Source organism: Streptomyces chattanoogensis (genome assembly GCF_001294335.1).
GTDB classification, from domain to species: Bacteria; Actinomycetota; Actinomycetes; order Streptomycetales; family Streptomycetaceae; genus Streptomyces; species Streptomyces chattanoogensis.
The window spans coordinates 1-50,430 of sequence record NZ_LGKG01000161.1; the positions used below are offsets into that span (position 1 = coordinate 1).

At 72.0% G+C, this 50,430-nt stretch carries 46 protein-coding genes and 2 pseudogenes; 26 read left to right on the top strand and 22 right to left on the bottom strand.

The genetic code is table 11. The annotated features are described in order from the left end of the window. Window positions 1–393 precede the first annotated feature (393 nt). From ADL29_RS29060 to ADL29_RS45575, 5 genes are all read left to right on the top strand, one after another. On the top strand, window positions 394–1,035 hold the full coding sequence (locus tag ADL29_RS29060; protein ID WP_063788561.1) for a hypothetical protein: 642 nt from the start codon (window positions 394–396) through the stop codon (window positions 1,033–1,035). Then, complete coding sequence (locus ADL29_RS29065) at window positions 1,035–1,829, top strand: hypothetical protein (protein WP_053926540.1); 795 nt, start codon at window positions 1,035–1,037, stop codon at window positions 1,827–1,829. The genes ADL29_RS29060 and ADL29_RS29065 overlap by 1 nt, the downstream gene beginning before the upstream one ends. Beyond that, window positions 1,826–2,773 carry an ABC transporter ATP-binding protein gene (locus ADL29_RS29070; RefSeq protein WP_078971372.1) on the top strand — a complete coding sequence of 316 codons (948 nt, stop codon included), beginning with the start codon at window positions 1,826–1,828 and terminating at the stop codon, window positions 2,771–2,773. Before ADL29_RS29065 ends, ADL29_RS29070 begins: the two co-directional genes overlap by 4 nt. Further along, window positions 2,770–3,180 (top strand): DUF2511 domain-containing protein, encoded by a 411-nt coding sequence (locus tag ADL29_RS29075; protein WP_245689687.1) that lies wholly within the window; start codon window positions 2,770–2,772, stop codon window positions 3,178–3,180. The genes ADL29_RS29070 and ADL29_RS29075 overlap by 4 nt, the downstream gene beginning before the upstream one ends. Before the next feature lie 68 nt (window positions 3,181–3,248). Continuing rightward, window positions 3,249–4,157 carry a helix-turn-helix transcriptional regulator gene (locus tag ADL29_RS45575; RefSeq protein WP_053926541.1) on the top strand — a complete coding sequence of 303 codons (909 nt, stop codon included), beginning with the start codon at window positions 3,249–3,251 and terminating at the stop codon, window positions 4,155–4,157. Between the two features lie 98 nt (window positions 4,158–4,255). Here ADL29_RS45575 and ADL29_RS29085 read toward each other — a convergent pair whose 3' ends face one another. From ADL29_RS29085 to ADL29_RS29110, 6 genes are all read right to left on the bottom strand, one after another. Further along, on the bottom strand, window positions 4,256–5,014 hold the full coding sequence (locus tag ADL29_RS29085; protein WP_053926542.1) for an ABC transporter ATP-binding protein: 759 nt from the start codon (window positions 5,012–5,014) through the stop codon (window positions 4,256–4,258). 2 nt (window positions 5,015–5,016) lie between these two features. After that, window positions 5,017–5,820 carry a lantibiotic immunity ABC transporter MutE/EpiE family permease subunit gene (locus ADL29_RS29090; RefSeq protein ID WP_053926543.1) on the bottom strand — a complete coding sequence of 268 codons (804 nt, stop codon included), beginning with the start codon at window positions 5,818–5,820 and terminating at the stop codon, window positions 5,017–5,019. 178 nt (window positions 5,821–5,998) lie between these two features. Next, entirely contained in the window at window positions 5,999–6,340 is a 342-nt protein-coding gene (locus ADL29_RS29095; protein ID WP_053926544.1) for a DUF4288 domain-containing protein, read from the bottom strand. A 129-nt stretch (window positions 6,341–6,469) separates the two neighbouring features. Continuing rightward, window positions 6,470–6,799: a hypothetical protein gene (locus ADL29_RS29100; RefSeq protein WP_046925209.1), complete on the bottom strand. Its 330-nt coding sequence runs from the start codon at window positions 6,797–6,799 to the stop codon at window positions 6,470–6,472. 213 nt (window positions 6,800–7,012) lie between these two features. Continuing rightward, entirely contained in the window at window positions 7,013–8,401 is a 1,389-nt protein-coding gene (locus ADL29_RS29105; protein ID WP_053926545.1) for an 8-oxoguanine deaminase, read from the bottom strand. A gap of 191 nt (window positions 8,402–8,592) precedes the next feature. Beyond that, entirely contained in the window at window positions 8,593–9,393 is an 801-nt protein-coding gene (locus tag ADL29_RS29110) for an alpha/beta fold hydrolase (protein ID WP_053926546.1), read from the bottom strand. A gap of 136 nt (window positions 9,394–9,529) precedes the next feature. Between ADL29_RS29110 and ADL29_RS29115 the strand changes: the two genes are divergently transcribed. Then, the gene (locus ADL29_RS29115) at window positions 9,530–10,858 is read left to right on the top strand and encodes an aminotransferase-like domain-containing protein (RefSeq protein WP_211274410.1); all 1,329 of its coding nucleotides are present in this window, start codon (window positions 9,530–9,532) and stop codon (window positions 10,856–10,858) included. A 10-nt stretch (window positions 10,859–10,868) separates the two neighbouring features. On the opposite strand, the gene ADL29_RS29120 is transcribed toward ADL29_RS29115, so the two are convergent. From ADL29_RS29120 to ADL29_RS29145, 6 genes are all read right to left on the bottom strand, one after another. Continuing rightward, window positions 10,869–11,363, bottom strand: coding sequence for a cupin domain-containing protein (locus tag ADL29_RS29120; RefSeq protein WP_053926548.1), 495 nt, complete (start codon window positions 11,361–11,363; stop codon window positions 10,869–10,871). Between the two features lie 131 nt (window positions 11,364–11,494). Further along, window positions 11,495–12,403: a carbohydrate ABC transporter permease gene (locus tag ADL29_RS29125; RefSeq protein ID WP_078971373.1), complete on the bottom strand. Its 909-nt coding sequence runs from the start codon at window positions 12,401–12,403 to the stop codon at window positions 11,495–11,497. Continuing rightward, complete coding sequence (locus tag ADL29_RS29130; RefSeq protein WP_078971374.1) at window positions 12,400–13,803, bottom strand: ABC transporter permease subunit; 1,404 nt, start codon at window positions 13,801–13,803, stop codon at window positions 12,400–12,402. The genes ADL29_RS29125 and ADL29_RS29130 overlap by 4 nt, the downstream gene beginning before the upstream one ends. Before the next feature lie 12 nt (window positions 13,804–13,815). Continuing rightward, window positions 13,816–15,159 (bottom strand): ABC transporter substrate-binding protein, encoded by a 1,344-nt coding sequence (locus tag ADL29_RS29135; RefSeq protein WP_078971375.1) that lies wholly within the window; start codon window positions 15,157–15,159, stop codon window positions 13,816–13,818. Window positions 15,160–15,280: 121 nt separating this feature from the next. Next, the gene (locus ADL29_RS29140) at window positions 15,281–17,023 is read right to left on the bottom strand and encodes a glycoside hydrolase family 13 protein (protein WP_078971376.1); all 1,743 of its coding nucleotides are present in this window, start codon (window positions 17,021–17,023) and stop codon (window positions 15,281–15,283) included. A 223-nt stretch (window positions 17,024–17,246) separates the two neighbouring features. Next, window positions 17,247–18,518 (bottom strand): ABC transporter substrate-binding protein, encoded by a 1,272-nt coding sequence (locus ADL29_RS29145; RefSeq protein WP_053926549.1) that lies wholly within the window; start codon window positions 18,516–18,518, stop codon window positions 17,247–17,249. Window positions 18,519–18,761: 243 nt separating this feature from the next. On the opposite strand from ADL29_RS29145, the gene ADL29_RS29150 reads away from it, so the two are divergent. The 8 genes from ADL29_RS29150 (at window position 18,762) to ADL29_RS29185 (ending at window position 29,816) form a co-directional block, all read left to right on the top strand. Next, on the top strand, window positions 18,762–19,268 hold the full coding sequence (locus ADL29_RS29150) for a PadR family transcriptional regulator (protein ID WP_053926550.1): 507 nt from the start codon (window positions 18,762–18,764) through the stop codon (window positions 19,266–19,268). Continuing rightward, a complete protein-coding gene (locus ADL29_RS29155) occupies window positions 19,265–20,032 on the top strand; it encodes an ABC transporter ATP-binding protein (RefSeq protein WP_053926551.1) in 768 nt (255 codons plus the stop codon). The genes ADL29_RS29150 and ADL29_RS29155 overlap by 4 nt, the downstream gene beginning before the upstream one ends. Before the next feature lie 3 nt (window positions 20,033–20,035). Further along, a complete protein-coding gene (locus tag ADL29_RS29160) occupies window positions 20,036–22,360 on the top strand; it encodes an ABC transporter permease (RefSeq protein ID WP_053926552.1) in 2,325 nt (774 codons plus the stop codon). 183 nt (window positions 22,361–22,543) lie between these two features. Continuing rightward, the gene (locus tag ADL29_RS29165; protein ID WP_053926553.1) at window positions 22,544–23,377 is read left to right on the top strand and encodes a M55 family metallopeptidase; all 834 of its coding nucleotides are present in this window, start codon (window positions 22,544–22,546) and stop codon (window positions 23,375–23,377) included. Between the two features lie 46 nt (window positions 23,378–23,423). Beyond that, a complete protein-coding gene (locus ADL29_RS29170; protein ID WP_053926554.1) occupies window positions 23,424–24,770 on the top strand; it encodes a M20/M25/M40 family metallo-hydrolase in 1,347 nt (448 codons plus the stop codon). A gap of 68 nt (window positions 24,771–24,838) precedes the next feature. After that, the gene (locus tag ADL29_RS29175) at window positions 24,839–26,866 is read left to right on the top strand and encodes a prolyl oligopeptidase family serine peptidase (RefSeq protein WP_053926555.1); all 2,028 of its coding nucleotides are present in this window, start codon (window positions 24,839–24,841) and stop codon (window positions 26,864–26,866) included. Continuing rightward, a complete protein-coding gene (locus ADL29_RS29180) occupies window positions 26,863–27,795 on the top strand; it encodes a S66 peptidase family protein (RefSeq protein WP_053926556.1) in 933 nt (310 codons plus the stop codon). The genes ADL29_RS29175 and ADL29_RS29180 overlap by 4 nt, the downstream gene beginning before the upstream one ends. A 209-nt stretch (window positions 27,796–28,004) precedes the next feature. Continuing rightward, complete coding sequence (locus ADL29_RS29185; protein ID WP_053926579.1) at window positions 28,005–29,816, top strand: CocE/NonD family hydrolase; 1,812 nt, start codon at window positions 28,005–28,007, stop codon at window positions 29,814–29,816. A 138-nt stretch (window positions 29,817–29,954) separates the two neighbouring features. Here ADL29_RS29185 and ADL29_RS29190 read toward each other — a convergent pair whose 3' ends face one another. From ADL29_RS29190 to ADL29_RS29200, 3 genes are all read right to left on the bottom strand, one after another. After that, on the bottom strand, window positions 29,955–30,149 hold the full coding sequence (locus ADL29_RS29190; protein WP_046925195.1) for a ferredoxin: 195 nt from the start codon (window positions 30,147–30,149) through the stop codon (window positions 29,955–29,957). A gap of 40 nt (window positions 30,150–30,189) precedes the next feature. Then, the gene (locus ADL29_RS29195; protein ID WP_053926557.1) at window positions 30,190–31,422 is read right to left on the bottom strand and encodes a cytochrome P450; all 1,233 of its coding nucleotides are present in this window, start codon (window positions 31,420–31,422) and stop codon (window positions 30,190–30,192) included. 181 nt (window positions 31,423–31,603) lie between these two features. Beyond that, window positions 31,604–32,203, bottom strand: coding sequence for a TetR/AcrR family transcriptional regulator (locus tag ADL29_RS29200; RefSeq protein WP_107095116.1), 600 nt, complete (start codon window positions 32,201–32,203; stop codon window positions 31,604–31,606). A gap of 51 nt (window positions 32,204–32,254) precedes the next feature. Between ADL29_RS29200 and ADL29_RS29205 the strand changes: the two genes are divergently transcribed. The 4 genes and pseudogenes from ADL29_RS29205 to ADL29_RS44665 all read left to right on the top strand — a co-directional run bounded on the left by ADL29_RS29205 (window position 32,255) and on the right by ADL29_RS44665 (window position 35,695). Then, window positions 32,255–33,193, top strand: coding sequence for a DUF2867 domain-containing protein (locus ADL29_RS29205; RefSeq protein ID WP_053926559.1), 939 nt, complete (start codon window positions 32,255–32,257; stop codon window positions 33,191–33,193). 24 nt (window positions 33,194–33,217) lie between these two features. After that, window positions 33,218–34,666: pseudogene (locus tag ADL29_RS29210) on the top strand (CoA transferase); the annotation flags it as partial. A gap of 51 nt (window positions 34,667–34,717) precedes the next feature. After that, a pseudogene (locus ADL29_RS42985) lies at window positions 34,718–35,254 on the top strand (GNAT family N-acetyltransferase); the annotation flags it as partial. A gap of 36 nt (window positions 35,255–35,290) precedes the next feature. Beyond that, window positions 35,291–35,695 carry a glyoxalase superfamily protein gene (locus ADL29_RS44665; protein ID WP_245689688.1) on the top strand — a complete coding sequence of 135 codons (405 nt, stop codon included), beginning with the start codon at window positions 35,291–35,293 and terminating at the stop codon, window positions 35,693–35,695. On the opposite strand, the gene ADL29_RS29220 is transcribed toward ADL29_RS44665, so the two are convergent. Then, window positions 35,676–36,017 (bottom strand): DUF6204 family protein, encoded by a 342-nt coding sequence (locus ADL29_RS29220; protein ID WP_053926561.1) that lies wholly within the window; start codon window positions 36,015–36,017, stop codon window positions 35,676–35,678. The genes ADL29_RS44665 and ADL29_RS29220 overlap by 20 nt on opposite strands. Window positions 36,018–36,175: 158 nt before the next feature. Between ADL29_RS29220 and ADL29_RS29225 the strand changes: the two genes are divergently transcribed. After that, window positions 36,176–37,081, top strand: a complete 906-nt coding sequence (locus ADL29_RS29225) for an arginase family protein (protein WP_053926562.1) — start codon at window positions 36,176–36,178, stop codon at window positions 37,079–37,081. Between the two features lie 106 nt (window positions 37,082–37,187). Then, a complete protein-coding gene (locus tag ADL29_RS29230; RefSeq protein WP_053926563.1) occupies window positions 37,188–39,239 on the top strand; it encodes a DUF5107 domain-containing protein in 2,052 nt (683 codons plus the stop codon). A 143-nt stretch (window positions 39,240–39,382) separates the two neighbouring features. On the opposite strand, the gene ADL29_RS29235 is transcribed toward ADL29_RS29230, so the two are convergent. The 3 genes from ADL29_RS29235 to ADL29_RS46130 all read right to left on the bottom strand — a co-directional run bounded on the left by ADL29_RS29235 (window position 39,383) and on the right by ADL29_RS46130 (window position 40,306). After that, the gene (locus tag ADL29_RS29235; protein WP_053926564.1) at window positions 39,383–39,685 is read right to left on the bottom strand and encodes a DUF7848 domain-containing protein; all 303 of its coding nucleotides are present in this window, start codon (window positions 39,683–39,685) and stop codon (window positions 39,383–39,385) included. Beyond that, window positions 39,682–39,924, bottom strand: a complete 243-nt coding sequence (locus ADL29_RS29240; RefSeq protein ID WP_053926565.1) for a hypothetical protein — start codon at window positions 39,922–39,924, stop codon at window positions 39,682–39,684. The genes ADL29_RS29235 and ADL29_RS29240 overlap by 4 nt, the downstream gene beginning before the upstream one ends. 193 nt (window positions 39,925–40,117) lie before the next feature. Next, entirely contained in the window at window positions 40,118–40,306 is a 189-nt protein-coding gene (locus tag ADL29_RS46130; protein ID WP_281181976.1) for a hypothetical protein, read from the bottom strand. A gap of 456 nt (window positions 40,307–40,762) precedes the next feature. Here ADL29_RS46130 and ADL29_RS29245 point away from each other — a divergent pair, with 456 nt between their 5' ends. From ADL29_RS29245 to ADL29_RS29255, 3 genes are all read left to right on the top strand, one after another. Further along, window positions 40,763–41,623, top strand: coding sequence for a helix-turn-helix domain-containing protein (locus ADL29_RS29245; protein ID WP_078971379.1), 861 nt, complete (start codon window positions 40,763–40,765; stop codon window positions 41,621–41,623). Then, complete coding sequence (locus tag ADL29_RS29250) at window positions 41,610–41,816, top strand: DUF397 domain-containing protein (protein WP_053926567.1); 207 nt, start codon at window positions 41,610–41,612, stop codon at window positions 41,814–41,816. The genes ADL29_RS29245 and ADL29_RS29250 overlap by 14 nt, the downstream gene beginning before the upstream one ends. Before the next feature lie 338 nt (window positions 41,817–42,154). Further along, window positions 42,155–43,081 (top strand): NADP-dependent oxidoreductase, encoded by a 927-nt coding sequence (locus ADL29_RS29255; protein WP_053926580.1) that lies wholly within the window; start codon window positions 42,155–42,157, stop codon window positions 43,079–43,081. 79 nt (window positions 43,082–43,160) lie between these two features. Here ADL29_RS29255 and ADL29_RS29260 read toward each other — a convergent pair whose 3' ends face one another. The 3 genes from ADL29_RS29260 to ADL29_RS29270 form a co-directional block, all read right to left on the bottom strand. Further along, the gene (locus ADL29_RS29260) at window positions 43,161–43,514 is read right to left on the bottom strand and encodes a VOC family protein (protein ID WP_046925188.1); all 354 of its coding nucleotides are present in this window, start codon (window positions 43,512–43,514) and stop codon (window positions 43,161–43,163) included. 42 nt (window positions 43,515–43,556) lie between these two features. After that, window positions 43,557–44,372 (bottom strand): class I SAM-dependent methyltransferase, encoded by an 816-nt coding sequence (locus ADL29_RS29265; RefSeq protein ID WP_053926568.1) that lies wholly within the window; start codon window positions 44,370–44,372, stop codon window positions 43,557–43,559. Window positions 44,373–44,449: 77 nt separating this feature from the next. Continuing rightward, complete coding sequence (locus ADL29_RS29270) at window positions 44,450–45,967, bottom strand: bifunctional phosphatase PAP2/diacylglycerol kinase family protein (RefSeq protein WP_053926569.1); 1,518 nt, start codon at window positions 45,965–45,967, stop codon at window positions 44,450–44,452. A 313-nt stretch (window positions 45,968–46,280) separates the two neighbouring features. Between ADL29_RS29270 and ADL29_RS29275 the strand changes: the two genes are divergently transcribed. The 3 genes from ADL29_RS29275 to ADL29_RS29285 all read left to right on the top strand — a co-directional run bounded on the left by ADL29_RS29275 (window position 46,281) and on the right by ADL29_RS29285 (window position 50,236). After that, window positions 46,281–47,486: a cytochrome P450 gene (locus ADL29_RS29275; protein ID WP_053926570.1), complete on the top strand. Its 1,206-nt coding sequence runs from the start codon at window positions 46,281–46,283 to the stop codon at window positions 47,484–47,486. A 276-nt stretch (window positions 47,487–47,762) separates the two neighbouring features. After that, window positions 47,763–48,827 carry a type III polyketide synthase gene (locus ADL29_RS29280; RefSeq protein WP_053926571.1) on the top strand — a complete coding sequence of 355 codons (1,065 nt, stop codon included), beginning with the start codon at window positions 47,763–47,765 and terminating at the stop codon, window positions 48,825–48,827. Window positions 48,828–49,033: 206 nt separating this feature from the next. Beyond that, window positions 49,034–50,236 carry an aminotransferase class I/II-fold pyridoxal phosphate-dependent enzyme gene (locus ADL29_RS29285; RefSeq protein ID WP_053926572.1) on the top strand — a complete coding sequence of 401 codons (1,203 nt, stop codon included), beginning with the start codon at window positions 49,034–49,036 and terminating at the stop codon, window positions 50,234–50,236. The last annotated feature ends 194 nt before the right edge of the window (window positions 50,237–50,430 follow it).

A 50,430-nucleotide genomic window follows, 5' to 3' on the forward strand; every position in this document is an offset into this window, starting at 1 on the left:
CGGTGGGGGCGGGGGAGGGTATGTGGGTGGGGTGGGGGAGGGGCAAATCGGCCGAATTCGGCGCGGTTCAGCATCGACGGAGGCACAGCCGAACGGCCGCCCCGGCATCGTTACGCATCGACTGGAGCGCCGCCGAACGGCCGCCCTGGCATGGGTCACGCGTCGACCAGAGCGCCGCCGAGCGGCCACCCAGGCGCAGGCCGACCCGCCACCCCGAGCCCGCGCGCATCCCCGTCCCGAGCCCGCGCACATCCCCGTCCCGAGCCCGCGCGCATCCCCGTCCCGAGCCCGGCCGAATCCCCACCCCGACCGCACGTGAACCGCAGCGGGCCGGGACGCTACGTACTGTCCGAACCGCCTGCTCTCCGCGGGATCACATGGGAGGAAGTGGCAATGACCGCTGCGACTTGGTGGCCCCACGAGGTCCGCCGCTGCGGACGGCAGGCCTATGTCCTGCCGGTCCTGGCGGCCCTCCTGGCGTACGGGGCGATGGCCGCACAGACCGGCGACGGCAGGCTGCTCGGCCGCGCCCTGCTGACCTGCGCGCCGCCCACCGCCGCGGCCATGGCCTGTGCGGCCGTGGTCGCGCGGGAGCCGATGGCCGAGCTCCATCTCTCGCTGCCCACCGCCTACGCCCGCACCGTCGCGCGCCGTCTGGCCTGGCCCGCCGCCGTCACCGCCGCCGCCTGCCTCGCCATGACGGCCGCGCTGACCGCCACCGGCCACCGCCTCGACCTCGCCGTCACCCTCGCCGAACTGGCCGGGCTGACCGTCCTGCTCGGCGGCTGCGCAGTCTGGGCGACGGTACGGTTCGGCTCGGCCGCGCCCGCCACCGGCCTGGTCGTCGCCACCGTCCTGGCCAAACTGCTGCTGATCGACCGGGTGGTGCCCGAAGGCGCGGCGCAGGCGGTGCCCGCCCTCCTGGCCGGCGGCTGGCTGACGGTGCTGGCGCTGCGCGCCCTGCAGCCCGGCGGCCGCCAGGGCGCCCGCCTCGGCCGCGGCACCGGCCCCGGCTTCGGCCCCGGGGAGGCCTGATGACCGCCCTGATCGTGACCCTGCGCTACGAAGCCCTGATGGCCGCCCGCCGCAAGGCCGTATGGGCCGCCGTCCTCCCCCTCGCCCTGCTGAGCCTGCTGCTCGCCGCCACCTCACCCGTCGTCACCGAATACAGCGACCCGGCGGCCAGAAGCGGCGCCGCCGCGGTGCTGGTCAACACCCTGTGCACCCTGGGCGTGGGCCTCGCCCTCACCGACCGGCTGCGCCGCTCCCTCGAGGCGCGCGGTATGCCCGAGCTGCTCACCGCCACCCCCTCCGGGCAGCTGTCGCGTACGACCGGGACGCTGATCGGCCCCCTGCTGACCGCGCTGGCACCGGTCGTCGTGCTGTATCTCGCCCACGGTGCGGTGATCTCGGCAACGGCCGGCACCCCCGCACCACTGGCCTCGGCCGTGGTCGCCCTGGTGGTGGCCGTACTGCCCGCCGCGCTCCTGGTGACCGCCTTCGCGGGACTGCTCGGCGTGCTGATGCCGGTCGCCGCGGCCCGCGCCGTCACCGTCGTGGTCTGGCTGTGGGCCCTGCACTTCCCGCCGAAGTTCTCCCCGCTGCCCACCGCCACCGGCACGGTCCTCTCCCCGCTCGGCGGCTATCCGCTGGTCGCCTGGGCACACGCCCCGGAGGTCTGGGCCCGCCGGCAGGGCACCGGCCCGCTGCGTCCCGACGTCACCGACTCCGCCGCCCTGTTGAACCTCCTCCTCGTCCTGGCCATGGCCGCGGCCTGCTACGCCCTCGGTCATCTCGTCGTCCGACTACGCCGACACGGAGCATCATGAACATCACCACTGAGCGACTGACGAAGGTCCACCCCGGCGGCCGCCGCGCGCTGGACGCCGTCGATCTGCACATCGAGCGTGGCACCGTCGGACTCCTGGGTGCCAACGGCGCGGGCAAGACCACACTGCTGCGCATCCTCACCGGCGTCCTGCGGCCCACCTCCGGGCGGGTCACCGTCGCCGGTCACGACCTGTCCACCAGCCACGGCCTCACCGCCGTCAAACGCACCCTCGGCTACCTCCCGCAGGAGCTCTCCCTCTACCCGGACCTGACGACCCGTGAATTCCTCGACTACATCGGCGTCCTCAAGGGCATCCGCGACAAGCGCACCCGCCGCGCCCAGGTCGACGCCAAGATCGCCGAGGTCGGCCTGGAGGACCGCGCGGACGAGCGGCTGGCCGGATTCTCCGGCGGGATGAAGCGCCGGGTCGGTATCGCACAGGCCCTGATGGGCGACCCGTCCGTACTGATCGTCGACGAGCCCACCACCGGACTCGACCCGCATGAACGCATGCGCTTCCGCGCCCTGCTGGCCGGGCTCGGCGGCGGCCGTACGGTGCTGCTGTCCACCCACATCCTCGACGACGTCGCCCAGACCTGCCCCGAGGTGGCCGTCCTCACCACCGGCCGGCTGGTCTTCCACGACACCACCGCCGCACTGGTCAGCCAGGCCGCGGGATGTACATACCTGCTCAAGGCGGCCGGACCGCCGCCCGGCGCCGAGGTGGTGAGCGCGGTGACCACCGCCGAGGGGCCCGAGTACCGCATCGTCACCACCGACCCGCCCGCGGGAGCGCGCCCGGTGGAGCCGTCGCTCGAGGACGGATATGCCGCGCTCCTGTGCGCCGACGGAGCGCCCCGTGCATCCGGACGCAGAAATTCCAGCAGTGCCGAGAGTTCCGACAGCTCCGGCAATTCCGACAGTGAGGTGGTCAACAAGTGAGCGCATGCACCCGATACATCCGGCATGCCCGGTTCGCCGCCGCATCGGCCCTGGCCGGGCTGGCCTTGCTGGGCCTGGCCGCCTGCGGGGGCGGCGGCCGCACCGCACCGCACACCACGGATCCCGTGGCGCTGCCCAGCCCGACCGGCACCAAGCAGAAGATGAGCGAAAGGAACCTCGGCTACACCTGGCCGCTCAAGGTCGACCACGGTACTGCCGAATGCCGTAAGGACAACCAGGCGGTCTTCACCGCCCCCGACGGCAAGACCTACGCTCTCAACGACCGTGCCCGTAATGCCGGATACCGGGACATCGACCCGCTGCGCTCCTCCGGCGACGACGGCGACAAAGTCAGCCTCGGCTCCCTGCTCAGCAAGACCCTCAAACTCTGCCGAGCCGCTCACTGACCCCGAGCCGGCCGGTCACCCACCACCGAAGGAACACCGAACGAACGCACCAAACGGGGGACAACACCATGCAGCACCAGCACGCCTCGTCGGCCACCGGGCTCCATCTGCTGGCCCTGACCGGTCTGCGGGCCCAGTTCGAGTCGCCACACTCGCCGCTCAGCGGCCTCCGCCCCGGCCTGGACCGCGTCGATTTCGTCGAGGACGGGGATCTGACCGCCCCCGGCATCGCCCTCGATCTCCCGGTGCTGATGCCCGTCACCAGCGAATTCCAGGCCGAGGGGCTGCGCGTCGTACGGGTGCGGCATCCCCTCGCGCTGCTGGTCGCCGTCACCAACGACGTCTCAGGGCATCAGACGTACTACGCCATCCGCTCCGGCGCGAACTTCGTGCTCAATCTCGCCATCCCCGGGGAGCGTCAGCTCGACATGCTGTACGCGCAGTGCCGGGCGCACCGGGTGGCAAGCTCCGTCGACGGCTCGGCCGCCTGGCTCCGGTCCGTCCCGGGCGACCACAGCGACCCCCACGACGCGGACGACGGCGGCCATACCCGCTGGGATTCCCCGCTTGCGCCGGGAAGCCGCACGCACGGGTTACGGCTTCCGGTTCCCGCCGTGGCCGACACGGTGACGAGGGACCGGACGGAGCTCGCCACTCCCTCCCCGCCGGCCCGGGAAGCGCCCCCCGATCCGGATTCCGTACCCGGACGGCGACGCACACCCCCGGCATCCCCCGGCACGTCGCCGGCGGACGAGTCCCCGCCCGCCCTGCCGGACTGCGACCGGGAACTCCTGCGCTCGCTCTGTACCTCGGCGACCGTGTCGGAGATCGCACGGCGCCACTACTGTTCCGAGCGGTCCATGTACCGCCGCATCCGACGTCTCTACGACGACCTGGGCGTCACCGGCCGGGCCGAGCTGCTCTCGCTGGCCGCCGGGTGGGGCCTGGCGCATCCGGTTCCGGCACGCGCCGGCTGACGTCCTGCCCGAGGTCTGCTCCGATGACCGTCCGGGTGGCCCCGGTGGCATCTGCCACCGGGGCCACGGGCCGTTCGCCGCTGCCGCGGGTTCGCGCATCAGCGGATTCCCGCATCCGCGGTCTCCAGCAGCCGGAAGAACCCGGCCTCCACATCCCCGTCGAGGGCCAGCCCCGACAGCGGCCCCTCGAAGCGGGTGCGTCCGGCCACCAGCACCTGGACCCGGTCGCAGACCTGAGCGACCTCCGCCAGCTGATGACTGGCGATCAGCACCGCCACACCCTCCCCGGCCAGCGAGCGGATGATGCCGCGCATCTCCCGGATACCCACCGGGTCCAGGCCGTTGGTGGGCTCGTCCAGCACGATCAGCCGCGGTTTGGCCAGCAGCGCCACGGCGATCCCCAGCCGCCAGCGCATCCCGAGGGAGTACGCCCCCACCTTCCGGCCGCGGGCCTCGGTCATCTTCACCAGCTGCAGCGCCGGTTCGATCCACGACTGCGGCACCCCGCGCAGCCTGGCATGCACCCGCAGTGTCTCGTCGCCCGTCAACGTCGGCCACAGTCCCGGGACTTCGATGAGCGCGCCGACATCCGCCAGCGACTCCCGCCCCACCGGCCGGTCGAAGATCTCGATGCTCCCGGAGGTCGGCCGCTGCAGTCCCAGCAGTGCCTTCATCAGGGTCGTCTTGCCGGCGCCGTTCGGCCCGAGCAGGCCGTAGACCTCGCCGACCTGGACCGTCAGATCCACACCGTCCAGGGCGCGGTGGGCGCCGTAATGCTTGTGCAGCTGACGGATCCTGAGCGCCGTCGGCATCCGGCCGGCCGGCATGCCGGAGCAGTCCGGTGTCATCGCGGTCATGGTCAGATCTCCTTACGGCTCATGTGCAGGCTGCCGATGGCCAGCAGGACCACCGTCAGAACGGCGGCGAGACCAACGGCCAGGGGAATGGCGGACGGATCGGTGACCGGGCTGTCCTTCGGCAGCGGTACGCCGTTGGGACCGATCCCGGCCAGCGGCAGCACCACCCGCATCGGCCAGGCGAACGGCACGGCGTACCAGAACACCTTGTCCGAGATCAGCGCCCCGGACAGCAGGCCCGCGACGCCCACCCCGACGCTGGGCCCCATGCCCCACATCACGGCGACCAGCACCGCCAGCGCCGTCATGGACAGCCCCACCAGCCACGGCAGATAGACCGCGGCGACGACCGTGCCCAGGGCACCGGGGAACTTGCCGCTGAGCACCGCGCCGAGCGACAGCATCACCAGCAGCACCGTGGACGAGACGAAGCCGAGCACGCCCAGCGCGGCGACCTTGCCGACGAAGTAGCGCCCGCGCGGCACGCCGTACGAGAGCAGCAGCCGCCAGGCGTCCTGGTCGGCGCGCACCGACAGCGCCGCGGCCAGGCCCGCCGTCATCGGCACCAGCACGCCCCAGAACTCCAGCGTCACATTGCGGAACACCTCGAAGGTCTGGCCCGCCTTGGCCTCGGAGGAGCCGAGCGCCCCCAGGAAGAGCGGGACGGTGATGATGACCGGCGCGAGAAGGTGGTACCAGGGCACGAAACCCCGGCGGTTGCGGGCGAGTTCGGTGCCGAGCACCGTGGCCAGCGAGGGGTTGTCGCGCTTTCCCGCGAGAGGCGGGGCAAGAGTGTGGTGTGTCATGCGTTCTCCCACAGGTGGCATCCGGTTACGCCCTGTACGTAGCGGCGGCCGGCGATGCGGTTCACCGGGAGTTGCGGCCGCGGAAGCGGGGGGCGGGAGCCGCCTACGTGCAGTGGCCCGCTCCGGCAAGGCGGGGCGGGCCACTTGGGTGACACCTGGGCGGGGGCGCGGGGGCGGCTCAGATCTCCTCGCCGGAGAGCAGCGGCTCGAACCTCTCGTAGGACGCGTAGTCCCGGAAATGCCGGGTGTAGAGGTCGGCGTCCCGGGTCAGATCGGTGTCCTCGGCCTCCTTGACGTCGACGATCGTCCGCAGCCGCCAGGTGATGGTTTCGCCCTCGTCGTTGCGGTAGCTCGTCGCGGCCCGCCGGGCCCAGCCTGCCACTCGCTCCCGCGCGGCCTTCTCGTCCGGCGCGTGCACCAGCAGGAAATTCTCCTGGAACAGCGGCGGCCGCTCCGCGGCGTCGGAGTGTGCCTCCATCAGCACAATCGCCACATGGGGAATGGTCATGCCGTCGGTCATGGCGGACTCCTTGCCCGGTCGGTGCCGGCTCGTGCGGTCGCGGTCGCGGTTCCGGTTGCAGTCGCGGTCGAATCAACCGTTCCCCGCCGCCCGCCGGTCTCTCACCTGCCGAAGCTCATCTGCCGATGCTCATTTGTCGAACCGGCGGTCGTTCAGCAGCTTCCACGCCTTGACGTCGTCGCGGTCGCCCCGCAGCTTGCCGTCGTAGATCTGGCCGAGTGAACGGGAGAGCCGGTCGGTGGGGAACTCCCGGCGGATGGAGCCCTTCTTGCAGCGGGAGATGAACTTCGCGGCGATCTCGCCATGGTTGTCGGCGGCCCGGCAGCTCAGCGCGGCGGACACCGGCGTGGCCCGGACGTCCGCGGCGCCGGACGGGGCCGCGGAGGCGGCGGGGGCCATCAGGCCGCCGAGGGCAAGGGTCAGTACTGAGGCGACGAACGCACGGCGCAGCGTCTTCATGATCTTCCTCCCAGAGCGTGGTGGAGCCTGATGCGCCGGGCCGTCCGGGTCACGGGGGAGACCCGGCGGTCCGGCGCTGGCAAAGACCCTTGCACCGCATACGGCCAGCTAATCGTGGTGGCAGAGAGGTTGGCAGTCACCGGTCACCAGACGGCAGTCAGACGGCAGTAGTCAGGCGGCAGCGGCCGGACGGCGGCAGTCAGGTGTCAGCGGTCACGCCAGGCGCTGGATACGGCGGGCAACCCGTGCGTGTTCCCGCAGCTTCTCCTCCAGAGCGGGGAGTTGGGGCTCGCCCTGGTCCACCAGGACGCGTCCGCCGACGATCGTGGTCCAGGCGCGGGACGGCCCGCAGCGCAGCCACGCCTCCACCGGATCGGTGAACGAGCCCGCGAGTGCCACCTCGTGGGTGTTCCAGACGACGAGATCGCCGCAGGCGCCGGGGCGCAGATGGCCCAGCTCGTCGTCGCGGCCGAGGCAGCGGGCCGAGCCCCGGGTCGCCATGTCGAGGGCGTCGCGGGCGGCCATGGCGGCGGGACCGCCGCGGTAGCGGGCCAGCAGCAGGGCGCCGCGGGCCTCCATCCACAGCGAGGCATGGTCCGTCGAGGCGGATCCGTCGCACCCGATCCCCACCGGCATGCCGAGCGCGCGCATCTCCCGGACGGCGGCGGTGCCCCCGCCGATCAGCATGTTGGAGCTGGGACAGTGCGCCACGCCGACCCCGGCCGCGGCGAGCCGGGCGCGCTCCTCGTCGTCCGGGTAGATGCAGTGCGCGACCCAGGTCCGGCCGGTCATCCAGCCGACGGATGCGAAGTACTCGACGGGGCGGCAGCCGTGGGTCTCCAGGCAGAAGTCGTCCTCGTCCCGGTCCTCGGCGAGATGGGTGTGCAGCCGTACGTCGAGCCGCTCGGCCAGCTCCGCCGTCTGCACCATCAGCTCCCTGGTGACCGAGAACGGCGAACAGGGCGCCAGGGCGACGCGGATCAGTGCGCCGGGGGACGGGTCGTGATAAGCCGTCACCACCCGTTCGCTGTCCGCGAGTACCTCGTCATCGGTCTGGGTGACGGAGCGGGGCGGCAGTCCGCCGTCCTCGGCCGAGCGGGTCATGGAGCCGCGGGTGGCGTGGAAGCGGAAGCCGATTTCCTGGGCGGTGCGGATCTCCGCGTCGACCAGGCGGGGGCGCGGATGGACGTAGAGGTGGTCCATCGAGGTCGTACAGCCGCCCATCAGCAGCTCGGCGATGCCGATGTAGGTGGAGAGATGGACGGCTTCCGCGTCGAGGCCGGACCACAGGGGGTAGAGCGTGGTGAGCCAGTCGAAGAGGGTGCCGTTGACCGCGGGGGCGAAGGAGCGGGTGAGGTTCTGGTAGAGGTGGTGATGGGTGTTGATCAGGCCGGGGGTGACCAGGCGGCCGGTGGCGGAGACCGTACGGGCCGCGCTCTGCGGCTCGGTGCCGGGCCCGCCGACCGCCGCGACCCGGCCGTCGCGGAGGGCGACCCAGCCACCGGGGATCTCGGTGGCGTCGTCCACGACGAGCAGCTGGGAATCCTTGACGAGCAGGTCGTAGGCGGGGGCCTGGTCGCGGCCCTGGGCCGGCTTGCGCATGCCTGAATCTCCCGTGGTCGGTGTGCCGGCGTGGCACAAGGGCTGCAGCGAGCGCGCAGTTGCCCTGTACCGGTGTCGTGCGCCGACCCCGGATCGTCACCACTCGCAGACGCGGGCGGACGGGCGTTGTCGTTCCCCTGGGCATTCCCCTGGTCGTTCTCGGTCGTGGGGTGTCTGCCCGCTCTTCGCTCTCATATGCGGCCGGCGCCGTCCGGCAGCGCCTCGAGGAATCGCTGAAGCACCGTGTTGAAGGCGTCGGGCCGTTCCAGATTGGGCATATGGGCCGTGCGCGCGATGACCTCGAGCGTGGCGTCGGGTACGTGCTCGGCAATGATCCGGGCGTCGCTCACGGGCGTGAACTCGTCCTCCTCGCCCACCACGACCAGCGTCGGCACCGCAATGCCCGGCAGCAGGTCCGTGTAATCGCGCCGCTCGGCCCGCCCGCGCAGCGCGGCGGCGGCACCCTCCGGGGAGGTGCCCGCCATCATGTCCCGCACCTGGCGGGCGAGGGCGGGCCGGGTCTCGATGGTGCGGGGCGCGATCATCTTGGGCAGCACTTCCCGCGCGTAGTCGGCCATACCCTCGCGCAGCAGGCGCTCCGCCATGGTGCGGCGGGCGGCCTTGCCCTCGTCCGTGTCGGCGGCGGCGAAGGTGTCGGCGAGCAGCATCGCCCTTATGCGGTGCGGGAATTGACGGTGGCATTCCATGACGATCTGTCCGCCCATGGACAGTCCGCCCAGTACGAAGCGCTCGATGCCGAGGCCGTCGAGCAATCCGGCGATATCCGCGGCGAAGGTCTCCAGGCGGGTCTTTCCAGGGGTGGCGGGACTTTCGCCGTAGCCGCGCAGATCCGGGGCGACGACCCGCCATCCGGCCCGGCGGAAATGGTCGATCTGGGGGCGCCACATCGAGCGGTTGAACGGATGTCCGTGGATGAGGACGAGTGCCTCGCCGTTCCTGTCGCCCTCGTCCTCGTATGCGAGACGGGTCATGGAATTCCCCCTTCTGCGGCGGTTGCCCCCGTGTTGACACCTCGATGCTATAGAGGGCAATCTCTCGGTGCAATGAAACAATGCGCTCGGTGCAATGTGCCCGTGCTCGCGTTGCATCAAGGGGAACGGGGGACCGGTGGACGACTACCGCGTGATCGCCGACGAGTTGGCGGCCGATATCGCCTCGGGGCAACTCCCGCCCGGCAGCAGGCTGTTGCCGCTGCGCCGGTACGCCCGTCAGCGGGGCATCGCGAGTTCGACCGCGGCGCGGGTCTACCGGGAGCTGACCCGGCGGGGCCTGACGGTGGGTGAGGTCGGGCGGGGGACCTTTGTACGGACCTCGGCACCGGCCGCCGAGCCTGCACTGGCCGAGCCGGGCGGGGCGCGGGTCGATCTGGAACTGAACTTCCCGGTGCTGCCCGGTCAGCCGGCCGCACTCGCCGCGAGCCTGGCGCCTCTGCTGCGCGCCGATGCGCTGGGCGCGGCCCTGCACCCGGCCGTCGCCGCCGGCACCGGACCCGCGCGTCGGACCGCCGCCGCCCATCTCGCCCGCGGCGGCTGGACACCCGACCCGCGGCAGCTGCTCTTCGCGGGCAACGGCAGACAGGCCATCGCCGCGGCCATCGCCACCCTCGTCCCCGCGGGCGAACGCCTCGGCGTCGAATCCCTCACCTACCCGGTGGTGAAGGGCATTGCCGCCCGCCTCGGCGTCACCCTCGTCCCCCTGGCGATGGACGACCACGGCCTCGTCCCCGAAGCGATCGACGCCGCCCCGCCGCTGCGCGCCGTCTACTGCCAGCCCGCCCTGCACAACCCGCTCGGCATCACCATGCCGTCCGCACGCCGCGAGCACCTGGCCGAAACCCTGCGCCGGCACGACATCTTCGCGATCGAGGACGCCATCTACGGCTTCCTCCGCACCGATCTCCCGCCCCTCGCCGCGCTCGCCCCCGAGCGCACCGTCGTCGCCGACAGCCTGTCGAAACGCCTTGCCCCCGGGCTGACCCTGGGGTTTCTGATGACTCCCGAGGGCCGTACGCAGGACTTCGCGGCGGCCCTGAGATCGGGGGCCTGGACGGCCGCCCGTTTCGCCCTCGACGCGGCGAACCGCTGGATGGCCGACGGCACCGCCGCCGCCATCGAGGCGGACAAGCGCCGCGACGCCGCGGCCCGCCAGCGGCTCGCCGCCGCACACCTCGCCCCCCACACCCTCCAGGCCGATCCGCACGCCTACCACCTCTGGTGGCGCCTCCCGGAACCCTGGCGGGCCGACACCTTCGTCGCCGCCGCGGCCCGCCGCGGCATCGCGGTCACCCCCTCCGGTGCCTTCGCCGTCGGCCAGGGCCACGCCCCCAACGCCGTACGCCTCGCCCTGGCCTCCCCGCCGCTCGACGCCCTGGCCGAGGCGCTCGACGTCCTGGCCGCGCTGGGCCGTGGCACACCGGAGGACGCCGGGGCGGAATAGCGGTGCGCCGTCAGCCGTCGTGCGGCTCCTGACCGAGGACGTACAGCCCGGGCAGGTTGACCACGATGGCTTCCTGGGTGCTGCGGGCGATCACCACGACGGCCTCTTCGCCGGCGCTCGGGTTCTCCTCCCGATGCGGGACGTACGGCGGGACGAAGAGGTAGTCGCCGGGAGAGGTACGGAGCCGGACTTCCTCCGGGGCGCCGCCGGAGTCGTCGAGGAAGACGAATTCCGGGTGTCCCCTGACGACATGGATGGCCGTCTCCGAGGCACCGTGGTGCTGGTTGGCGGAGACGGTTCCCGGGGCCACATGGGTCTGCCCCATCCAGATGCGCTCCGAGCCGACGGTCCGTCCGCTGATGGCGGCGAAGCGCCGCATGCCGCCGCTCTGCGCGGTGTCGGCGTCGAGGGCGTCGGCGCGGATGTGGTGCAGCCGGGTCCGCAGCGGCGGCGGGTCGTCCCCGCCGTCCGGGAGGTCGGGGTGGAAGGCGTCGGGCGAGGCCATGGCACTCCTGCTCGTCGGGGTCATCCTGGAGCGCGTCCATTGTCCGCCTCGCCTGCCGCCCGCCTTCCCCCGGCCGGCCGTAAGGCCCGCTGTTTCACCGAGGCTGTTTCACCGAGGCTGTTTCGCCGAGGCTATTTCACCGAACCGGCCATGATCCCCTGGACGAACTGCCGTTGGAACGCGAAGAACACGACCAGCGGCACGATCAGCGACAGGAACGCGCCCGGCGCCAGCACCCCGATGTTGCTGCCGAACTGCCGCATCTGCGACTGGAGCGCCACCGTCAGCGGCTGGGACTCGTTGTCCGCGAAGAGCAGCGCGACGAGCATGTCGTTCCAGACCCACAGGAACTGGAAGATGGCCAGGCTGGCGATGGCGGGCTTGCCCAGTGGCAGCACCAGCTGGGAGAAGATCCGCCACTCCCCGCCGCCGTCCATCCGGGCCGCCTCCAGCATCTCCTTGGGGATCTCCGCGAAGAAGTTGCGGAGCAGGAAGATGGCGAAGGGGAGGCCGTACGCGGTGTGGAAGAGGACCACGCCGGGGATCGAGCCGAACAGGCCGAGCGCGCCGAACATCTTGGCCACCGGCAGCAGCCCGATCTGCACCGGGACCACGAGCATGGCGACGACCAGCAGGAAGATCCAGTCCCGGCCGGGGAAGTCCAGCCAGGCGAAGGCGTATCCGGCGAGCGCGGCGATCACCACGACGGCGATGGTGGTGGGCACCGAGATCAGCACGGTGTTCCAGAAGGCCTGGACGATGCCCGAGTCCTTCAGCAGCGCCGAGTAGTTCTCGAACGACAGCTGTCCGGGGGACGTCAGCGCCTGCCACCAGCCGCTGCTCGCATTCGCCTCCTCCGAGCGGAGGGAGGAGAGAAAGAGTCCGGCGGCGGGGGTGAGCCAGACCAGGCCGATGATGATCAGCAGCGCCTGGATCAGGCTGCTGCTCAGCCGCTTGGCCGGCCGTTTGGCCGCCCGCTTGGCCGGGGCCGGGGCCGTCGTACGCCTGCTCGGCGCGGCGGCTTGCTGAACGGTGGTCATGACTGGCTCCTGCGGAAACGACGGATGTTGAGGGCCATGGCCGGGACCACCAGGAGCAGCAACAGAACACCGAGCGCGCTGCCGAGGCCCTGGTTGTTGCCGCCGCCGAAGGAGACCAGCCACATCTGCAGCGCCAGCACATTGGCGTCCTGCTGCACGGGGCCGGGGGCGATGATGTAGACGAGGTCGAAGACCTTCATCACATTGATCACCATGGTCACGAACACCACGCCCAGCGCGGGCGCGAGCAGCGGAACGGTGATCCGGCGGAACACCTGCCACTCGTTGGCGCCGTCCATCCGGGCCGCCTCCAGGACGTCCCGCGGCATCGCGGAGAGCCCCGCGCCGATCAGGACGAGCGAGAAGCCGGTCCAGATCCACATGTACGCGCCGATGATGGCGGGCGTGATCAGCGCCGGGCCGAGCCAGGAGACGCCCTGGTACGGCGGGGCGAAGTCGGCGGCGGGGAGGCGGACCGTATACGAACCCTTTGCGAGACCGGTCAGACGGTAGGAGCCGTCCGGTCCGGTGGTGCCGTGGGCCGCCACCTTGCCGTGCGGGCCGACGGCCTCGACGGCGAGCCGCGGCAGGCCGCGTTCGGTGCGGTCCACGACGCCGGGCTTGCCGCCGCCACCGGGCGTGAAGTCGAGGAAGACCACACCGCGCAGTTCGCCGTCGGCGGCCGGGGTCCTGGCGGCCTTGGCGGCGGGCTTCGCCTCCTTGGGCATGTCCGTCGGCGCCACGCCCACCAGGCCGAGGTTGACGGTGTCGCCCGGTCCCACCCGGCGGGCCGTGGCGTAGGAACCGTCCTTCCCCTGCACCAACTGCTTGTCGCCGATACGGGTCTTGGCGGTCGGGAAGGAGGCGGCCTCGCCCTGGAAGCTGTCGTGGATGCCGACGGTGACGGCGTTGAGGACGCCGCGCTGCGGATCCTGCTCGTAGGCGAGCCGGAAGATGATGCCGGCGGCGAGGAACGAGATCGCCATCGGCATGAACATCAGCAGCTTGAACGCGGTCTTCCAGCGGATCTTCTCGGTCAGCACGGCGAGGACCAGGCCGAGCCCGGTCAGCAGCGCGGGCGCGAAGACGACCCAGATGGCGCTGTTCCGGATGGCGCGCAGGGTGGCCGGGTCCTGAAACATCTGGGAGTAGTTGTCGACGCCGACGAAGGTGTTGCCGGAGGCGTCGTACAGGCTGCGGAAGACCGAGAAGACGATGGGGTACGCGACGAGCGCACCGAGCAGCAGCAGCGCGGGCAGCAGGAAGACGGCCGCGATCAGCCGGCGGCGGCGTACGGCGCGCCGCCCGGGGGCGCCGGCCCGGCCGGACACGGGGTCCGGCGGGCCGGGCCGGGTGCCGCCCGTCGTGACGGGCGGCACCGCGGGAGTGGTGACTGACATTGCAGGGTTCCCTTAGTTGCGGTAGGCCTTGGCCGCGGCGGCCTCGAGCTTTTCGGCCGTGCCCTTGGGGTCCGAGGGGTCGCGCAGGAAGTCCTGCAGCAGCTTCCATTCGCCGGCGCCCTGGGTGCCGCCGAAGGCCGCGGGGGCCTGGTCGGACATGTCGAACCGGACGGAGTCCCCGGCGCCCGTCAGCGACGTGGCGGCCTTTCGGGTGACCTGGTCCTGGTAGTCGCCCGCGGGCACCTTCTTGTTGGGCGAGATGTAGCCGCCCGCCTTGGCCCAGACGGACGCCGCCTCCGGGGAGGCCAGGAACTTCACCAGCTCCATCGCGGCCTTGGTGTTCTTCCCGGCCTTGAGCACCACGGCGGCGTCACCGCCGCTGACCACCGGCGCCTTGCCGCCGTCGACCGAGGGGAAGGGGAAGAACTTGGCGTCCGTGCCGACCTCCTTGTTCAGCTCGTCCTTCACCAGCGCGCCGACGAAGTCGCCCTCGTAGACCATGGCCGCCTCGGGCTTCGGGCCGAAGACCTGCTGGACGGACTCGGGGAAGTCGGTGCGCAGCGCGCCCGAACCGCCGCCGGCCACCAGGTTCTTGTCGCCGAAGAGCTTGCCGAGGGTGGTCAGCGCCTTGACCACGCTGGGGTCCGTCCACGGAATCTTGTGGGCGGCGAGCTTGTCGTACTTCTCGCCCCCGGCCTGGGAGAGATAGATGTTCTCGAACCAGTCGGTGAGCGGCCAGCCCGCCTCACCCGCGACGGCGAAGGCCGGCACGCCCGCATCGGAGAGCGTACGGCCGGACTTGAGCAGGTCCTGGTACGTCTTCGCGGGCTTGACCCCGGCCTGGTCGAACGCCTCCGGGCTGTACCAGACCGTCGACTTGTGGGAGGCCTTGAAGTACAGGCCGTAGTAGGTCTTGTCGACCGTGCCGTAGTCCTTCCACACCTGCGCGAAGTTCTTCGTGGCCTCGTCGCCGACCTCCTTGGAGAGGGGCACCAGCCAGCCCTTCTTGGCGAACTGCTGGAGCACGCCGACCTGCGGGACCATCACCACGTCGGGGGCGTTGCCGCCCTCGATCTGGCTGCCGACGACGGTGGAGACGTTGTCGCCGGTGGAGGCGAACGTGACGTTGGCGCCGGTCTTCTCGGTGAAGGCGTTCAGCACCTGCTTGAAGTTCTTCTGCTCCACACCGGTCCAGACACCGGCGACGGTGAGCGTCTGGCCGCTGAGCGCCTTGTCCCCGCCGCCGGGGGAGGCGTTGCCGCCGCATGCGGTCGCGGTGAGGGCGAGGCCGAGCACGGCGGCGCCGGCTATGGCGGTGCGGGCGGTGCGCGGTTGACGTACGGGGATGTGTCTCATCGTGGGATTCCCATCGGTCGGAGAAGGCGGGGGGTCGGAGAAGCCGGGGGGGGAGCCGGGGAAGTCGGAGAGAGCGGATGGGGGGCTGTGGGGGCTTGAATTGCCGGGACTCGCGGATCCGTCAGGGTTCGCGGGACCCGGAAGCGTCGGGTGTGTGCATCCACCAGGCGGCGGTGGAGCCGGGGAGCGTTCCCTCGGGGCAGTCGCCGCTGGCCAGGAGGGGGGTTCCGGGTACGGGGGCGGGCACCGGCTCGGTGCCGAAGTTGACGGCGCACACCAGGCCGTCCCCGCGGACGAAGGCCAGCACCTGCGGCGGGGAGTCCAGCCAGCGCAGTGTGCCCTCGCCGAGCTGGGGGAGCGTGCGGCGCAGCTGCAGACCTTCGCGGTAGAGATGCCAGAACGAACCGGTGTCGGCCACCGCGCGGTCCGCGGTGTGCCCGGCGAAGGACGCGGGCTGCGGCAGCCAGGTCCGTGCGCCCCCGTCCGCCGTGCCGTCCGCCGCCGTGCCGAAACCGAACGGGGCGGCCTGGCCGGACCAGGGCAGCGGCACCCGGCACCCGTCCCGGACGTGCTGACGGCTGCCCGTACGGTGGAAGATCGGGTCGGTGAGCACCTCGTCCGGCAGATCGTCCACCTCGGGCAGGCCCAACTCCTCGCCCTGGTAAACATAGGCGGCCCCGGGCAGCGCCAGCATCAGCAGTGCGGCCGCCCGCGCCCGCGCCGGGCCCACTCCGGCGGCCGTCCCGCCCGGCCCGGTCGCGTACCGGGTGACGGTCCGGACCTGGTCGTGGTTGTTGAGCACCCAGGTGACGGTGGAACCGGTGCTCGCGATGTCGGTCAGCGCCTCGGAGATGACCTTGCGGAAGACGCCGACGTCCCACGGTGCGGTCAGCAGGTGGAAGAAGAACGCCTGGTGCAGCTCGTCGGGCCGGACGTAGGCGGCCTGTTCGCCCGGCGTCCGCACCGAGACCTCGCCGACCAGCAGCCGGTCGTGGCCGTCCCGCGCGGTGTACTCCTCGCACAGCGCCCGCCAGCTGCGCCAGACGCCGTGGACCTCGGGCTGGTTCCAGGCCAGCGGGTTGACCGAGTCGCGGGTGCGCTCGTCGGCCGCCGGGTCGGGGGAGTCGGGGAGTTCGGGGTGCTTGAACAGGCCCGCGGCCACATCGATACGGAACCCGTCGACTCCGCGGTCCAGCCAGAACCGCAGCACCTTCTCGAAGTCCGCGCTCACTTCGGGGTTGCGCCAGTTCAGATCGGGCTGCTCGGGCGTGAACATGTGGAGGTACCACTGGCCCGGCCTGCCGTCCTTGTCCTTGACCCGGGACCAGGCGGGGCCGCCGAACATCGCGTGCCAGTTGTTGGGCGGCAGCTCACCGTCGGTGCCGCGCCCGTCCGCGAAGTGGAACAGCGACCGGGACGGGCCGCCGGGCTCGTCCTCCAGGGCGGCGCGGAACCACGGGTGCTCGCTGGAGCAGTGGTTGGGCACGATGTCGAGCAGCACCTTGAGGCCCAGCCGGTGGGCCTCGGCCACCAGGAGGTCGAATGCGGCGAGGTCGCCGTAGGCGGGGTCCACATCGCGGTAGTCGGCGACGTCGTAGCCGTGGTCGTGCTGCGGGGAGGGGAAGAACGGGCTGAGCCAGATGCCGTCGACCCCGAGCTTCTTGAGGTACGGCAGCCCGGCCCGTACGCCCGCCAGATCACCGATGCCGTCACCGGTGGTGTCGCGGAAGCTGCGTACGTAGACCTGGTAGATGACCGCGTCGCGCCACCAGCGCCGCGCGGTTGCCTGCGCGGTGTCAGGTGCCAGGGAGGGAGAGGGTGCGAGTCCGACCGAGGGGCCGTTCCCTGCCGAGGTGGTGAGCATCTGGCGTGGTTCCGTTCTTACCTGGGCATGCCGAGGGGGCGTGCAGTTCGCCGTTCAGTTCGTGGTGTGCATGCATGTTAAGTAGGCGTGTCGATTGGGTGTCAACGAAACTGTCGAAAGTGGCAGAGAGATGCCCGAGTTTGGCGTGATATGCGAAGAGCCCGAAAGACCTCGGGTTACTTAACATGTAACTAGAAGATAGAAGTTGATCAACGAGAGGTGATCAACCGCGGGCGACGATGGCCCTCAGCTCCCGGCTCAGTCGCGCCACCGTCGCATCGGTGCTCCGGCCGTGCACCAGCGCGTCGTGCACCACGGCCTGGACCGCCAGGCTCACCTGGTCGTACCGCGGGCTCTTCAGCCGCGGCCGGGCCGTCAGCACACTGCGCTTGAGCGTCGGCAGATACGGGAAGCGCCGCACCAGCCCCGGCTCCTCGTACAGACCGGCCCACACCGGGGGCAGCGCCCCCTCGGTGAGCACCCGGCGCTGCACCGGCTCGGACGTCAGATACGAGATCAGGTCGGCGGCCGACTTCTGGTGCCGTGAGTGGCTGTTGACCGCCAGGTTGGAGCCGCCCAGCACGCTGGAGCCGGGCCCGCCGGGGCCCGGCAGCGGTACCGCGCCGACCTTGCCCGACACCTTCGACGCCCCCGGGTGGGCAAGTGCGTACGCATACGGCCAGTTCCGCAGGAACAGCAGCTTGCCGTCCTGGAAGGCCTGCCGGGACTCCTCCTCCTTGAACGCCAGCGCCCGCCGCGGGATCCACCCCTCGCGCACCCCGTCCAGCAGGAACGACAGTCCCCGGCGCGCCGCCGCGGAGTCCACCGTGACCCGTGCGCCCTCGCCCGCCAGCACCGTGCCGCCCGCCGACTGCACGGCCTCGGTGACATTGGCGGTCAGCCCCTCGTACGGCAGGAACTGGCCCGCGTAGCCGTCCAGCCCGTACTTCGGCGCGACCGTCTTCGCCAGTCGCGTCAACTCGGCCCAGGTGCGCGGCGGCCGGACGCCCTCCCGGTCGAGCACGTCCTTGCGGTAGTAGAGCAGTCCGGCATTCGTCACATAAGGGACGGCATACAGCCGGCCCCGGAAGGTGGCGGTGTCCACCACCGGAGGCAGGAAGTGGCGCAGCGGGAACCGCCGTCCGTCCACCGGGGCGATCCAGCCCGCGGCCGCGAACTCCGACGTCCACGCCACATCGATGTTCAGCACATCGAAGCGGTCGCTGCCGGACCGCAGCTCGGTGGCCATCTGGGCGCGGACCTCGTCGGCGGCGTCCGGCAGCTCGACCAGGGTGACCTTCTCCCGGGGATGCCGGGCGTTCCAGCCGACGAGGACCCCGCGCAGATAGCCGGTGAGGTCGCCGCCGGTCACCAGGGTGAGCGGGCCGCGGCCGTCCGCGTCCGGGCGCGGCTCGCCGGCCTGCGCCCCCGTCATTCCTGCGAACAGCAGCGAGCACACGAGCAGGGCCCGGCCCGCGGCACGCTTCCACCGCATGGGCTCCTCCTCGCGCCGACCCGGCGGTGTCACTGGCCCGCCGGTAGGCCCCCTGTATACCTGTTAGCCATGCGGGGATACTAGGTCCCGCAGAATGAGCTGCGGGAATGCAGGAAGAGCTGCAGAATTCCGGGCTCGGCAGGACGACAGGAAAGCACGACGGCGGACCGGCCCCGGGCCGGACGAGTTCAGCCGACCGCAGGTACGGACCGGCAACCACGGGCGGAGAGGGAGAGGGAACGCGTGCGGCTGCCACTCCTCGCGCTGCTGGTCGACGCACCCGCACACGGCTATGAACTCAAGCAGGCTCTTGAGAACCTCCTGGGCTCGGCATACCCTCAGCCGAACGTCGGCCAGATCTACGTCACCCTCAGCAGGCTCGAGAAAGCGGGCCTGATCGAAGGGGAGGACGTCGAGCAGTCGGATCGACCGAACAAGCGCATCTACCGGATCACCGCGGCGGGACGCGAGGCGGTGGACGCCTGGTTCGAGGAATCCACGGCCGAACCGCGGGTGCGGGACGAATTCTTCATGAAGCTCGCCCTGGCCCCGTACACCGGGACCGTCGACCAGATCGCCCTGATCAACAAGCAGCGCCGCCACTACCTCAACACCATGCGCAATCTGTCGAAGCTCGCCGCGGCCGAGGACCGCGGCAACCGCGTGGCGCAGCTGCTGATCGAGGGCGCGATGCTGCATCTGCAGGCGGATCTCGACTGGCTGGAGCGCTGCCAAGAGGAGTTGGAATGAACCGGGACGAGCCGTCTGGTTCGCCATCGGGCCCGATATTGCGGGCCGAGAGCCTGGTGAAGACCCACCGTCCGGAGGGCGCCGCCCCGGTGCACGCCGTACGGGGCGTCGACCTGACCGTCGAACGCGGCGAATTCGTCGCCGTCACCGGGCCCTCCGGAGCCGGCAAATCCACCCTTCTCCATCTCCTCGGCGGCCTCGACCGCCCCGACAGCGGCACCATCCGGATCGACGGCCGCCGCGTGGACTCCCTCAGCGAGGCGCGCTGGGCCGTGCTCCGCCGCCGGCACATCGGCATCGTCTTCCAGTTCTTCAACCTTGTGTCGAATCTCACCGTCGCCGACAACGTCGAGCTCCCCGCCCTGCTGGCCGGCCGCTCCCCCCGGCAGGCCCGTGCCGACCGTGCCGAGCTGCTGGAGGAGCTGGGCCTCGCGGGCAAGGAGAACTCCACTCCGGGCGAGCTGTCCGGCGGCGAACAGCAGCGCGTGGCGCTGGCCCGCGCCCTGGTGAACAGCCCCGCCCTGCTGCTCGCCGACGAACCCGCGGGCAGCCTGGACAGCAAGGGCACCAGGGAGGTGCTGCGGCTGCTCAGCCGCTTCCACCAGAGGGGCCAGACCATCCTTCTGGTCACCCATGACGCCCGGATGGCGAGCGCCGCGGACCGGGTGATCAGCTTCTTCGACGGCCAGGTCGCCGACGATGTGCACCTGGGCGACGGCCGCCCCGGGGCCGATGTGACCGACGTCCTGCGCCTGAAGGGCTGACGCGTGCGAGCGGCGGCACGCTGGACCCGTGCCCACCTCAGAGCGCACCGCGCCGCGGCCGTGCTCATCGTGCTGGCGACCGCCGGGATCACCGTCTCCCTCCTGCTGTCCACGGCACTGTTCGCCTACGCCACCGACCCCTGGCAGCGGGTCTTCACCCGCTCCGCCGGGGCCCACGTATGGATCCACACCCGGGCCGATGCCCCCGCCGCCTCGCTGGCCCGCCTGGACGAGGTACGGGCCGCCTCCGGGCCCTTCCGTACGGTCCGCACCACGGCGAGCCTCGAGCTCGGCGGGTCCAAGGCGACGCTCGAGCTGCGCGGCGCACCGGAGCGCCCGGCCGTCGCCGCACCGCAGGTGGTCGCGGGGCGCTGGCTCGATGCGGCCCGCGATGCGGGGACCGGCAAGGGCATCAGCCAGGGCATCGTCCTGGACGGTGCGGTGGCCCGTGCCATGTGGGCCAAACCGGGCGATTCCATAGCGCTGAGCGGGTTCGCCGCGCCGCTGCGGGTGGTGGGCGTCGCGGAGACCGCCGAGCCCGGCTTCCGCGCGGGCGAGACCCCGGGCGCGGCCTGGGTCCTCCCCGGGACGCTCGCCGCGGCGCACGCGGGCGGCGATCTGCGCGGCCGGACCATCGGCCTGCGCCTCGCCGACCCGGACGACACCGACTACGTCGTCCAGCGCGCCGTCACCCGGCTCGGCGCCGACCAGATCACCGATGTCTCCACCTGGCGCCAGGCCAAGGCCGAGGCCGCCGGCGACAACCAGCTCCTGGGCCGGCTGCTCGTGCTGTTCGGGCTGGGCGCGCTGGGCGCCGCGGCCCTGGCGGTGGGCGGCGCCATCACCACCCGGGTCCGCGGCCATCTGCGGGACATCGCCGTCCTCAAGGCCGTCGGCTTCACCCCCGGCCAGGTGGTCCGCATGTTCCTCGCGCTGCACCTGGGCTTCGCGCTGCTCGGCGGCACGCTCGGCGCGCTGTTCACCGAGGCGCTCGGCCCCCTCGCCCCGGGCCGTATCGGGGAGGCGCTGGGGCTCTGGCAGGACCTCCCCGAACACGCCTGGCTCCCCTGGGTCATCCCCGCCGGCGTGGTGATCTTCATCGGCTCGGCGACCTGGCTGGCCGCCTGGCGGGCCGGGCGGGTGCCGCCGGTGCCCGTCGCCCGCGCCGCCGCGCACCCCGGCCGCCGCTCCCTGGGCACGACCCGGCGCGCGCTCGGCCTCCGTATCCCGCCGGCCCTGGTGCTCGGGTGGCGCGCCGCCTTCCACCGCCCGCTGCGTGCCGCGGCGGCCGTGGCCCGGCTGGCCGTCCCGCTTCTGCTCATCACCGTCGCCCTCGGCACCTGGGCCACCCTGGACCGCTTCACCGCCCACCCCGAGAACGTCGGCCTGCCCGCCGCCCTCACCGCCCGCTCCGACAGCCTCGGCGAGCGTGAGCTCCGCCACCTCCTCACCGCACAGCCCGGTGTGACCGCCTACCCGGGCGCCGAGGTCCAGGCGCTCGTCCCCGGCCAGACCGGCACCATCACCCTGCGCGGCCTGGGAACCGACGCGCACCCCTACCCGTTCACCCTCGTGGAGGGCCGCGCCGCGCACGGCCCCGACGAGGCGATCGCGGGACAGGGCCTGCTGGATCTCCTCGACGCCCGTGTCGGCGACTGGGTGCGGATGACCGTCGCCGGACAGCCGCACGTCCTGCACATCGTCGGCCGCAGCATCGAACCGGCCGACGGCGGACGCGTGATCTCCACCGCCCTGGACACCCTCGGCGACGGCGCCACGCAGCTGCACCCCGACTTCTACAACCTGGTCCTGCGCCACGGCACCGACCCGGCCGCGGTCCGCGACGCCCTGACCGACGCCTCCGCCGGCCGCCTCGAGGTGCGCGAGATCCCCAACCCCGCCGACCAGCTCCCGGCGGTGCGCGCCGTCGTCATCGGCCTGATCGCGGTCCTGGTGCTGATCGGGCTGGCGGAGCTGTCGACGACCGTCGCCGCCGGGGTACGTGACCGGGGCCGCGACCTGCTCGCCCTGAGAGCGGTCGGCCTGACGCCACGCCAGATAGCCGCCGTGATCGTCACCGCCACCGTCTTCATCACCCTGGCCGCCGTCCTGCCCGCCACCGCACTCGGCGTCTCCGCCGCCGAATGGCTCATCAACCTCCAGGGCTCCACCAGCGGCTGGGGAACCGGCCTCGCCCAGCGTCCGGCCCTGTCCACCCTGGCGCTGGTCGGCGCCGCGGCGGTGGCGGTCGCGGGGGCGGTCTCCCTGCTTCCGGCCGTCCGTGCGGTGCGCCGCAAGCTGGTGGATTCGGCGAGCGGGGTGGGGTAGAGGGCGGGTCCCCGGCGAAGGGGCATGGCGCATGCCGTGCTGCGGGCCGTTGTGCCGGCGCGCCCGGCGACCCGTGCGCAGCTGTCGCGGCTGAGCCACCCGGGTACACCTTCACTGGTCTGGACCTCCGGAGTTATCCACAGGCCTGGCCGGGGTGTTCGGGGCCGCGTAACGTGACGAGGCATGAAGATCCTGATCAGCGCGGACATGGAAGGCGCAACGGGCGTGACCTGGCCCGCGGATGTGCTGCCGGGTACACCGCAGTGGGAGCGCTGCCGGCATATGTTCACCTCCGATGTGAATGCGGCGATCGCCGGGTTCTTCGACGGCGGGGCCGATGAGGTGCTCGTCAATGAGGCGCACTGGACGATGCGCAATCTGCTGCTGGAGCAGCTCGACGAGCGGGCGCAGATGCTCACGGGCCGGCACAAGTCGCTGAGCATGGTCGAGGGCGTCCAGCACGGCGATGTGGACGGGATCGCCTTCGTCGGCTATCACACCGGCGCGGGCACCGAGGGGGTCCTGGCCCACACCTATCTGGCGAACACCCTCACCGGGGTCTGGGTCGACGGCACCCGGGCCAGCGAGGGATATCTCAACTCCCTTGTGGTGGCCGAGTACGGCGTGCCGGTGGTGCTGGTCACCGGCGACGACCGCACCTGTCAGGACGCGCTGGGTTATGCGCCGCAGGCGCCCGGCGTCGCGGTCAAGGACTATGTGTCGCGCTATGCCGCGGTGTGCCGGCCCCCGACCCGTACGGCGGCCGACATCCGGGCCGCGGCGAAGGTGGGGGCGGCGCTGGCGGTGCGGCATGAGGCGGTGCGGCGCGGGCCGCACCACTTCGAGCTGGAATTCGACGCCGAGCATCTGGTGGGCGCGGCGACGTGCGTGCCCGGCGTGGAGCGCAGCGGAGAGCGCCGCGTCGCGTATACCAGTCAGGACATGTACGAAGCCATCCGGTGCTTCAAGGCGGTCACCACCGTCGTCTCGTCCGCCGTGGAGGAACAATATGGCTGACCGTCAGGCAGGTCGCGCAGGTCCCTCGGGACCCGTCGGCCCCACCATGTCCGTCGACGCCGCGGATCCCGTCGCCCCCGTGGACCGGCAGGCACTGGACGAGGTGGTCCGGTTCACCTCCGAGCTGATCCGTATCGACACGAGCAATGCCGGTGACGGTGCCTGCCGCGAGCGCCCGGCCGCCGAGTACGTCGCCGAGCGGCTGGCGGAGGCCGGGCTCGAACCGGCGCTGCTGGAGCGCAGCAAGGGGCGCACGAACGTCGTCGCCAGGATCGCCGGCACGGACCCGGGGGCCGACGCCCTTCTGGTGCACGGCCATCTGGACGTGGTGCCCGCGGAGCCCGCCGACTGGAGCGTGCACCCGTTCTCCGGGGAGGTGCGGGAGGGGGTGGTCTGGGGCCGCGGCGCGATCGACATGAAGAACATGGACGCCATGGTGCTGGCCGTCGCCCGCGCATGGGCGCGGGCGGGGGTCCGGCCGCGCCGCGACCTCGTGCTGGCCTTCACCGCCGACGAGGAGGCCAGCGCCCACGACGGCTCGGGATTTCTCGCCGACCATCACGCCGACCTTTTCGAGGGCTGCACCGAAGGCATCTCCGAGTCAGGGGCGTTCACCTTCCACGCGGGCGGCGGTATGCGGCTGTACCCGATCGCGGCGGGGGAGCGGGGCACGGCCTGGCTGAAGCTGACCGCGCGGGGGCAGGCCGGTCATGGCTCCAAGGTCAATCACGCCAATGCCGTCAGCCGGCTGGCCGCCGCCGTGGCCCGGATCGGTGAGTACCGATGGCCGGTCCGGCTCACCCCGACGGTCCGCGCCGCGCTGTGCAGGCTGGCCGCGCTGCATGACCTCGATGTGGATGCCGGGTCGCCCGACTTCGATGTCGATGCGCTGCTCGGCAAGCTCGGCCCCTGCGCCAAGCTGGTCGAGCCGACGGTCCGCAACAGCGCCAACCCGACGATGCTGGACGCCGGATACAAGATCAATGTGATTCCGGGCAGCGCCGTCGCCTATGTCGACGGCCGGGTCGTCCCCGGTGGCGAGGCGGAGTTCCGCACGGCCATGGACGCCCTCACCGGCCCGGACGTGACCTGGGACTACCACCACGGCGAGGTCGCGCTCGAGGCGCCGCTCGACTCCCCGACGTATGCCGCCATGCGGGCCGCGATCGAGCGGTTCGACCCGCAGGGCCATGTCGTGCCGTACTGCATGTCCGGTGGCACGGACGCCAAGCAGTTCTCCCGGCTGGGCATCGCCGGCTATGGCTTCTCGCCGCTGAAACTTCCCGAGGGCTTCGACTATCAGGCGCTGTTCCACGGGGTGGACGAGCGGGTGCCGGTGGAGGCCCTGCACTTCGGCGTTCGCGTACTCGACGATTTCCTGAGACGGGCCTAGGACAGGATCGGCGCAAGCAGAAGCAGGCCGGGCACCAGGGCGGTGCCGGGTGAAGGAGGATCAACAGCATGGTGACCACCGCTCCCTACGGCGCCTGGCCGTCCCCGGTCGACGCCCGGACGGTTGCCGCCCATGACGGCCGGCCGGCCTTTGTCGGCGTGGTCGGCGACGAGGTCTGGTGGACGGAGCCGCGGCCCGCCGAGGGCGGCCGCCGGGCGCTGGTGCGCAGGCGTGCCGACGGGGCGACGGAGCCGGTGCTGCCCGGACCGTGGAATGTCCGCAGCCGGGTGCTGGAGTACGGCGGCCAGCCCTGGGCCGGTACGGTCACCGAGCGCGGCCCGCTCGTCGTCTTCAGCAACTTCGCCGACCAGCGGCTGTACGCCTACGAGCCGGACTCCGGCGCCGCCCCGCGCCCCCTGACCCCGCTGTCCGGGGTCGGCGACGGCCTGCGCTGGGTGGACCCCGTACTGCGCCCGGAGCTCGGCGAGGTGTGGTGTGTCCTCGAGGAGTTCACCGGCGACCGGCCGACGGATGTCCGCCGGGTGATCGCCGCCGTGCCACTGGACGGATCGGCGGCCGAACACCGCGCCGCGACAAGGGAGTTGAGCGACGACCGGCACCGGTTCGTCACCGGCCCGCGGATCTCACCGGACGGACGGCGGGCGGCCTGGATCGCCTGGGACCATCCCCAGATGCCCTGGGACGGCACCTTGGTGATGGTGGCGGACATTACCCCCAAGGGGGAGTTCGACGGCATCCGTCCGCTGGTCGGGGATCCCGGGCCCACCGCACCGGACGGCGGTGAGGCCGGGGAGTCCGTCGCGCAGATCGAATGGGCCGCCGACGGCTCGCTGCTCTTCGTGTCGGACCTCAGCGGATGGTGGGAGCTGCAGCGCATCGACCCGGACGCCGCGGATGACGGCGTGGTGGCGAGCCGGGGGCTGTGCCCGGCCCGGCAGGAGGAGTTCGGCGGTCCGCTGTGGAATGTGGGGCAGCGCTGGTTCCTGCCGCTGGAGAACGGCACCCTCGCCGTCATCCACGGCCACGGCACCACCGCCCTCGGCATTCTCGACCCGGTCTCCGGCGAGCTGGTCGACGCGGCGGGCCCCTGGACGGAATGGGCTCCCACCCTTGCCGTACACGGCAGCCGCGTCATCGGCATCGCCGCCGGTCCGCACAGCGCCTACGAGATCGTCGAGCTGGACGCCTGTACCGGCCGCGCCCGGGCGATCGCCGCCCGGCATGCCGACGTCGTGGACCCGGCCTACTACCCCCGGCCGGGGATCCGCACCTTCACCGGCCCCGGCGGCCGGGACATCCACGCCCATATCTATCCGCCGCACCATCCCGAATACGCCGCCCCCGAAGGCGAGTTGCCGCCGTATGTGGTGTGGGCGCACGGCGGCCCGACGGGGCACGCCCCGCTGGTGCTCGACCTGGAGCTCGCCTATTTCACCTCCCGGGGCATCGGTGTCGCGGTGGTCAACTACGGCGGTTCGACGGGCTACGGCAGGGAGTACCGCGAGCGGCTGCGCGGCCAGTGGGGTGTGGTGGACGTCGAGGACTGCGCGGCCGTCGCCCGCGCGCTGGCCGACGAGGGCAGCGCCGACCGCGCCCGGCTGGCGATCCGCGGCGGCAGCGCCGGCGGCTGGACCAGCGCCGCCTCCCTCACCGCCACCGACCTCTACGCCTGCGGCACGGTCAGCTACCCCATCCTGGATCTGGCCGGCTGGGCCAACGGCGAGACCCATGACTTTGAATCGCGGTATCTGGAGTCGCTGGTCGGCCCGTTCGCCGAGGTGCCCGAGCGTTACCGCGAGCGCTCACCGCTGTACCGCGCGGACCGGATCACCGCACCGTTCCTGCTGCTCCAGGGCATGGACGATGTGATCTGCCCGCCCGTGCAGTGCGACCGGTTCCTCACCGAGGTGGCCGGGCGCGGCATACCGCACGCCTATCTGGCCTTCGCCGGCGAGGGTCACGGCTTCCGCCGCGCGGAGACCATCGTCCGCGCCGTCGAGGCCGAACTCTCCCTCTACGCCCAGACCTTCGGCTTCGCCCGCGACGACGTCCCCGCCCTGGAGCTGCGCACATGAGGGCCGCCCCGCTGATCCGCCCGCCGCGGCTGCGGCCCGGCGACCGGGTGGCGGTCGTCGCGCCCAGCGGCCCGCTGGTGCCGGAGCGGCTGGACGGCGGACTGGACCTGCTGCGCGGCTGGGACCTCGACCCGGTGGCCGGGCCGCATGTCCGGGGCAGCCATGACACGTTGCGCTATCTCGCGGCCTGTGACGAGGACCGCGCCCGCGACCTCCAGGAGGCGTGGTGCGATCCGTCCGTCAAGGCGGTGTTCGCGGCGCGCGGCGGTTACGGCGCCCAGCGGATGGTGGACCTGCTGGACTGGTCCGCCATCCGGGCCGCCGCCCCCAAACCGCTCGTCGGCTTCAGCGATGTGACGGTGCTGCACGAGGCGTTCGCGGTGCGCGCCGGGGTGGCCACCCTGCACGGACCGGCGATCGCGGGCGAGGCGTTCCTCAAGGACGATGCGACGCGGGAGGGGCTGCGGCGCACGCTGTTCGCGCCGGAGAGCGTCCGCAGGGTGGTGTCGGCGTCGTCCCGGCCGCTGGTGCCGGGGCGGGCCCGCGGGGTCACCCTGGGCGGCTGTCTGACGATGCTCGCCACCGAGCTGGGCACCCCGCACGCCAGGTCCGGTGCGGCGGGCGGACTGCTGCTGCTGGAGGACGTGGGGGAGCCGCCCTACCGCATCGACCGCGCGCTGACCCAACTGCTGCGCGCCGGGCTGCTGGCGGGTGTCGCCGGGATCGTTCTCGGCTCCTGGGACCGGTGCGGTCCGTACGAGCGGGTGCGGGAGGTGCTGCGGGACCGGCTGGGCGGCCTCGGGGTTCCGGTGGCCGAGGAGTTCGGGTTCGGGCACGGTGACTCGGCGCTGACGCTGCCGCTCGGCGTACGGGCCGAGCTGGACGCGACGGCCGGCACGCTGACGTTCGACGCGCCGCCGCTGACCTGACCGGCCACCGGACGGCGCCCTGCCGTGCGCCGGGCCCACCTTCTCGAGCCGGTTGCCCGTCCCGAACGCCCCGCGCACCACGCTGAACTGACGTCCTGCCGGTAAATCCTGTCACCGGCGTTGACGCGCTCGTGACGCGTGTCACACCATGAGGCACCGCTACCGACTGGTTGGTACGGCTGTTCTTGTGGAGGTCATGCGTGCCCACCGTGTCCCGAGCCGTCTCCCGCCCCGTACTCCGCAACTCCCTCTCCGTGCTGGCCGCCACCGCCCTCGCCGCGCCCCTCGTCCTGGCCGCACCCGCGAGCGCCGCCGCCGGTCCGTACACCGTCACCCCGCTGAAGGTGACGGTCCGGGCCGGTGACCGTGACTGCACCGTGGACGCCGACCTCTACCGCCCCGCCGACACCGACGAAGGGCACCCGGCGCCCGCCGTACTGACCACCAACGGCTTCGGCGGCAGCAAGACGGACGGCTCCACCGACGCCATCGCCAGGGCCTTCGCCTCCCGCGGCTATGTCGCGCTGGCCTACTCCGGCCTCGGCTTCGGCGCGTCCGGCTGCCCGATCTCCCTCGACGACCCCCAGGCCGACGGCCGCGCGGCACGTCAGCTCGTCGACGTCCTGGCCGGAACGCGAACCGCCGATGACGGAACCCGGGTCGACTACGTGACCAAGGACGGCGCGAACGACCCGCGGGTCGGCATGATCGGGGGCTCGTACGGCGGGGCCATCCAGATGGCGACCGCCTCCGTCGACCACCGCATCGACGCGCTCGTCCCGCTCATCACCTGGAACGACCTCTCCTTCTCCCTCGACCCCAACGGCGCGGGCCGCACGCGGGGCGTCAGCGGTCCGGTGCCCGGCGCCTACAAGTACCAGTGGACGAACGGGTTCTTCCTGATGGGCGAGGCGCAGGGGCTGCTCCATCCGAGCCTGGACCCCTCGCGGCTGGGCGGCGCGGGCTGTCTGCACTTCGTCGCGCCGGCCTGCGAGACCAAGCGGCTGCTGGACTCCGGCAGCTATCCGGCGGACCGGACCGCCCGCATGGTCGCGTATGCGCGCAGCGTCTCCCCGGTCTCGTATCTGAAGTCCGTCAAGGCGCCGACCCTGCTGGTGCAGGGCCAGGCCGACACCCTCTTCACCCTCAACGAGGCCACCGCCACCTACCGCACCCTCACCGCCCAGGGCACCCCGGCCAAGATGATCTGGCAGGCCTGGGGCCACAGCGGCGGGATGCGGAACCCGGCCAGGGGCGAACTCGACCTGGTGAAGGGGAACCTGGAGACCAGCTATGTCGGGAAGCGGATCCTGGGGTGGTTCGACCGCTATCTGCACCACCGGAAGGGGGCGGACACCGGGCCGGCCTTCGCGTACTACCGGGACTGGGTGACCGAGGGCCCCACCTACGCGACCTCGTCCGCCGTCCCCGGTGGCGGTCAGAAGCTGTACCTCTCCGGTGACGGCAAGCTCGTCGACAACCGCAGGAAGGTGGCGCGCGGCAGCCGGGAGTACCGCAACCGGCTGCTGCCCACCAGCCATTCGGAGTTCTCGCCCGGCGGGCTGCTCGGGCTGCCGGACCTCGCCCCGTACGACCTCGACGGCACGTACCTGGGCTGGACGTCCGCCCCGGTGGCGGGCGGGCCGGCGGAGGTGGTGGGCGCGCCCAGGGTGACGCTGAGGGTGATCTCGCCGGCGGCCGAGCGGGTGCAGAACTCCGGGGACGCGGCCGACCGGCTGGTGCTCTTCGCCAAGCTGTACGACGTGGCACCGGACGGGACGACGACACTGGTGCACCGGCTGGTGGCCCCGGCCCGGGTGCCCGATGTGACCCGGAAGTTCACCGTGGAACTCCCGGGCATCGTGCACCGTTACGAGCCGGGGCACCGCCTGCGCTTCGTGATCGCCGCGAGTGACACCGCCTATGTGGGCAATCACGGGGTGAAGCCGGTGACGGTCACCAGCACGCCCGAGGACACCGGGGTGCTCGAACTGCCCGTCACCCAGGGCACCTTGAGGTAGGGCCCCGGGTCGGGTGGTGCGGTGGCGGATGGGGTGGAAGCCGTAGGAACAAGAGGAGCGGGGAGCCGGGGTCCAGAGGTCAGGGACCGGGAGTCCTGAGGGAGGCCCGGGCGTCCGTGAGGTCAGGGCCCGTAAGGGTCAGTCGTCCTCGATGGTGATGGCCTGCACCGGGCAGGCGCGGACGGCTTCCCGTACGAGCGGGTCGCCGGCGCCGTCCTCGCGGCCGGGGAGCACCTGGCTGAAGCCGTCGTCGTCCTGGGTGAACACCCCCGGCGCGGTCAGGACGCACTGGCCGCTGCCGATACACATGTCCTCGTCAATGATGATCCGCATCCCGGACCCCTTTCGCTCGTTCCGCTGTCACCGGTGACACCTACCAGGCCACCGGCAGCTCGATCATGCCTTGCAGGGTGTCACCCGGTTTGAACGGAATCGCGGCGGCGGGCACGGCGAGTCGCAGATCCGGGATCCTGGCGAACAGCGACCGCAGCGCGATCTCCATCTCCGCACGGGCGAGGTTCTGGCCCAGGCACTGGTGAATGCCGAAGCCGAACGCCACGTGATGGCGCGCGGAGCGGCTCCAGTCCAGTTCGTCCGGCGCCGGGTAGGCCGCACCGTCCCGGTTGATCAGGGACGTGGCGAAGACCACGCCGTCATCGGCCCGGATGGTGTGGCCGGCGATCTCGATGTCCTCCGTCGCCACCCGCAGCAGCCCGTCGGCTATCGACAGGAAGCGCAGCAGCTCCTCTACCGCGTCCGGGATCAGGTCGTCCCGGGTGCGCAACCGGTCGAGCTGCTCGGGGTGTTCCAGCAGGGTGAAGGTGCCCAGCGAGATCATGTTGGCCGTGGTCTCATGGCCCGCGACCAGCAGGATCATGGCCATGCGGGCCAGTTCCCCGCGTTCGAGGGAGCCGGTCCGCAGCCGGTCGGCGATCAGCTCGTCCAGCAGCCCGTCGCCCGGCTCCTGCTCCTTACGGGTGATCAGCGCGGCGAGGTACTCCTCCAGCGCGTCGCCCGCCTCCTCCGACTCCTCGGAGGTACGGCCGCTCAGCAGCCGGCGCGACTGCTCCTCGAAGAACTCGTGGTCGGCGTACGGGACGCCGAGCAGCGAGCAGATCACCATCGAGGGGACCGGCAGCGCGAACGCGGAGACCAGCTCGGCGGGCGGGCCCTGGGCCAGCATCCGGTCCAGCAGACCGTCGACGATGCGCTGGATCTCCGGGCGCATGGCGGCGATCTTCTTGACGCCGAAGGCGGGGATCAGCATCCGGCGCTGGATGTTGTGCTCCGGGTCGTCCACGCCGATCAGCGGTGCCTTGGTCTCCGCGATCGCCTCGAAGCGCTCCAGGGGTACCGGAAAGGCCGGATTCTGGCGGTCGGACGAGAGCCGTGGGTCGGTGAGCAGCGCCCGCGCCTCGGCGTGGCCGGTCACCGCCCATACCCGGCGGCCGTCGTAGAAGGCGACGTGGGCGAGCGGGCCCCGGTCGCGCAGTGGCTGATAGTTGGTGGGCGGGTGATAGGGACAGGTGCGGTCCTGAAAGAAGGCGATCGCCGCGGGCGGGGGTGTCCCGCGTGCCGGCGTCGTCCCCGTCGGTGCCTCGGTCATCGAACTGCCTCCGTACGAGGGGCTCGAGGTGCTCGTGTTGCGGGACGGGCGGTCGGCCCGTCGACTCCCACTTCATGCCTCTGTACGCTGTATGGCTAGGTGCAGTTCGGCCAAGGTCGGTCAACTTCCCGCATTTCCGGCCGAGTTGGGCGCCGGCGTCTCCGCGGCGGCCGGGGCTGCGTCACGCCCGGCGCAGCAGCGTGTCGATCACCGAGTCCAGGTAGCGGGTGCGTGCGGCGCCGGCGGGCAGCGCCTGCGGGACCGCATGCCCCAGCTGGCTGTGCCCGAGATAGGCGCTGTACGCGAGCAGACCGCGGCGCCGCGCCTCGGTCTCCGAGCAGCCCAACTCGGCGAAGAGCGCGGCGACATACCCGATCCGCCGCTCGGTGACCCGAGCCAGTGCGGCCGCCACCCGGGGGTCCGCGGCGGTGGCCAGCAGGGACATCTCCAAGGGGTCCGCCCCGGCCGCTCCGGTGGTCCGGTCGAGCAGTCCCCGCAGCTTCCGCTCGGGGTCGGTTTCCGCCTCCATCTTGGTGATCACGGCCTCCGTGGCGACCTCCTCCCAGCGCGCCAGGGCGGCCTCGATCAGCGCGTCCCGGTTCGCGAAGTGCCAGTAGAAGCTGCCCTTCGTGGTGCCGAGCCGGGCTGCCAGCGGCTCGACGGCCACCGCCGCGAGCCCGCCCTCGCCCATGGCCGCCAGCGCGGCATCGGCCCAGTCCTGTGCGGTGAGCCGCCGCCGTGTGCCGGTGGTCCGGGGGGTCCTCGCCTGCTCTTGTGCCATGTCCATACGCTACCGTACAGTCAAACATACGCCACCGTATGGAGGTGCCGGATGCGTCCGCTCCGTCTGCCCCGTCCGCTCCGCCCGTCGCGAACCCTCCGCGATGTGCACACGCGCACCATCGCCGCCCCGGCCGACACCGTCGGCGCGCTGATCGACCGGCTCGGCGGCGACCCCGACCCGGTCTTCCCGACGCCCGCCTGGCCGGCGATGCGCTTCGACCGGCCGCTGGGCGTCGGCGCCGACGGCGGGCACGGCTTCGTCCGCTACCGCGTCACCGCTCACGAGCCGGGCCGCCGCATCCGCTTCGACTTCACCTCCGGCCCGACCGGGTATCACGAGGCCGTCGTGCGGCCCCTGGGCCCGGACAGCTGCCGCGTCGAGCACGTTCTGGAGAGCGAACACGGGCTGAGGCAACGGCTGTTGTGGTGGACCGCCATGCGGGTCCTGCACGGCACCGTCGTCGAGGAGCTCCTCGACAACATCGAGCAGGCCGCCACCGGACGGGTCCGTACACCCGTCCGACGGTCGCCCCGCGTACGGCTCTTCCACCGCCTGCTGTGGGACCGCCCGAAGGCCGTCGGCCTCCCCGCCGAGGCCCGCCTGGCCCGCAGTGCCTTCCCGCATACGGACTTCCAGGACGCCTGGCAGATGGCGCTGCTGCCGGGCATGCCCACGGAGCCGGAGGCCTGGGAGGGGGTGCTGCGCGGCGCCGCCTTCCCGGTCCAGGGCCGGGAGGGCGGCGAGCTCCTGCTCGGCCACGACGCCCGCCACCTGGACTTCCGTGCCTCGATCCTCATCGCGAACGGGCAGGTCACCCTGGGTACGGTCGTCCGCACCCAGCACGCCGGCGGCCGGCTCTACTGGGCCGTCGTGCGCCGCGTGCACCCCTTCATGGCCCGTCTGATGCTGCGTCGCACGCACCGCCGGCTGGCACTGGCCGTGCCGAGTGCGGGGGAGCGGGAGTGGGCGCGGGCGACGGTGGAATGACCGTTTCACTGGCCGGCAAGTGGCACTGAGTGCCACACTGCGGGTATGGGGCAACAACAGCCCGGCACCGGGCAACGGCAGCACATCGGTACGGATCTGGCCTGGGCGGTGCTCGGCGGCGACCCGGCCCTCACGGAGCGCATCGCGTACGGCGGGCCGCCCGGTCTGCTGCCGGCCCGGCTGCCGGTCATGGCGCTCGCCCGTTCCACCGTCGCCGTCTGCGCCCTCGCCGCGGCGGAGCTGGCGGCCGAGCGCGACGGCGGCCCGGTGCGTGCCGTACGGGTCGACGACGGCGCGGTGGCCACCGCGTTCGTCAGCGAACGGCAGCTGCGGATCGACGGCCGGGCACCCTCGTCGTTCGCACCGCTCTCCCGCTTCTGGCGCACCGCCGACGGCCGGCTGCGCACCCACGCCAACTACCCGCACCACCGCGCCCGGTTGCTGGGTGCGCTGGACCTTCCGGAGAACGCCGGTGCGGCGGAGGCCGAGGCCGTCCTCGCCGGGCGCCGGGCCGAGGAGATCCAGGAGACGGTCTACGCGGCGGGCGGGCTGGCGGTCGCCGCCCGCACCCCCGAGGAGTGGGACGCCCACCCCCAGGGCGCCGCGGTGGCCGCGCACCCCCTGCTGACCCTGGACACCCTCGCCACCGGCGCGCCGCCCCGCCCGCTGCCGCCGCTCGCCGGCAACCCCACGCTCCCCGCCGCCGGGCTGCGGGTACTGGACCTCACCCGGGTGCTCGCCGGGCCGGTCGCCACCCGTACCCTCGCCCTGCTCGGCGCGGACGTGCTGCGGATCGACGCCCCGCAGCTGCCGGAGAGTCAGGACGCCCACAGCGACACCGGGTTCGGCAAGCGCTCCGCCTCCCTCGACCTGGGGTCCCGCTCCGGACGGGCGGCCTTCGAGGAGCTGCTGACCGGCGCCGACGTCGTGGTGACCGGCTACCGCCCCGGCGCCCTGGACCGCTTCGGTCTCACCCCCGAGGCCCTGGTGGCCCGCCGCCCGGGACTGGTCGTCGCCCGTGTCTCCGCCTGGGGCGACGACGGCCCCTGGGGCGGCCGCCGGGGATTCGACAGCCTGGTACAGGTGGCCACCGGGATCGCCGCCGCCGAGGCGGACCGGGAGGGCAACCCGGGCGTGCTGCCCGCACAGGCGCTGGACCACGGCACGGGGTACCTGCTGGCGGCGGCGGTGCTGCGGGCGCTGACCGAGCGGGCGCGGACGGGCGGCGCGGGCGTGGCGACGCTGGCACTGGCCCGTACGGCCCGGTGGCTGGTGCACGGCCTGGGCGGAGAGACGAGGGGCGAGGCGGACACGGACGGCGAGGGCTACGACGCCGGGCGGTATCTGCGCGACACCGACAGCCCCGTGGGGCGGCTGCGGTACGCCCTGCCGCCGGTCTCGTTCGACGGCGGTCCGGCCACCTGGACGACGCCGCCGGGGCGCTGCGGAACGGATGCACCGGTGTGGCGGTGAACGGGAAGGGGGGAAGTGGCCCGCCCCGGTGCCCCTCCGTACGATCTCCCGATGACGTCGAACGATCACTACCTCGCCCGCGGCCCCCGGGTCGGCATCCGCCCCTTCGCCGCCGCCGACCGCGACGCCTTCACCGCACTGGCGCGGGAGAGCACCGAGCTGCACCGCCCCTGGCTGTTCCCGCCCGCCACCGACGCCGACTACGACGGATACCTGGCGAAGCTTCAGGAGCCGCTGCGCGAGGGCTTCTTGATCTGCGAGCACGGCGCCGGCGAGCACGGCGGCGAACGGATCGCGGGCTATGTGACGATCAACAACATCGTGCACGGCGCCTTCCGCTGCGGCGCCATCGGCTACGGCGCCTTCGCGCACGCCGCCGGGCGCGGGCTGATGAGCGAGGGCCTGCGGCTCGTCCTGGACCATGCCTTCGGGGTGCTGGGCCTGCACCGGCTGGAGGTCAACATCCAGCCCGCCAACGCCGCCTCCCTCGCCCTGGTCCGGCGCGCCGGCTTCCGGTACGAGGGCTACTCCCCGGACTTCCTCTTCATCGACGGCGCCTGGCGCGACCACGAACGCTGGGCGATCACCCACGACGCGGCCGAGAAGCCCGTCCTCGGCCGTACGGTGCCCGTCTTCCGGATCTTCGACACCGCCAAGGCCCATGAGTTCTACGTCGGCTACCTCGGCTGCACCGTCGACTGGGAGCACCGCTTCGAGCCCGGGATGCCGCTGTACACCCAGGTGTCGCGCGGTGCCCTCGTACTGCATCTGTCGGAGCACCACGGCGATGCGACGCCCGGCTCCACCGTCTACACGGAGCTGACCGGAGTGCGCGAGCTGCACGCCGAGCTGGCCGCCAAGGACTATCCGTATCTGCGGCCCGGCCTGGAAGAGGACGAGATCGGCACCTCGCTCACGCTCACCGACCCGTTCGGCAACCGGCTGCGCTTCAACGAGCCGCCAGGTGCGGGGGCAAAGGACACGAAGGGCACAGCGGTGGACGGCGGCGCTACCGCGCCTTGCGGTTGATCTTCATCGTGTCCATGTCGGTGGCCGCGGACCGCAGCTCCCGGTAGCCGAGCCCCGCCTCCCTGAGCGCGGTCTCCGCCTTGTCCTCGGCGAGCGCCGCCGCCATCTCCTCGCCGTCCGCCGCGTCCGAGACGATGACATAGCGGTAGGTGAAGGAGTGCAGCGCGGTGTCGTACGCCAGCGAGCCCTCGCGGGTGAACTGCAGCTGCGCCAGCCCGTGGTCGTCCACCTCGGCGAGCAGTTTCGCCCGGGCCTCGGCCGTCAGGCCGTCCCATCTGCCGCGGACGATCACTCGGTAGGTGTGCTGGGCCGTCGTGGACATCAGTGCCGTCTTCCGTTCTGCGAGGTGTGGAGGCATGCGCTCACTGCGCCAGTGCGTCATGCGTCATGCGTCATGCGTCATGCGTCAACGCCCAGGGTATTTCGACAGATCTTCCGAGACCTCGCCTTTTTCCCGCACACCTGTGTGACGATCACCGTATGCGCCGCACCGTACTCATCGATGCCCCCTCGAATCTGGGACTGCGCCCGCCCGCGCCCGGCACGGTCCCCGGCTGCTACAAACTCCCCGGCGCGCTGCGGGAACAGGGGCTGCTGCGGCGGCTCGGCGCGCTGGAGGGCGGTGTGGTGGTGCCGCCGCGCTACGACCTGGGGGAGTGGCAGGAGGGCGACGGCGACTTCAACGCCGGGGCGATCGCCGCGTACACCCGGAAACTGGCCGCCCGCGTCGGGGACCACGTCCGCAGCGGCGACTTCCCGGTGGTGCTCGGCGGGGACTGCAGCATTCTGCTCGGCACGGTCCTCGGGCTGCGGCGGCTGGGGCGGTACGGTGTCGCCTACCTCGACGGCCACGGCGACTTCCGGCACCCGGGCAATGTGGCGGTGTCCGGCCCCGTCGGGGCCGCGGCCGGGGAGGGCGTGGCGCAGATCACCGGGCGGGGACAGCCGGATCTCACGGACATCGACGGGCTGCGGCCGTATGTCCGGGACCAGGACGTGTGCGTGCTGGGCATCCGGGACGAGGACGAGGACCAGGTGGAGCTGACGGGGCTCGGCATCCGCCACACCACGGTCGGCGACATCCGGCGGCACGGCCCGGACACGGTGGCCCGCGAGGCCCTCACCCACTTCCAGAAGTCCCCGCTCGACGGCTTCTGGATCCACCTCGACGCGGATGTCCTCGACCCGTCCGTCATGCCGGCCGTCGACAGCCCCGACCCCGGCGGCCTGCTCATCGACGAACTCCACGCCCTTCTGGCCCCCTTGGCGGCCTCACCGCGCTGCGCGGGCATCGACGTCACCATCTACGACCCGGACCGCGACCCCGAGGGCGACGGCGCCGCGCTGCTCACCGATCTCCTCGCGGGTGTCTTTGCGCAACCCTGACCCCACCCACCGCAAGAAGCCCTGTTCAGAAGGGCGCTGACGAGGTTCCATGGTCAACAGGAGGCCGCCGGAGCCGAGGTGGCCGGTCCAACCCTGCGAGGCAGCCGTGGCCACGAGTGTGCGACGCACCACCCTGTCCCTTCCCGCCGCCCCCGTCGGCCCGGACAACCCGCTCCCGGCCCTGCGCGGCGGCCGCGATCCGCACCGTGTCGAGACCCCCCAGGACACCGCGCTGCCCGGCGACATGGCGCGCCAGATCGGCTATGAGCCGCTGCGCTCGATCCTGCCCGCCCCGCTGCGCGACGGTTACGGCCGTACCCGCCGCACCGCCGACGTCGACGCACTGGTCCTCGAGAACGACCGGCTGCGCGCCACCGTTCTGCCCGGTCTCGGCGGCCGGGTGCACTCCCTGCACCACAAGCCCACCGGCCGCGAACTCCTCTACCGCAACCCGGTGTTGCAACCCGCCGCATTCGCCCTCAACGGTGCCTGGTTCTCCGGCGGCATCGAATGGAACATCGGCGCCACGGGCCACACCACCCTGTCCTGCGCCCCGCTGCACGCCGCCCGTGTCCCGGCGCCCGACGGCGGAGAGATGCTCCGGCTGTGGGAATGGGAGCGGCTGCGGGACCTGCCCTTCCAGGTGGACCTGTGGCTGCCCGAGGGCTCCGATTTCCTCTACGTGGGCGTACGGATCCGCAACCCCCACCACCGCACCGTGCCGGTCTACTGGTGGTCCAACATCGCGGTCCCGGAAGGCGAACGCACCCGCGTGCTGGCCCCCGCCGACGAGGCCTGGCACTTCGGCTACGAGCGGACCCTGCGCCGGGTCCCGGTCCCGGTCGTGCACGGCGTCGACCGGACCTACCCCCTCCGCAGCGAGTTCCCCGCCGACTATTTCTACGAGGTCCCCGACGGCGCCCGCCGCTGGATCGCCTCCCTGGACGGCGAAGGCCGCGGCCTCGTGCAGACCTCCACCGATACGCTGCGCGGCCGCAAGCTGTTCCTCTGGGGCGCAGGGCGGGCCGGACGGCGCTGGCAGGAGTGGCTCACCGAGCCGGGGACCGGCGGCTATGCGGAGATCCAGGCGGGTCTGGCCCGTACGCAGCTGGAGCATGTCCCGCTCGACGCGGGCGGCGAGTTCGCGTGGCTTGAGGCGTACGGGCCGCTGGCCGCGGACGCCGCGACGGTGCACGGCGACGACTGGGGCGCGGCCCGGGGCGAGGTCGGTGACCGGCTGGAGGCGGCGCTGCCGCGGGCCGCCGTCGATGCCGCGTACGCCGCCTGGCGGCCGTACGCCGACCAGGAACCGAAGGAGACGCTGGCCACCGGCTCCGGCTGGGGTGCGCTCGAAGTCGCCCGCGCGGGGCTCGATCTGCCGGGCACACCGTTCGACGCGGCGACCCTCGGCGCCGCCCAGCGTCCCTGGCTGACCCTGCTCGAGACCGGCGACCTGCCGCCCGACGGGCCCCTCCCCGGCCCGGCGCTGGTCTCCCCGGCCTGGCGCGATCTGCTGGAGTCGGCGCTGCCGGGCCCGGCCACCGACTACCACCTGGGCCTCGCCCAGTGGCATGCCGGGGACCGTGCCCAGGCCGTCCGCAGTTGGGAGCGGGCGCTGGCGACCGGCGGCGGCCGGCTGTCGCTGGACGCCCTGCCGCTGTACTGCCTGGCCGTCGCCGAGGCGGAGGCGGGCGATGCGGTACGGGCCGCCGACCGGTATGCGGAGGCGTTCGGCTGCGCGGCCCGGTTCGCCGGGACGCTGGCGCCCGAGGGGGCGTCCGCGCGCACCTGGTGGGCGGTGCTGCCCGCGCTGGCCCGGGAGGCGGTCCCCGCGCTGCTCGCCGTCGGCCGGGCCGACGAGGCGTGCGATCTGCTGGCACATCTGCGCCAGGACGACCTGGCCGACGGCCGGTTCCGGCTGCTGCTCGCCCAGGTCCTGCTCGCCCAGGACCAACCGGCCGCGGCCCGCGCGGTCTTCGACGCCGGCTTCGAGATCGCCGATCTGCGCGAGGGCGACGAGACCCTCAGCGACACCTGGTACACCATCGCCGAACGCCTGGTCGCGGGCCCCGGCCCGGTCACGGAAGCGGTCCGCGCCAGGGCCCGCGCCGAGCACCCGCTGCCCCAGCGGTACGAGTTCCGGATGCGGCCGGTGTGAGGCCACCATGCGGCCGGATTGGGCTCCCCTCACCCCTGGCCCCCCACCCCCGCAACCATTCCGGGGTGCTCCCGGGCCGGCGAACGGCCACCCTCGGCGTTGGCCGGAGGTGGCCGTTGGGGGTACGTCATAAGCGCCAAGCGCTACGTCCTCACGGTCGCGGCCTTGGCCCACGGTCGAGTAGCCCCGCCCTGGTCCGGGTCGGCGGGAGTGTCGTTCACCGATGGGTGGTCAGTGAGGATGGCATCGAAGAACTCGAACGCCGACAACCGGAAGCCGGTGTGACCGGTGGCGCCCAGGTGCTTCAGGCACCAGTCCCGGGCCTTGTCGACGGAGGGGGTATCGACACAGGATTCCCAGCAGATGAGGCACTTTCCCACGTGCCTGAGTCCCACCTTCGGATCGACCCGAAGCGTCCATTCCAGGAACCTGCCCTGCGCCCTCATGACGTGCTCTCCGGACGGTCGGGGGCATCACTGCCTGCTTCCCGCACGGCCTCGATACACACGCTGAGACCACGGAGCATCTCGGCCGCCTCGTTCCCGGTCAGCTCATCCACCCACGCCGTGCGAGCCTTGAGGTCTTCCCGCACACGATCAAGCTGACGGTACAACTCCCGATACCTGACGTGCCGGTTCCACTCTTCCTCTACGCGGTCGCACCACCGCAACCACGCGCCCCTCATTTGCGGGCCTCCTTCGGGTGGGAGTGCTGCCCGAGCTCCACCGTGCACATCGCAGCGCGACCGTGTTCCCCGAGCCGCCGAGCTTCGGCCCGCTGCTTCACCAACTCCCGGCAGATGTCGCATCCCGGTACGGGTTCAGGGTCCAGGTCCGGGTATGGGTCTGACAGGTGAACGGGCGGGGTCATGCCGGTCATCAGCTCACCACCTCCACACCGTGAATCCAACGCGGCCCGGCGTCGATGCCGTGCACCGCGAGCCACAGAGCCCGCCGCCGCCCACGCTGCAGCCGCCGCTCCTGGCGCTCCTCCGGCGTCAGGACGTACGGACGGATCAGGGGTGAGTCCTCACCCCGTAGCGGCAACCCCGGTCGTTGGAGGGGCACTCGGGGGAGTGTGAGCGCCGGAGCGTCCTCACGCCCGACTGCGGGCGGTGCGGCACGGTGGGAGCCCCGGGCCGGTAGTAACAGCCGCAGCAGCGATTCGAAGATCGTTCGGATAGTGTGGAACACGCTTCAACCTCCGAGCGGTTGGGGCCACGCCCCCGGACCGTCGCCTCGGTCGCGGGGGTCTTTACGTGGCACGTGGTCTTCGGCGGTCGGCGCCTGGCTGCGTCTACCGGCCGCCGTTCTCCCGCCCCATGTAGGGCAGTTGAGCGGGGCGGGGGTGCCAGAATGCTCCGGCCGCATGCTCCCGTGCAACCTTTCATGCAGTGCTTTTTCAGCTAGTTGACGTGCATTGCAGTCGGCATCGGGTGATGCTTTCATTCAGGACGCGGGAGTCTTTCACTTCGGTCGTAGGGGGTAGGTGTGACGGAGCCGGACGGTCCGACTGGATCAACGGTGCCAAGGCGACAACTAGGGCGCATCTTGGGCGAGTTGCGCGAACGCGCGGGACTCAAGGTGAACGCGGCAGCCAAGCTGTTGGAGCGCTCACCAACAACCATGTGGCGCGTGGAGCAGGGGAAGGTCTCTTCTCGTGCCGTCGAGGTAAAGGCGATGTGTGATCTTTACGGCGCATCGCCTGCACTCACAGAGGCGCTCGTAGGGCTCGCACACGAAACGAAGGCAAAAGGGTGGTGGCATGCGTACGGGGATGCGATCCCCGAGGGTTTTGATCTCTACATCGGGCTGGAGGAGGCAGCAACGCACCTTGACTGGTACGAACCGGAGTCGATCCCCGGACTCCTCCAAACCGACGAGTACGCCCACGCGGTCATTCAAGAAGACAACCCCGACGAAGAACCCGGCGAGATCGCTCGGCGGGTTCAAGTGCGCATCAAGCGACAGACGCTTCTGACCCGAGTGACACAGCCGCCTACGCTCAACGTGGCGCTCAACGAAGCAGTGTTGAGGCGTCCTGTCGGCGGGAACAACGTGATGGCGGGACAACTTCGTCACTTGGGGAAGGTGAGCCACCTACCCACAGTGACCATCAAGGTAGTCCCGTTCAGCGCCGGTTTGCACCGAGGCGTCATGTCGGGTCAGTTCCAGATTCTCCGATTTCCGCTTACCGGCAATGGGAGAGAAACGGAACCCCCGACCGTCTACGCAGACGGCTACACGGGGGACCTCTACTTGGACAAGCCCCGAGAGGTTGAACGCTATGACAACGCGTTCCGCGACATCTGGGCCAAGGCAATGCCCGAAGAGGCGTCACAACGCCTGATTCTCGAAATGGCAGGAAACTATGAACAGGGCTGACCTGAACCGCGTGACGTGGCGAAAGTCCAGCTACAGCAATGGGCAATCTAGCTGCGTCGAAGTCGCCGACGACTTCCCCGGAATCATCCCCGTCCGTGACAGTAAGGACCCGCATGGACCGGCGCTGATGTTCTCGGCCGACGGCTGGCTGTCGTTCGTGACCGCTGTCAAGGGTGGAGAGTTCCACCGCTGAGACCACAAGCCAAACGGCCACCCTCAACCATCACTGAGGGTGGCCGTTCGCATGCCCCGGAGCGGCGGAGTGGTTGCGAACCTCAACCATCGGGCAGAACCTGGGGTCTCTCTACTCCCGCCCTCCCCGCAGGGGGCGGGGGCGGGCCGGGGGCACCGTGGAGGTCCAAGCAGGGCCGCAAACCGGCACGGCTGACGCTCCGGCTCACCGGCTGACCAAGCCACCGGCGGCCATGCCGCGAGGATTCGCGGGGAGTCATGACACCCCGTCCGTACGCCATTCGGCGAAAGTTTCCGCGACCGTGGAATGATCCCCGGCCGTCACGCGTTGTGACGACCATGAAGGCAATCACCGTGAACAGCTACGGCGGCCCCTCGGTCCTCGAATACACCGACCAGCCCGACCCGAAGGTGGGTCCCGACTCGGTGCTGATCAGGGTCAGGGCGGCCGGCGTCAATCCCGTGGACTGGAAGATCGTCGGCGGCTATCTGGATGCGCTGATGCACGCCCACTATCCGCTGATCCCCGGGTGGGACGTGGCGGGTGTGGTCGAGGCGGTCGGCGTCGACGCCCCCGAGTACGCGGTCGGCGACGAGGTCATCGGCTATGTCCGCAAGGACGAGGTCCAGCACGGCACTTACGCCGAGCTGGTCGCCGCGCCCGTACGGACCCTGGCACCCAAGCCCGCCGCGCTCAGCTGGCAGCAGGCGGCCGGGCTGCCGCTGGCCGGACTGACGGCCTATCAGGCGCTCAAGCGGGTCGGTACGCAGCGGGGCGAGACGGTCCTGGTGCATGCCGCCGCGGGCGGTGTCGGCTCGCTCGCCGTACAGATCGCGGTGGCCTGGGGCGTCCGCGTCATCGGCACGGCCAGCGAACGCAACCACGACTTCCTGCGGTCCCTGGGCGCCGAGCCGGTGACCTACGGTGACGGTCTGGCGGACCGGGTCCGGGCGCTGGCGCCCGAAGGCGTGGACGTGGCGCTGGACTTCGTCGGCAACGGCGTTCTGGACGTCTCGCAGCAGCTGCTCAAGGACCGCAGCCGGCTGGTGTCCATCGCCGACGGCGAGGTCGGCGCGAAGGGCGGCCAGATGGTGTGGGTGCGCCCGGACACCGCCGATCTGACGGCGCTCGCCGATCTCGCGGACGCGGGGAAGCTCACCGTCCCGATCGATGCGGTGTTCCCGCTGGCCGAGGCGGCCGAGGCGGTCAAGCGCAGCATGTCGGGGCGGTCCCGCGGCAAGATCGTGCTGGAGGTGTCCTCCTGACGGCGGTCATACCGCAGCCGCGAGGCGGACGGAGCGGCGCGCCGGACGGGCTCTGTCCGGCGCGCCGTCCGCCGTGCTGTCAGGCATCCTGTTTCCGGTCGACGTACTCGAAGACCGAGCCGTCCGGATGCCGGGCGACGAGGTTCCGCCCGATCGGGGTCGGCAGGGGACCCGCGATGATCTCCGCGCCGACCGCCGTCAGATCGGCGACCGCATCGTCCACGTCCTTCACGGCGAGGGTCGCCGTGATCTTCCGCAGCACCGACAACTCCGCCTCGGGGCCGCTCATCAGGAAGAAGCACCCGACGGCCGCCACGGCCACACCGCCGCGCTGAAAACGTATGGCCTCGGCGCCGGTCAGCCGTTCGTAGACGCCGATCGCCGCATCGAGGTCGCCGACACATACCCGCAGTGAGGTCCCCAGAATGTCCATACGGGCCACCCTAGTTGGGTGCCCCGTCGGCGCGCAGCGTGATCACACCCGGCACAGGATCTCGCCGTGCAGGACCGCGAACCAGCCGTCCTCCTGCGCGCCCCACTCCCGCCACGCCCGCGCGATCCGCGCCAGCTCCCCGGCCGTGGCGTGTCCGCCGTCCACCGCGATCCGGGCGTATGACGACGAGACCGTGCGGTCCGCCCACAGCTCGCTCCACCAGGACCGCTCCTCCGGGCTGTGGTAGCACCAGGTGGCGGCGGTGGCGGTGACGGCGGACCGGTCGAAACCGGCCTGGCGGGCCCAGGCGTGCAGCCGTCGTCCGGCATCCGGCTCTCCGCCGTTGGCGCGGGCCACCCGCAGATACAGCTGCTGCCAGTCGGTCATCCCCTCGACCTCCGGGTACCAGGTCATGGCCGAGTAGTCCGCATCGCGGACGGCGACGATCCCGCCGGGCCTGGTGACCCGGCGCATCTCGCGCAGCGCCTGCACGGGATCGCCCACGTGCTGCAGGACCTGATGGGCGTGCACCACGCAGAACGTGTCGTCCGGGTAGTCCAGTGCGTGGACGTCCCCGACCGCGAACCGGACGTTCGTCAGCCCGCGCCCAGCGGCCGTGGCGCGCGCCTGATCCAGCACCTCGGGGGCGTGTTCCAGCCCGGTGACCTGCCCGTCCGGCACCAGCGCGGCCAGGTCGGCGGTGATGGTGCCGGGGCCGCAGCCGATGTCCAGGATCTGCATGTGCGGCAGCAGCGAATCCAGCAGATATCCGGCCGAGTTGGCGGCGGTGCGCCAGGTGTGGGAGCGCAGTACGGACTCGTGGTGGCCGTGCGTGTAGACGGCGGACTCGTGCGGCATGGTCGGCTCCTTCGCGTGACCGGGGCATGACGTTCACACCGTACGCCGCGGTCTCGCATCATGAGAGTGCCGTCTCGCTATTTGAGCGGGAGGCGATAGACCGTCAGGGCCTCGTTCTCCTTCTCCAGCGTCAACTCCCCGGTGAATGCGGTGACTTCGCCGTCGAACGCCAGGGGCGTGCCCTCCCGGAGCCCGCCCACCCGAAGGCTGCGCAACCGGGCCTCGCCGAGGACCGGGGAGGTGCGCGGGCTGCCCGTCAGCGCCGCGGCGAGCAGCCGGGTGCGGGCCAGCCGGCCGCCGTGCACCACCCGGACATCGAGCACCCCGTCCGCCAGGTCGTGCCGCCGTACCGGCGCCAGCCCCAGCCCCCGGTAGTGGCAGTTGCCGGCGAACAGCAGCCACACCGCGCGCCGTCTGCCGTTGATCTCGACGGTCAACGGCTCGGCGGTACGCAGCACTTCGCACGCCGCCAGCACCCCGGCCGGCCACGCCCCGATCCGGCCCGCCCACTGCTCGCGGATCCGCACCAGCTCCGGATAGGCCCCGACGGAGAAGGTGTTGAGGAAATACCGGTCCGTCCGGCCCTCCCTGTCCGTCCGGCCCTCCCGGTCCGCCCGCTCCGGCCCGGACCGGAAGCGCGCCAGGTCGACGGCGACCGCCTCACCGCTCTCCACGGCGCGGGCCGCCGCCGCGTAGGTCTCGATGCCCAGGTCGTACGCGAAGTGGTTGTGGGTGCCGCCGGGCAGCACCGCCAGCGGCAGCCCGTGCCGGACCGCGACCGTCGCCGCGGCGTTGACGGTGCCGTCCCCGCCCAGCACACCGAGCGCCCCACCGCGCCGCCCGGCCAGCTCCGCCGCCTCCTCCAGCACCTCCTCCAGAGGCCGCGCCCACGGTCCGCCGCACCGTACGACCTCGGCAAACGGCAGCAGCCCGCGCAGCTCCTGGGTCCGGTCCGGGGCCGTCCCGGCCCGCTGCCCCGAGCCGTGGTGCGCGACCACCACCAGACCGCGCCCGCCGGGCAGCGCGGGCGCGTCCGCGCGCGGCCGGGCCGGCGGGGCCAGCTGGGTGCGGGTCGGGGCAATGCCGCGTACGGCGAATGCGGCACCGGCGCCCAGCGCCGCCCCCGCCAGGACATCGCCCGGATAGTGCACCCCCGTATAGACACGGGAGAACGCCACCGACACGGCGAGCGGCGCCAGTGCCAGTCCCCACCATTTGTTCTCGAACGCGACCCCGGTGGCGAAGGCCGCCGCCGAGGCCGCGTGCCCGGACGGGAAGGACGAGGTGAACGGCTGGTGGTGCAGCTGCCGGATCACCGGGACCGCGTCCAGCAGCGGCCGTGCACGCCGTACGGAGCGCTTGCCCAGCGTGTTCACTGTCGCCGACGCGGCCGCCAGCGAGGCCACTCCGCGCAGCGCGGCCCGGCGGCCGGGTCTGCCGCCCAGCGCGGCGGCACCGGCCGCGACACCGAACCACAGCAGCCCGTGATTGGCGCTCCGGGACAGCCGCGGCAGCACACGCTGGGCGCCCGGCCACTCGCGCGAGGCGATCCGGACGAAGGCCAGCCGGTCGAGATGGGACAGCTTCTTCCGCATGCGGCACCTTGTACCCCGGCCGGGCACCGGTTCCACCCCGGCGGGGCACCGGCGCAGCGGGCCGCCGAGGCCGATGCCACCCGTTCGGCGCAATGCCCCCGCTGTCCGCTCGGCGCCGTACGCCGCTGCGGACGGGGGCCGCAACCGTCCCCGTCCGGGCCGTACGGCCAGGCCGCCGCGCAGCAGCCTGGCTACCATGCTTGCGAGCGATGAACGGGCGCTTTTCGTGCGCCCGCGCCCCTGTGCGCCGCGCCCCGGCCTGCCGTCGCGGCCGGCGCATCCGCTCGTCATCCCCTCACTTCGGGAGCTCAGCATGGAACCCGGCCCGAACGTCTGGAACTGCCCATTCGACTACGCCGAGGCTCTTGAGTTCGATCCGACGCTCAAGCGCCTGCTGACCGAGGAACCGGTCGCCCGTATCCGGCTGCCGTACGGGGAGGGCGAGGCATGGCTCGTCACCCGGTACGAGGACGTGCGCACGGTGACCACCGACCGGCGCTTCAGCCGGCATGCCGTCATCGGCCGCGACTTCCCCCGTATGACACCCGAACCGATCGTCCAGGACGAGGCGATCAACGTGATGGACCCGCCCGCGAGCAGCCGCCTGCGGAGCCTGGTCTCCAAGGCCTTCGCACCGCGTCATGTGGAGCGGATGCGGACCCGTACCCAGCGTGTCGTCGACGAACTGCTGGACCGGATGGCCGAGCAGGGCCCGCCCGGCGACCTGATGGAGAACCTGGCGAACCCGCTGCCGCTGACCACGATCTGCGAGGTCCTCGACATCCCCGAGGCCGACCGCGCGCAGCTGCGCGGCCACGCCCGCACCATGATGAACATCAGCCCCGACAACCGGGACAACGCCGTCCGGGCCAAGGCCGATATGCGGGCGTACTTCGCGGAGCTGACCGCACACCGGCGTGCGCACCCGGGCGACGACCTGATCAGCGCCCTGGCCACGGCGCGGGACGGCGACGAGATCCTGGACGAGCGGGAACTGACGGTCATGGCCATGGTGCTGCTCATCACCGGCCAGGACACCACCACCTACGAGATCGGCAACCTCTCCTACACCCTGCTGACCCGGCCCGAGGATCTCGCCATGCTGCGCTCCCGGCCGGAGCGACTCCCGCAGGCGCTCGAGGAGATGCTGCGGTTCATCCCGTTCCGCAAGGGCGTCGGCATTCCCCGGGTCGCGCTCGAGGACGTGGAGCTGAGCGGGGTGAGGATCCGGGAAGGGGACATCGTGCATGTCTCCTATCTGACGGCCAACCGGGACCCCCGGAAGTTCGACCGGCCCGACGAGCTGGATCTCAGCCGCGAGAAGCCGCCCCATATGACCTTCGGCTGGGGCGGGCACCACTGCCTGGGTGCCCCGCTCGCCTTCGTCGAGATGGAGGTGGCGCTCGGCACCCTCCTGGACCGCTTCCCCGAACTCAAACCGGCGAAGCCGGCCGAGGAGGTGCGCTGGAACGAGACCTCCATCTGGCGCTATCCGCAGGCGCTGCCGGTCCTGTGGTGACGGTCGGTGAAGCCCGCAGCGGCATGCGGACTTCACCCGACTGCCGTACCGTGGCTCGTAAAGCTGATCCACCCCCAGGGGTGTGATCCAGCTGCACAGGGAGAGTTCATTCTTCGACGGCTGGCCCGCTTGCGTCCCTCCCAGGGGCACCGACTTGGGCCGCCGGAACCGCCGGCACCCTTCGTGCCGGCGGCTCCCGTCGGCCCCGACACACCAGTAAGTCAGAGCTTCCAGGGACTGCACCGAGCGGACCACAGTCTGCTAGGAGCGCATCCCATGGCGGTTCTGTGCAAACCGGCAATCGCGGTACCGGAATACATCATCACCAGGGACGACACCCTCGAACTCGCGCGACAGCTGCACTACGACCACCTGCAGCTCAAAAAGGTGCTCCGGCTCATCGAGCACACCGGCGTGGTCAGACGGCATCTGATCCAGCCCATCGACAAGGTACTGGAACACCCGGGATTCGACGCCCGTAGCGCGGTCTACGAGGAGGAGTCCAAGGCCCGGGTCCCCGACGTGGTGCGCCGAGCACTCGACCAGGCCGAACTGGAGTCGCGGGACATCGACTTGATCGTGTACGTGTCCTGCACCGGCTTCATGATGCCGGCCCTGACCGCATGGCTCATCAACACCATGGGCTTCAGATCGGAGACTCGGCAGATACCGATCGCCCAGCTCGGCTGTGCGGCAGGAGGCGCCGCGATCAACCGCGCGCACGACTTCTGCCGGGCCTACCCCGACGCCAATGTGCTCCTGGTCGCCTGCGAGTTCTGCTCGCTGTGCTATCAGCCCACCGATCTGGAGGTGGGATCGCTGCTGTCCAACGGCCTGTTCGGGGACGCGGTCGCGGCCGCGGTCGTCCGGGGCAAGGGCGGCACCGGCGTCCGTTTGGAACGCAACGGCTCCTACCTCATCCCGAACACCGAGGACTGGATCTCCTACGCGATCCGCTCCACCGGCTTCCACTTCCAGCTGGACAAGCGCGTCCCCGGCACCATGGAGCCCCTCGCCCCCGCCCTGCGCGCCGTCGCCGAACAGCAGCACTGGGACGCGGGCGACCTGGACTTCTACATCGTCCACGCCGGCGGTCCGCGCATCCTCGACGACCTGTGCCGCTTCCTCGAGGTGCCTCCCGAGGCGTTCCGCTTCAGCCGTGCGACGCTCACCGAGTACGGCAACATCGCCAGCGCGGTGGTGCTCGACGCCCTTGCCCGGATGTTCGACGAGGCATCGGCGCGCGACGGGCAGCGGGGGCTGCTGGCCGGATTCGGACCCGGTATCACCGCCGAGATGGCGCTGGGCACTTGGTCGTCCGGTCCGGCGGGCGAGGGCTGAGGCGGTGCGCCGCCCGCACCCCTGGCTCGTACGGATGAGCGAACGGATGACCCATACGGCCCCACCCCACCCCGTCGGCCGCGCCCTCCCCCTTGCCGCTGACGTGTCGCCCCGGTCGCCGCCTACCCCGTCTGCCAAGGTGGTCGAAGTCATCATTCATGTGATGGGCCCACGATCGCCTGTCGTCGCGGAGGGTGGAGGTACGGATGCAGCGGACCGCCCCGGATCCGGCCCCGGACCCGCCGGTGGGCCTTCCGGTGCTCCCGGACCTCGCCGCGCACCTGGCCGCGGCCGCCGACCGCGGCGAACCGGAACCCCCCGGCGGCTCCCTCCCGCTGCGCACCGCCGCCTGCGGTTACTGGGAGCGGCGCGGCCTGGTCACCGACCCCGGCCATACGCTCGCCGCCCCGGGCGCGCCCGCCCTCCTCCTCGCGCTGTACGCGGCGGCCGACGGGGCCGTGGTGCTGCCGCGGCCCTGCTCCGAGTGGTACGCACCGCCCGCCCGGCTGCTCGGACGGCCGGTGCACCGCGCGCCCGTACCGGCCGAATCGGGCGGGATGCCCGACCCTTTTGCCCTGCTGGAGACCGTCCGCCGGGCCCGGATGCACGGTACCGAGCCGCGCGTCCTCGTGCTGTCCGTCGCCGACGACCCGACCGGCACCTGTCCGGCGCCCGAGCAGCTGCACGAGGTGTGCGAGGCGGCGGCGGGGGAGGGGTTGTGGGTCATCAGCGACGAGTCGCACCGCGATCTGCTGCACGATCCGCATGACACCGTGCTCCTCAGCCCCGCCGAGATGCTGCCCGACGAGGTGGTGGTGCTGACCGACCTGCGGGCCGCCCTCGTCCCCGCCTCCTGGCCCGCGGCCGTCGCCCGCTTCCCGGACACCGAACGGGGCGCCGCGCTGCGCGCCGGGACGCTCGATGCGCTGGCCGCGCTGCGGATGCCGCTGCCCGGCCCGCTCGCCTGCGCCGTCGGCCATGCGCTCGGCGAGCCCGTCCCCGTACGCACCGCCACCACCGCCGCCGCCCGGCTGCACGGTGCGCTCACCGCCGCGCTCCACCGCGCCCTCACCGAGGCCGGCGCCGTCTGCCGCCCGCCGCATTCCGGCAGCCATGTGTATGCCGACCTCGAGCCGCTGCGCCGGGCCCTCGAAGCCCGTGGGATCGGTGAATCCGCCGCGCTGGAACGGGAGTTGGCGCCATGGGCGGCGCGCGGCGGGCACCGCTTCGGGGACGATCCCGGGGCGTTGCGGGTGCGGCTGGGGTCCGAGGCGCTGCTCCGTGGCGACACGGCGCAGCGCGGGCAAGCCCTGGACGTGGCCGATCCTCTTCAACTTCCCTCCGTAGCCGAATCGTTGACTGCCTTGTCGCGGGCGCTGGCGGCGCTCACGGCTCAGGGGGACGGCTGATCCGCCCCGGTCCCGTAGCCTCCCGCCGCGTCCCCCGAATGGAGCCCCTCGATGACCGAACAGACCGAGCGCTCGGTCGCCGAAGCCCGCACCGCCGCCACGCCGCCCGCCTCGTCCGCCCCGCCTGCCGCCCCCGAGCCGCCCGGTGCCGCCCCGCCCGTCCCCCCGTCCGCCGCCCCCGCCCTGCCGCACAC

What these genes read in the sequence shown, in the direction of transcription:
- ADL29_RS29060 (WP_063788561.1), top strand. Translation starts at nt 394, where the DNA reads ATGACCGCTGCGACTTGGTGGCCCCACGAGGTCCGCCGCTGCGGACGG.
- ADL29_RS29065 (WP_053926540.1), top strand. Translation starts at nt 1,035, where the DNA reads ATGACCGCCCTGATCGTGACCCTGCGCTACGAAGCCCTGATGGCCGCC.
- ADL29_RS29070 (WP_078971372.1), top strand. Translation starts at nt 1,826, where the DNA reads ATGAACATCACCACTGAGCGACTGACGAAGGTCCACCCCGGCGGCCGC.
- ADL29_RS45575 (WP_053926541.1), top strand. Translation starts at nt 3,249, where the DNA reads ATGCAGCACCAGCACGCCTCGTCGGCCACCGGGCTCCATCTGCTGGCC.
- ADL29_RS29085 (WP_053926542.1), bottom strand. Translation starts at nt 5,014, where the DNA reads ATGACCGCGATGACACCGGACTGCTCCGGCATGCCGGCCGGCCGGATG.
- ADL29_RS29090 (WP_053926543.1), bottom strand. Translation starts at nt 5,820, where the DNA reads ATGACACACCACACTCTTGCCCCGCCTCTCGCGGGAAAGCGCGACAAC.
- ADL29_RS29095 (WP_053926544.1), bottom strand. Translation starts at nt 6,340, where the DNA reads ATGACCGACGGCATGACCATTCCCCATGTGGCGATTGTGCTGATGGAG.
- ADL29_RS29100 (WP_046925209.1), bottom strand. Translation starts at nt 6,799, where the DNA reads ATGAAGACGCTGCGCCGTGCGTTCGTCGCCTCAGTACTGACCCTTGCC.
- ADL29_RS29105 (WP_053926545.1), bottom strand. Translation starts at nt 8,401, where the DNA reads ATGCGCAAGCCGGCCCAGGGCCGCGACCAGGCCCCCGCCTACGACCTG.
- ADL29_RS29110 (WP_053926546.1), bottom strand. Translation starts at nt 9,393, where the DNA reads ATGACCCGTCTCGCATACGAGGACGAGGGCGACAGGAACGGCGAGGCA.
- ADL29_RS29120 (WP_053926548.1), bottom strand. Translation starts at nt 11,363, where the DNA reads ATGGCCTCGCCCGACGCCTTCCACCCCGACCTCCCGGACGGCGGGGAC.
- ADL29_RS29125 (WP_078971373.1), bottom strand. Translation starts at nt 12,403, where the DNA reads ATGACCACCGTTCAGCAAGCCGCCGCGCCGAGCAGGCGTACGACGGCC.
- ADL29_RS29130 (WP_078971374.1), bottom strand. Translation starts at nt 13,803, where the DNA reads ATGTCAGTCACCACTCCCGCGGTGCCGCCCGTCACGACGGGCGGCACC.
- ADL29_RS29135 (WP_078971375.1), bottom strand. Translation starts at nt 15,159, where the DNA reads ATGAGACACATCCCCGTACGTCAACCGCGCACCGCCCGCACCGCCATA.
- ADL29_RS29140 (WP_078971376.1), bottom strand. Translation starts at nt 17,023, where the DNA reads ATGCTCACCACCTCGGCAGGGAACGGCCCCTCGGTCGGACTCGCACCC.
- ADL29_RS29145 (WP_053926549.1), bottom strand. Translation starts at nt 18,518, where the DNA reads ATGCGGTGGAAGCGTGCCGCGGGCCGGGCCCTGCTCGTGTGCTCGCTG.
- ADL29_RS29155 (WP_053926551.1), top strand. Translation starts at nt 19,265, where the DNA reads ATGAACCGGGACGAGCCGTCTGGTTCGCCATCGGGCCCGATATTGCGG.
- ADL29_RS29165 (WP_053926553.1), top strand. Translation starts at nt 22,544, where the DNA reads ATGAAGATCCTGATCAGCGCGGACATGGAAGGCGCAACGGGCGTGACC.
- ADL29_RS29170 (WP_053926554.1), top strand. Translation starts at nt 23,424, where the DNA reads ATGTCCGTCGACGCCGCGGATCCCGTCGCCCCCGTGGACCGGCAGGCA.
- ADL29_RS29175 (WP_053926555.1), top strand. Translation starts at nt 24,839, where the DNA reads ATGGTGACCACCGCTCCCTACGGCGCCTGGCCGTCCCCGGTCGACGCC.
- ADL29_RS29180 (WP_053926556.1), top strand. Translation starts at nt 26,863, where the DNA reads ATGAGGGCCGCCCCGCTGATCCGCCCGCCGCGGCTGCGGCCCGGCGAC.
- ADL29_RS29190 (WP_046925195.1), bottom strand. Translation starts at nt 30,149, where the DNA reads ATGCGGATCATCATTGACGAGGACATGTGTATCGGCAGCGGCCAGTGC.
- ADL29_RS29195 (WP_053926557.1), bottom strand. Translation starts at nt 31,422, where the DNA reads ATGACCGAGGCACCGACGGGGACGACGCCGGCACGCGGGACACCCCCG.
- ADL29_RS29200 (WP_107095116.1), bottom strand. Translation starts at nt 32,203, where the DNA reads ATGGCACAAGAGCAGGCGAGGACCCCCCGGACCACCGGCACACGGCGG.
- ADL29_RS29205 (WP_053926559.1), top strand. Translation starts at nt 32,255, where the DNA reads ATGCGTCCGCTCCGTCTGCCCCGTCCGCTCCGCCCGTCGCGAACCCTC.
- ADL29_RS29220 (WP_053926561.1), bottom strand. Translation starts at nt 36,017, where the DNA reads ATGTCCACGACGGCCCAGCACACCTACCGAGTGATCGTCCGCGGCAGA.
- ADL29_RS29225 (WP_053926562.1), top strand. Translation starts at nt 36,176, where the DNA reads ATGCGCCGCACCGTACTCATCGATGCCCCCTCGAATCTGGGACTGCGC.
- ADL29_RS29235 (WP_053926564.1), bottom strand. Translation starts at nt 39,685, where the DNA reads ATGAGGGCGCAGGGCAGGTTCCTGGAATGGACGCTTCGGGTCGATCCG.
- ADL29_RS29240 (WP_053926565.1), bottom strand. Translation starts at nt 39,924, where the DNA reads ATGAGGGGCGCGTGGTTGCGGTGGTGCGACCGCGTAGAGGAAGAGTGG.
- ADL29_RS29250 (WP_053926567.1), top strand. Translation starts at nt 41,610, where the DNA reads ATGAACAGGGCTGACCTGAACCGCGTGACGTGGCGAAAGTCCAGCTAC.
- ADL29_RS29255 (WP_053926580.1), top strand. Translation starts at nt 42,155, where the DNA reads ATGAAGGCAATCACCGTGAACAGCTACGGCGGCCCCTCGGTCCTCGAA.
- ADL29_RS29260 (WP_046925188.1), bottom strand. Translation starts at nt 43,514, where the DNA reads ATGGACATTCTGGGGACCTCACTGCGGGTATGTGTCGGCGACCTCGAT.
- ADL29_RS29265 (WP_053926568.1), bottom strand. Translation starts at nt 44,372, where the DNA reads ATGCCGCACGAGTCCGCCGTCTACACGCACGGCCACCACGAGTCCGTA.
- ADL29_RS29270 (WP_053926569.1), bottom strand. Translation starts at nt 45,967, where the DNA reads ATGCGGAAGAAGCTGTCCCATCTCGACCGGCTGGCCTTCGTCCGGATC.
- ADL29_RS29275 (WP_053926570.1), top strand. Translation starts at nt 46,281, where the DNA reads ATGGAACCCGGCCCGAACGTCTGGAACTGCCCATTCGACTACGCCGAG.
- ADL29_RS29280 (WP_053926571.1), top strand. Translation starts at nt 47,763, where the DNA reads ATGGCGGTTCTGTGCAAACCGGCAATCGCGGTACCGGAATACATCATC.
- ADL29_RS29285 (WP_053926572.1), top strand. Translation starts at nt 49,034, where the DNA reads ATGCAGCGGACCGCCCCGGATCCGGCCCCGGACCCGCCGGTGGGCCTT.